The following is a 57671-nucleotide window of genomic DNA, read 5'->3' as shown; positions in this document are numbered from 1 at the left end:
GAGCGAGGGCTTCCGATCATATATCTGGCCAATACCAACGGATACGGCGGACATATATTCGTGCTGGACGGAATAGATGCGGAAGGGCGTATCCATATCAACTGGGGATGGAAAGGCTATGCCGATGGCTACTATTCGCTCGGCTTCTTCAATCCGCAAAGCCAAAAGCGTGGCTACAACGACAATGCCATTATGATCACAAACATCCGTCCGGCAATAGAGGAGATAGACGAGAATATCCTTTCGTGGAGTACCAAGCCTTTTCTCTACATGGGCGAGAATAAAAAGATGGAATATGCCGTAGCCCATCTTTATACGGCTACAGATCTGCTTCCTCATGGGGGAAAAAGCATCGAAAGCATCGAAATTTTCCCCGGCGAGGAGCAGTGCTCGTATCGCCTCTGCATATGGGGCGATGCGTCTCGGCAGGAGCTGCTGTTCGAGCAGGAGGTGACGGGATTCAAGGCCGGGGATCCTTTCCGCGTACAACTCTCTACGCCTTTTGTCATCCCATCGGGCAAAGATCTGTACATAGGCTACACGGCCGATGCCTCAAAAGGCTATCCCATGGGTATCGATGCCGGTCCGGCCATGCTTGGCAAGGGCGATTTGTACGTCATGAATCCATCGGAAGGTGCTCCTTTCGCCTCCATCAACAGAAGGGATACGAAGTTGGATCTCAATTTCTACCTGCGCGCCTATCTGAAAGGGTCTAATGCCATCGGACCGATCGGCTCAGGGTATAGGGTTTATCCCAATCCTGCATCGGATCATATTACCGTAGAATATCCGCAGAGTCTGCCGGAGGGGCGGACGATATACCTGTTCGACAATGAAGGCCGAGTAGTGGCCAAAGCCCGGACATCCGCTACGACTGTGCGCATGGACCTGCATCACCTTCCGGCAGGGGTCTACTTCCTTCACGACGGCACCATGGCCGAAAAGATAGTCAAACGTTAGTACCACACATCCTCCAGGCATCAGAACAAAGATGAAAAGAAGGCTTCTATCGCTGCTACTACTGTACATACTCTCTTCCATCGGACTTTCCGCTCAGCGGTTTCCTATGGCACAAGGGCTTGAATTGCGTACCGACTCGCTTTCGACACTGTCCAAACGTCCTTGGCGCGCCATCGGCAAAACGATAGGTGTGAATCTGGCTGTATGGGGCTTCGATCACTACATCATGAACGAAGACTTTGCAGACATCAGCTGGCAGACGATCAAGAACAACTTCCAGACAGGCTTCGGCTGGGACAATGACAAGTTCGTCACCAACCTCTTCGCACATCCTTATCACGGATCCCTCTACTTCAATGCAGCGAGGTCGAACGGTCTGAGCTTCAGGCACTCTGCTCCCTTTGCCTTCTTCGGCAGTCTGATGTGGGAGCTGCTCATGGAGACCGAACCGCCCAGCATCAACGACCTCTTTGCCACGACCATAGGCGGTGTAGCCTTGGGAGAGATGGGGCATAGACTGTCCGATCTGCTCATAGACAATCGAACCACAGGATGGGAACGTACGGGGCGTGAGGTAGCTGCAGCACTGATCAATCCGATGCGCTTTCTCAACCGCTTGACAGCCGGAGAGGTCACTTCCGTGGGAAGTAGGAGTGGCCGCGTGTTCCAATCTGTCCCTATAAATATCATCGTCGATGCAGGCTTTCGGTTTTTGGCGGACAAGCGGCATGCCCGAACCGGTGCCACGGCTCTGACCCTGAATCTGAGATTCGACTACGGCGATCCATTCCGAAGCGAAACTTTCTCTCCATACGATTTCTTCCAATTCAAAGCCGGATTGAGCTTCTCCGAATCGCAACCTCTGCTGAGCCAGATCAATCTGATCGGGATCCTGAGCGGACTCCAGCTGCTCGCACGCGAACGAACGGTTTTGGTGGGAGGTCTCTTTCAGCACTTCGACTACTACAATTCGGAAAAACGCATAAGCAAGAATTCGGAAGAGATACTCGTCACCCCTTACCGTATCTCGCAAGTGGCGGCTTTGGGTGGCGGCCTTATCTTCCGGCATCGTGGGAGACTGAGGCATAGGCCTCTGCATCTGTATGCCGAAACCTACCTGAATGCCGTACCGATGGGTGCCAGTCTCTCGGATCACTACAACGTGGACAATCGGGACTATAACCTCGGCACCGGATTCAGCGGCAAGGCATTTCTGGGAGCTACATACAACGATCTCTGGAGTTTGCTCATCGGTTTAGAGACCTACCACCTATATACATGGATCGGACACGAAGAACCTGAACAGGGAAAGAGCGACGTCAGCTCTTTTCTGGTGCAGGGCGACGAAAGCAAAGCGTGCCTGCTGGTGACGAGTTCGGAGTTTGCATTCCATCCGGGGCCTTGGCATGTAGCCATCGTGGGGCGTCGATTCATCCGCAAAACAGCCTACAAATTCTACCCAAACGTGTCATTCGATACCGGCGACATACAGCTGCGTGTCGGATTTCATTTCTAATCCCCAATCTTTAATAATGAATCCCTTCTTACAACCCTTCGATACGCCTTTCGGCAGTTACCCCTTCGACAAAATTTCGATAGCGGACTTCAAGGAAGCATTCGCGTATGCCTTAGCAGAAAAACGGGCAGAAGCAGATGCCATCATCAACAGTACCGAACCGCCGACTTTCGCCAATACGATCTTAGCACTGGAGCTGTGTGGCGAAAAGCTGGAGCTTGTCTGTGGAGCTTTCTTCAATCTCCTGCATGCCGACAGCAACGACGAACTGATGAATCTCTCCCAAGAGATAATGCCCGAACTGACCCGTCTCAGTACGGATATAGCCCTGAGCGAACCCTTGTTCGGGCGCATCCGGACTGTATGGGAGAGCGATGAGAAAGAAAAGCTATCGGAGGAAGAAAAACGCCTTCTGTACAATTGCTATCGGGGCTTTGTCGATAGTGGAGCACTCCTTCCTACTGAGAAAAAAGACCGGCTGCGTACCCTGTCCGAAGAGATGAGTATGGCGTCCTTGACCTTCGGACAGAATGTGCTCAAGGACGAGAAACGCTACAAACTCCACCTCAGCGATCCGGCAGCTGTGGCGGGGATGCCCGAGACGGCTCTTGCACTCGCTTCGGAGAAAGCCCGGCGAGAGGGCTATACGTACGGTTGGCTTTTCGACCTTTCTGCTCCGAGCTATTTTGCTTTTATGAAGCACTGTCCCGATGGGAACCTGCGCCGGCAGATGTATGAAGCGAAAATGTGTGTGGGCTTCGTAGACAATGAGTATAACAATGAGGCTCTGGTCCGTAGAATGGTGAACGGCCGTCTCGAAGAGGCCCGGCTCTTGGGCTACGACACCTTTGCCCACTTTGCCCTTCATGACAGAATGGCCAAGAACCCCAAAGCAGTCCAAGAGCTGCTGGACAAACTACTGGATGCGTACAAACCCAAAGCGACAGAAGAGTTGGAGATGATCCGCCAATGGGCTGCCAACAAGACATCCGAGGCCGATAACTTCACGATACAACCATGGGATTGGGCATACTTCTCAGAACAGTACAAACAGGCCCACTACGATCTGGACGATGAGATGATGCGCCCATACTTCGAATTAGGGCGCGTCACACGTGGTATCTTCGGCTTGGCCAACCGACTGTACGGGCTTCATTTCTCCGAACGGACGGATGTGCCGGTCTATCATCCGGATGTAAAGGTGTACGAAGTGTCGGATGAGGACGGCTCTTATATCGGTCTGCTCTACACGGATTTCTTCCCACGCGAAGGCAAGCAAAACGGAGCATGGATGAACAACCTCCGAGATCAGTCCGAGCATCAGCATCCGCACATTATCATCGTGATGAACTTCACCCCTCCTTCGGCGGACAAGCCTTCGCTCCTGACGGCAGGTGAGGTGGAGACTTTCCTGCACGAGTTCGGTCATGCCCTGCATGGCATGCTGTCCAAATGCCGCTTCAGCTCCTTGTCCGGCACCTCAGTAGCCCGTGACTTCGTGGAGCTTCCCAGCCAAATAATGGAAAACTGGCTGACGGAGAAGGAGTTCCTCGACACCTTTGCCCGCCATTATATAACGGATGAACCTATGCCTCGGGAATTGGTGGAGAAACTCCTCTCGGCACGGAATTACCTCGCAGCAAGCGGCGCATGCCGTCAGCTCAGCTTCGGCTATCTCGACATGGCATGGCACGGATTATCTGCTCCGGTGGATGACAAATTGGACATCAAGGCTTTTGAAGAGGCCGCTTGGTCGAAAGCTCTTATCCTGCCCCCTTCACCCCCGAATGCCGTGATGAGCACGGCCTTCGGTCATATATTCTCGGGAGGCTATGCAGCCGGATACTATGGTTACAAATGGGCGGAAGTGCTGGATGCCGATGCTTTCGCAGCTTTCAAGGAAGTGGGCATTTTCGATCGCGAGGTAGCCGGTCGTTTCCGTCGTGAGATATTGGAGAGAGGCGATACGGCTGATGCCATGGAACTGTATGTAGCTTTCCGCGGACATGAGCCGGACATTGCTCCCTTGCTGAAGCGTACCGGCTTGGCTTAGCTCCCATTCACACAGTCTCAGTACCACGCAAAACGTAAGCCCGAAAGCGACGTATCACTTTCGGGCTTACTGTCTTTGTCCTGTTTTGGGTACCTGCTTCTAAGATAGCAGGGGATATGATTTACTGGCGAATGCCGAGCTTCTTGGCGATGGCTGCAGGGATAGCCTTCTTGTGCACGATGATATTCATCGTCTTACCGGCTACGAAGTTGTAAGAAGCATACCAGATGCCCTTGTACTTACCGGTTTCGCCCCATGAGTTCTTCACCATGAAGAACTTACGTCCGTTCTGGTTCTTGGCGATACCATAGATAACCATACCGTGGTCATCGGTGAGGGTGTACTCATCGTAACCTTTCTGACGGAACTCCTGTGTGGGGTTGATTTCGGGACAATCGGCACTATTAACCGTGCGAACGATCTCTGCCTGCTTTTCGGCACGGCTCAATCCTACCCAACGATCCTGATCCGATCCTTTGGCTTCGATGCCTTCCACGTCGGCCAATACGCCGATACCATCACGCGTAAAGCCCACTTCGCTTACGTCCGAACCCCATGCGATGGAATAGCCGTTGTTGATGGCATACTCCATCGTCTCCATCAGCTCGTTGATGGGCATGTTATAGGAGAGAGAGCCGCGCCAGTTGTCTTCGATTTCGAGAGCAAACTGTGTGTAGAAAGGATGATGTGTGTAAGAAGTCAGCGATACATAGTCGTCGGCATTAAGGCCGAGATACTGAGCAAAGCTCTTCGGCGTGTAGGTCTTACCTTCATAAGTGAAAGTTTCAGGACATGTGCCGAGGTAGCTGTCGATGATCCCGTCATAGGCTTTTTTCCATGCAGGAGTGAGCTTGCCGTTAGGGTTCGTCACGATAGCTTTGAGGTAAGCCAGAGCACCGTCGGCCAATTCGCTGTGTGCATTCTTCTTCGTACCATAGTTCAGGCCTTCCATGACTGACTGCGGAACGACGCCGTAGTGCTTCACCACATAAAGAACATCGTAGAAAGAGCCGCCCTGTCCGAAGTTCAGCTTACCGTGCAGACGCACATACTTCTCACCCTTGTCCTTGTAGGACTGAGCTACGGAGTGCATTTCGGCCAAGTCCACTGCAGGTTTTCCCATACGGAGGATTTCGCTTTCGAGGAATCCTAATGCAGAGTATGACCAGCATGTACCTGAATTGGCCTGATCTTTCACCGGCGTAATGGGCACTTCTTTAATAGTAGTGAACCGATTCTCTACAACGTCAGCACTCTTCTGTTGAGCTTGTACGACGAAACCGCTGCAAACAACTGCCGCAGCGAGCAAAAGCGTTTTCTTCATTCTATGTTTTTGATTTTTAATGGTGAGTGATTTTCTCATATAGTCGCAAATATAAGAATATCTACCCATTCGATTCCTAAATACCGACCGTCCGAACAAGAGGGAATATCCCATACAGCGGCTTAGGTATAAAGAAAGAGGCTGTGGCGAAGGAAAAAATTCCTTTCGCCACAGCCTCTCGTCATGAGGTGGAAGGAGATCTAAGATCAGTCTTTGATCGCTATGATCTCTATTTCCACCAATCCGTTCTTCGGCAGCGTCTTAACGGCAACAGCAGAACGAGCAGGGAAGTCGCCGGTAAATTGCTTCTCGTAAACGGCATTCATCGCTGCAAAATCACTCATATCGGCCAAAAAACAAGTGGTCTTTACCACATTGGCAATTGTGAGTCCCGCTTCTTCGAGGATAGCTCGAATGTTCTTGAATACTTGTTCGGTCTGCTCTGTTACTCCGCCGGGAACAAAATTCCCCGTGGCGGGATCGAGACCTAATTGTCCGGAAGCATAGAGCATATTACCTACTAGAATAGCCTGACTGTATGGCCCGATTGCGGCCGGTGCATTCTTTGTGTTGATTACCTTTTTCATTGCGTACTGTTTTTTATTTGGATTATGAATTTGATGATTGCAGTCTTTGCTGTCGCACTACCTCGTAAATAACGATACCGGCCGCAACGGAGACGTTCAACGAGCCTATGGCCCCCATCTGCGGAATAGCCACTATGGCGTCAGCCATCCTAAGCGTATCGGGCGATGGCCCGACATCCTCCGCACCCATGACTATACCCAAAGGCAGCTGCATGGGCACATCGGTATATAGATCTGCTGCCTTTTCCGAAGCAGCGACTATGCGTATACCGTATTCTTGCAGGCTACGGATGGCTCCCGGAATAGAAGTCACGCGACAAACCGGAATACGATGCAAGGCTCCGGCAGAAGTCTTGATGGCATCTCCACCCACCGAAACGCTACCTCTTTCGGGAATAATGATGGCATCCACCCCTGCACACTCTGCTGTACGAGCAATAGCCCCGAAGTTTCGCACATCGGTGATACCATCGAGTAGCAAGAGGAAGGGTGTCTTACCCTCTTCATAGAGCATCGGTATGAGTTGATCCAAACGAGTATATTCGATGGCAGAAAGAATGGCTACTACCCCTTGGTGATTCTTGGAGGTAAGCCTGTCCAACTTCTCTGTCGGCACATGCATCACCGGCACGAACCGCTCTGCGGCCTCTCGAATGATTGCATCGATCTGCTCTGTCTTGAGCCCCCGACGAATAAAGATCTTGTCGATCTCTTTGCCTGCTTCGAAGGCCTCCGATATGGAGTGCAGGCCGAATATCATTTTGTCATTCTTCATCTTGCTAAAAGCTCTTTGGCTGCGGCCAGGGCCACATCCGTCAGGTTGTTTCCGCTCTGCATGCGGGCTATCTCTCGTATCCGTTCCTCGGAGGTCAATTCCCGAATGAAAGTGCGCGCCCGTTCGCCTGTTTCATCTTTATAGACAAAGTAGTGCCGCTCCCCACGAGCTGCTATTTGGGGCAGATGCGTGATGGCGAGCACTTGCATACCTCGCCCCATGTGAGCCATAATCTCTCCCATGAGGTCAGCCACTTCACCCGATACGCCGGTATCTATCTCATCGAAAACGATGGCCGGCAAAGAACGTTTGTCCGCAATGAGAGCTTTCAGGCATAGCATCAGGCGAGCGATCTCTCCTCCTGAAGCAATCTCCGATACCGGCTCCGGCTCCATCTGCTTATTCGCCGAAAACAAAAAAACGACCTTGTCTGCTCCGTGAGGGCCATATTCTGTCGAGCGAATATCAACGACAAAACGAACATGAGGCATATTGAGTTTGCGCAAGGATTCGCACAAAGAGGTTTCCAAAGCAGAAGCCGCCCGAATACGTTCTTCGGTCAACATCGATGCCTTGGCCTCAATCTCCTTATAAAGGATTAGGACTTCTTGCTCAAGTCGGCTTATCTCTTCTTCATCGGTGCTGATCCTTGAGAGGCGTTCGGTCAGATCGTCTCGTATGGCAATAAGAGCATCGCTGCTATCGGCATTGTAACGATGCAGGAGCGAGTGAATTTCATCCAGCCTACCCGTCACAGCATTCAATCTTTCCGGTTCGTAGGAGACATCGTCCGAACGCCGCCCCAAATCCGATGCAATATCGGCCAACTCTATTCGAACATCGCGTACTCGCTGTCGGTAAGAAACCGAGTCGGGATAATAGCTCTCTATGGAGACCAAAGCATCCTCCACTTTGTTCAGCCCCGACAGTAGTCCTCCCTCATCGTCGGAGAGAAGGCTATAGGAACGCCCCAGCTCTCTTTTAATGTCCAAGGCATGCGTCAGCATGGACTGCTCTTCTTGCAAACGAGTTTCTTCTCCCGATTCGAGACCGGCCTTATCCAATTGCTCGAAACGAAACTGCCAATAGTCATACTCCGATGCTGTCGCGGTGGCTGCCTTACGAAGGTCTTCCAGCTTTTGTTTTTTTTCGGCATACACCCGATAGGCCTTCCTGTAGCCGGTATATAAATCGGGTTTTCCGCTATAAGCATCCAGTACGTTGAGCTGGAATAAGCTGTCACCGAGCAGGAGGTTTTTGTGCTGAGAATGGATGTCGATCAGGAAGTCAGCCAACTCACGAAGAGCCGTCAATGGAGCAGGCGTATCATTTACGAAAGCGCGACTTTTGCCTTTGGAGGATATTTCGCGGCGGATAGTGCATTCGTCCGGATCGAAGTCCAAGTCGTAGCGATCCAATACGGTTTTCATCTCCGGAACGAATCCAGTAAAACGCCCTTCTACTATGCAGCGATCTGTACCGGGTGCAATAGCCGAAGTATCGGCACGCCCCCCGACAAGCAGCCCCAAAGCACCTAAGAGAATACTTTTTCCTGCACCGGTTTCTCCTGTGATCACAGAAAAATGAGGGGCAAAATCAATATCAAGCCGGTCGATCAGAACGTAGTTGGCAATATGCAAAGAGGCTAACATCCCGAAAAAGAGGATTATTTTTTGAGCGGATTCAGCTTGTTTCCCTCAGTCGGGAATACCTTGTTCAGTATTTTATATGCATCCTGCTTTTCCGAAGCATTGGCTTTCGACAATATATTCACGATCTCATCCAGCTTCACAGCCGCAAAGATGGAAAGCAGTGGCGACATGGGACGTACCTTGTAAACAGCTTCCAGCTGAGGCAACAGCTCTAATACCGTAGTGCGTCCGCGATTGGGATTGCCGACCATTTCGTCCAATGCCCGTCGGTGATAATCATACCAAAACTTGCGCAAAGTCTCCAATTCGGCATCATTCATAGCCTCGGCAAGGGCATAGCGATTCTTGGTACTCTCGAAAGCTTTCCAGCCGCTCCAGTCTTGTTTGGCCTGTGCTCTGGCTACGATCTGACGCATCATAGAACGGGCCGAATTGCCTCCCAAAGGACTGAAGCTGTCAAAATCCATCGCCAATATGAAGTAGGCATAGAATACGACGGAGGCTACCAGATTACTTTGCAGATCCGTCTCATTATATTCGATGGGATCGAACTGGTTGTATTCGAAGTTCAGTTCCTGATCCCGCCAGATAAGCTGAGGAGAAAAATAGGAGGAGTTGTAAACAGGGCGACGAGAAGTAACGAAGAGTTCGGCCTTGTATTGACTTTCGTCTTTCACCTGGGTAAGGTTGATGGAAAAGGTGCAGTCGATACGCTCAGCAAAACTGAATGTGGCCGTTGTCCATCGGGTCAGGTTGAGGAGATCTGTGAGCTGACGCTCCAGCGTCTTGAACGCCTCCGCATTGGCATTACTGCCAAGACGTTCGCTATTGATGGTTACCTTGGCATTCAGCTCCTGACTTACAGCAGAGGCCGTACAGAAAAACAGGCAGATCCACAGCCCCCACCACAATCTCATTCTCATCCCAATCCGATTATATAGTCCACAATATCTTCGGCCACCTCGGCCTTGCTCTTGAGCGGATATTCCGATGGTCGGCCGTCACTGCCGAATACGGTGATCTTATTCGTACCCACTCCAAATCCGGCTCCCTCATCGGAAAGCGAATTCAGTACTATTGCATCCAAGTTCTTGGCTTTCATCTTGCGCATAGCCTCTTGCTCCCCACTGTCCGTCTCCAGAGCAAAACCCACCAACCGCTGTCCTGCACGTTTGAGTGCTCCGAGCGTAGCCGCTATATCCGGATTTGCGGTTAGGCGGAGGTCGAAGTCGCCCTTGGTCTCTCGTTTCATCTTTTTCTCTGCCTGCTCTGCCGGACGATAGTCAGCTACAGCTGCGGACAAGACGGTTATGTCGGCCTTTTCAAAAGGTTTCCGACAGGCTTCGAGCATCTCCACGGCACTCTCCACATCGATACGGTTTATCCCTTCCATGGCTGTCTGCATCGCAGTAGGGCCGGCGACAAGCGTAACCGAAGCCCCCAATTCGGCCAAACGTTCGGCTATGCAGAAGCCCATCTTTCCGGAAGAGTAGTTGCCGATAAAACGTACGGGATCGAGTTTCTCGTATGTAGGGCCGGCTGTAACCAATGCGTTCTTTCCAAGGAGCGGTTTGCGATCGCTCCCATCGAAGAAAGCCTCCAGTATCTCCACAATGCGCTCCGGCTCTTCCATCCGCCCCTTTCCTACAAGATGGCTGGCCAATTCGCCCTCGCCCGGCTCGATGATATGATTGCCATAAGAGCGCAGTATCTCGATATTGCGTTGCGTACTCGGATGTCGGAACATATCCAAATCCATAGCCGGAGCCACGAACACGGGAGCCTTGGCGGAAAGGTAAGTGGTTACCAACATATTGTCGGCGATCCCATGTGCCATCTTGCCTATCGTAGAGGCTGTGGCCGGAGCGATGAGCATAGCATCCGCCCAGAGACCGAGATCCACATGGCTGTTCCATGTGCCATCCCGTCCGGAGAAAAATTCGCTGATGACAGGCTTGGATGTCAGAGCCGAGAGAGTGATGGGAGTAATGAACTCCTTGCCGGCAGGAGTAATGACTATTTGCACTTCAGCCCCCTTCTTGATGAGCAGGCGGGTCAGAACGGCAGCCTTATAGGCTGCGATACTCCCCGTGATACCGAGGACGATGTGCTTGCCGGCCAAAGATGATTTCATCTGTACGAGGTTCTCTTATGCTTGTTTATTTGGTCCCGGGATTGTTCAGAGACATACGCAAGCGGGTAAATTCCTGCTTCGTATTCAGTGTAAAGTCCGCGTCCATGATCCAGCCGTAGTAGCCAGAATCCGTACGCAATACATCCAGAGCTTTACGGCCACGATACTTACCGAAATTAATGATGACGTTGTCATTATCGTCATAAACCAATCGGCCAGCAAAGTCTACGTTGCGAGACTGGCGAGAGAAGTCGGCCAAGAAAGCCATATCGTTCTCCAATGTTCCCTCGTAACGATCCAACTGAGCCTTGAATACATCGTAGGTAGCGCGTGTATCGGCTTCGGCCGAATGTGCATTTTCCAAAGTCCTGTTGCAATAGAAACGAGTGGCCGCCTCCAATGTGCGAGGTTCCATCTTATGAAAAATCGTCTGAACGTCTATGAGCTTTCTCCGGCGAAGGTCAATGTCCACTCCGGCACGGAGAAACTCCTCCACCAGTATCGGCACATCGAATCGCGTCGAATTGAAGCCGGCCAAGTCACAGCCTTCTATCCATTGCGCCAGACTTTTGGCCACCGAACGGAATGGAGGGCAGTCCTTCACATCCTCATCCGTGATGCCGTGAATAGCTGTCGATTCGGGAGGGATAGGACGTTCGGGATTGATACGCCTTGTTTTGCTCTCTTCACTCTCATCAGGCATAACTTTCAGAATAGAAATTTCGACGATTCTGTCACGTACCAAGTCCACGCCCGTTGTTTCGAGGTCGAAGAAGACCAGTGGATTTTTCAGATTCAATTTCATTCGATTGTGTTGTTATTCGCCGATCAACTTCATCGGCAAAAGCAAATTGCAGAGGCTGATACCCGGTGCATTCTCTGCCGGTAGGATGAGACCGGCACGGGTCTGATCTGCCAGAGTCATGATCACCTCTTCCGATGACATTCCTTGCAGAATGGTCTGAAAGACATCCGACTTGAATCCGATACGCATATTGATATCGGCCGGACATTCTGCCGGCACATGTTCTTCGGCTGCCACAGAGAAGTCTATATCATTGGCCGACAAGCGGATGCCGGCAGGTGTAAACTCCATCCGCAGCATACTCGTAGCCGGATTGGAGAAGATGGATACACGCTTGGCTCCCGATAGCAGCTGGAGACGATCCACTTTCACGGAGAAAGGATTGCTCGTGGGTATTACACTATTATAATTCGGATAACGACCTTCCAGCAGGCGTGCCCTGAGCGTATAATTGCCAAGCTCTATATGGAGATAGTTGCTATCGTAAGTGAGCGTCACATCGCCCTCCAGTCGGGGCAGGACATTGCGCAGCAGAAGACAGGCCTTCCTCGGCAGACAGAAAGCACTGCGCTGACGGCTTTGTACATTGGCATCCTCCTGCTTCACCAAGATCTGTCCATCCGAGCCTACGAAAACCAATTTGTCTTCGAAGAAATCCAGATAGACTCCTGTCATGATCGGCCGGCGTTCGTCCTGACTGGTAGCAAAAAGGGTCGCCGAAAGGCCGCTGAGCAAGGCTTCGGCCTTCACGATAGAAACGATGGCTTCAGGAGACAAAGAAGCTGCCACCGGATAGGTCGAAGCATCCTGTACCACAAAACTGTAATGCCCGTTGCTGTATGCGATCTCAGCCGCTTTGCTTTCCATATTTATCTCAAAAGAGATAGGCTGATCGGGCAGTTCTTTCAACGGTTCAAGTAAGATTCGTTCGGGAACGGCGAAAGAACCGTTTTCGCCCCCTACGTTGTTCACGGTAAGTTCCGTACTCATCCGATTAGCCATATCGGCCGCGGTAAGACGTAATTGATCCCCCTCCAGCTCGAAAAGGACAGACTCCAAAATTGGAAGTGTACTGCGTGAAGCTATGACGCGGGCAATCAATTGCAAGTGTTGCAACAACACGTTGCTGGCTACTTCAAACTTCATTGTGTATATATTTATTGGTTTCTTACAAAAGTAGGGCTTTTCGTATAACCGACAAGCTACCCTCGGAAGGCTGTCAGGGCAATCGCATTTGAACTGTTAACGCACTTATAAACCTAACGATTGCTAAAACAAGTACGCATTAATGTACTAAAGTCCCAAATTATAGAAGAAAGAGGCCAAGGATACAGTATAAACCTTCAAATGCGATAGCCCTGGAAGGCTGTAGCAAGACAGACCAAAACAGGATATGATTCCATCCGAGCGTCCGGCCTAAGAATCCCCTGAGAGGGCTGTTTTCCCGAAGACATTCACCCTTTAGGGGCAGATACAAAGGTGAAGGGAAGGAAGAAACGGTTAGAGAAGGAGTGTTTCGCTGTCGGTGATCACACCCTCCATCGGACGATCCCATGGATCGGTAGGCAAGTCAGCCAATAGACGATACGAGAAAGTGACACCGATAAGCCGAGCTTGTGTAGCGGGCAGGAAGCGGTCGTAATAGCCTTTACCTCGCCCCATGCGACTGCCTTTGCGATCGAAAGCGACACCGGGCACCAGCAGCAGATCCAACGAAGAGGGAGGAACGGCTGTAGCAGCATCGGCCGTAGGCTCGGCGATACCATAAGCCCCCGCAGCATCAAGATCAGCCTCGCCGGTATAGGCATAGAAAGCGATGTCGTCCCCCTCCACTCTGGGGATAAAAAGCTGTTTGGTATGGGCGTACTCCTGTAGCAAGCCGGCCAAATCCGGCTCGTCCGGCAAAGCATGATAGAGCCCTATACGTTTGGCATCGGCAAAAACGTCGAGTCGGCAGATCCGCTCCACGATTGCCTGTGACCAAGCCTCACGGTTTTCCGCCGTGAGCAACTCTCGATTACGTAGCCGGATCTGCGCTCTTAATACCTTTTTAGTCATGCTTCAACGGAAAGGTTTTGCCCTCTTTGATGAGGGAAACTGCTTGGTATATAAACGGATCGTCACGCAGTATCAGTTGATAATATCCCTGTAGATCGAAGAAGTTCATCGCGATGTAAGCATTGATGTGCCGTTTCATGCGATTGCGGGCTTCGTTGATCAAAGATGTACGCATCGGGACACCGTATCGCTGGGCGAAAGAAGCAAAGTCGAAGATCAGATAAGTACGATCCAAATAAGCTCCCAACTCCTCGATAGTCTTAAAACGACTTAGAAAAGCCCTGTTGGCATCGCTGTACAGGAACGCATAGCGAGGGATCAAATCCGAATCCTCCACCTTCATCATATAGGAGTTAAGTCCTGCCGTATCGAGCGGAATGAAAATATCCGGTATGATACCGCCACCGCCATAGACCTCACGGCCTCCGGCAGTCTTGAATTTCTTGCCTCCCAGCAAGGGTATGCTATCAGCCGAGTAAAGCTCCCCGTGATTGAAACGATTCCTCAGATCCTGATAGTAGTTTTCATCTACGCCTGAAGAATAAGGCTTCTGGATAGAACGTCCCGATGGCGTATAATAACGAGCTACGGTCAGGCGGATGGCAGAGCCATCGGCCAAATCGAACGGAAGCTGTACCAACCCTTTGCCAAAGGTCCGGCGGCCGATGATTTGAGCACGGTCATGATCCTGCATGGCTCCGGTAAACACTTCGCTGCTACTGGCCGAGAACTCATCCACCAGCACCACCAGCGGGATCTGTTGTAAGATACCCTTGCCATCGGATGCGATCTCTTCACGCGGATAAGCTTTGCCCTCGATCTGAAGGATAGGAAGATTCTTGCCCAAAAACTCATTGGCCATTGCAATAGCCGGCTCCAACAGGCCGCCCCTGTTTTCCCGCAGGTCGATGATGAGGCTCGCTGCCCCTTTCTTGCGCAGACGGCCAAAGGCTTCTATAAACTCCGCATGCGTGGTACCCGTCCACGAATCGATCCGCACATAGGCGATCGAAGACTCTATCAGATAATAGGCATTGAGTGAAGGTAGAGGCACATCATCACGCACCACCCGGTGCACGGATTCTTTCCCATTTCGACGCACCAGAATATTTAGCACCGAACCCTTTTCCCCTCGCAGTACTGCTTCGACATTGTTCATATCGACGCCCTTACCATAGAGCTTTTGCGATCCGGACTGAAGCAAACGGTCGCCGGCTCGGATGCCTGCACGATCGGACGGACCTCCCGGTACGACCTGTGTAACCACGATGGTATCCAGCAGTGTATTGAAGGAAATACCGATACCGCAGAATCCGCCACTGAGTGTGGCTGCTTCTTCGGCATTGTCCGTTTTCGTAAGGAATACGGAGTGGGGATCGAGCTGCTCCAGGAGATAAGGAATCATATTGCGCTGCAGCTTCTGCACATCTACCGAATCGACATAGTGCTTGTCGATCAGATTCAGCACCTCATTCAAATCTCGCGGGTTCTTGTGTGTGAAATAGAAATGAGCAGCAAGAGCTCCTACGGCACTGAAGATGGCAGCGACAAGAATATGAGAGAATGCGCCGCCAAGACCGGATGAATTTTTCATAATAAACCTATTCCTGAATATCGGAAATGTCTATAAAGTCGACGACAATGCCGGCTCGCTCCAGCAAGCGACAGCCGTCCTCCAGACGATATTTCTCGGAATAAACCACCCGTTTTATTTTGCTCTGGATGATGAGCTTGGCACACTCGATACAGGGAGCTGCTGTGATATAGATAGTGGCACCGGAGCTGTTGTTCGTGCTGCCGGCCACTTTGGTGATAGCATTGGCTTCGGCATGCAGTACATAGGGCTTGGTCACGTTGTTCTCGTCTTCGCAGATATTCTCGAATCCGGCCGGTGTACCATTGTACCCATCCGATATGATCATCTGCTCTTTGACGATAAGAGCTCCTACTTTGCGCCGTTCGCAGTAGGAATTTTCCGCCCAAATGCGCGCCATGCGCAGGTAGCGTTTGTCCAATTCCAACTGCTTATCCTTGACTTCATTTGTCGTCATCGCCATTGTCTATCTATCGAGAAAACGGATTGGCTTAATAACCGACAGCAAAAGTAAGGCAAATAGTTGAAAGTCAGTGCTGTTTCCTAAGAGTTCGATTTGCGACGACAATAGCGTTCGCACTGCCTGCAAATATCGTATCCGAGCATAGCCCCGATGATGAAATCTTCCTCCGGAGTCAGGCTGTTCAGAGAGCGTCCGCTCACGAAAAGCCGGATGGCTTCCATACATTCCTTGCAGCCGAAAAAGAGGTTGGTACGCTCCGTATTCGGAGTAGGCTGAGCGAAATAGGGGATCCGCCGGCTTCGCAGCCGTTCTTCCGCATAGGGGATATCGTCGTTAGCCAGTGTAGCGAGTACCATGCTTCGCACACCTTTTTCAAACTCGTATATATGATGCATGAATACGCGCAGATCGCTACTAAGTGTTTGCGTGTCCATCGTTGGGAGCTGAATAAATAACGGGAGATTACAGGGGAGGAGAGAGGAGAAGAGAGTATGGAAAGAGAGCCGAAGGCCGGGAAGAGGAGTGAGCGTTGAAGACAAATACGCTTTTATTTCGAGCTAAGCTGCTTCCCTCCGATCCGATCTCCGGCTCTTAGAACATTAATTACAATCCCATAGCAGCGATCCAACGCTCCATACGAGCTTCGGTCTGGTCGGGCTCGTTAGCGTCGTCTACGCACAAACCGATGAGCTGGCCGTTTTCTTCGGCAGTCGTCTCGTCGTAGCTATAGCCTTCAGCTGGATAAGCACCGATGAAAGTACAGCCCGTATTAGCCAGTTCGGCCTTGATCGTGCCGAGAGCTGCACAGAAAGTATCGCTATAAGAAGAAGCATCGCCACAGCCGAAGAGACCTACCTTCTTGCCGCTCAGGTTTTCGCCTTTCAGCTTCGGCAGGAATGATTCCCAGTCGTCCTGCAGGTCGCCCAAACCCCATGTGGAGCAACCGAGGAGGAGTACATCGTATTTCGCTGCTGCGGCTGCATCGGCATTTGCCACGTCCATTACATTAGCGGAGTCAACGCCTAATGCAGAAGCAATTTTTTGAGCCAGATCGCTCGTCGTTCCGGTAGAAGAACCGTAGAAGATTCCGATTGATTTCATGTTTTTGAATAGTTTATATTGGTTTGACCTACGCAAAAGTAGAGGAGATCAACGACTTGTAATATCACCACAAATAGCTAAAAAGAATAGGCCCATACCTATATATAGGGGGATTCCGGTCGAAAAAAAGCAGCCCGACTAAGGCCGTGCGGAGGCGAAAGCATAGAGACGGCATACCTGCTCGGCCGTGCGCCGGAGGTTGTCCCGGGCACAAGCCGGATTCATCGCCTCCCTAAGGCTGACAGGAGAAGGAGTAATGGAAAAAAGACCGAGGAAACCGGCGCGATTAAGAGCCACAGCATCCTCGATACTGCCGGCCAGCAATACCACGGGGATCTCCTGCTTCATGGCTTCGGCCAGCACACCGGCCGGCACTTTGCCCATCAGGGTCTGCCGGTCGGCTTTGCCCTCACCGGTCAGGATCAAATCGGCATGCCGTATCTTTTCGGAGAAATGCAGGGCATCCAATAGCAGCTCGATGCCCGGCTTCAGTACCGCTCCGAGGAAAGCCAACAGCCCACCTCCCATACCGCCTGCGGCTCCTGCTCCCGGGACATGGACTATATCCTGCCCCGTATGCCGGTGTATAACGGCAGCCAAATGCTGCATCGAGGCATCCAATCGGGCTACCATCTCCTCATCCGCCCCCTTCTGAGGCGCAAAGGCAAAGGCAGCACCGTCGGAGCCGCAGAATGGATTGCGCACATCGCAAGCCACCGTAAAATGCGAATCGGCCAAAGCCGGATGTGCCGAAGAGCCATCGACGCGATAGACCTCCGACAGCAAACTGCCGCATAGGGCCGCGTCCTCCCCTATATCTCTCCCATCTCGATCGTAGAAGCGAAAGCCCAATGCCTGTAGCATCCCCAGCCCGGCATCGTTGGTGGCACTACCGCCGATCCCGACGATAAACATACGGCAACCTCGATCCAAAGCATCTTTGATTAACTCTCCTGTGCCGAACGTGGTAGTCTGCATCGGATTACGTCGGCCTTCCGGCACGAGAGGCAGTCCGCTGATGCTCGCCATTTCGATGAAAGCCGTCTGCCCGTCAGCCGATATGCCATAAGACGTCTCACGCATTTCCATTAGCGGGGAATGGGCACGGAGGACGATGCGCCGCCCGTCCGTGGCAGCTATCAGCACATCCTGCATCCCCTCTCCCCCATCGGCCACGGGCAGTACCACCACTTCTGCAGTGGGACAAGCTGCTCGTACACCTGCGGCAGCAGCTTCTCCTGCCTCGGCAGAGGAGAGGCAACCCTTGAAGGAGTCTATGGCTATCACGATCTTCTTCATTCAGTATTTAGGTTACAAAAATTCCGGTATCCGGTGGAGCTTGCTATCGGAAAAGGCTCTTTGTTGAGTCAATTTTATCATTGTTTTGTTCGCAAAAAAGAGCCACACTCAGAATAACTTCCGTATATCCATCGAAAGGAAGTCTTCGGCTCTGACACCTCCATCTCCTACAATAAAAGCCGATTGGGGCTTGAAGGATTGGGAAAATTTGTCCAACCCATCTGTCCTTTTCTCTGCATTGCTTTTCACCTCAATGGCAACGACAGAACCTTTCTTGCGCAGGACGAAATCGACTTCATCGTCTCGTTCGCGCCAATAAAACACCTCGAAACGATGAACAAAAGCCTGACTGACGAGGTAGGCTCCAATGCCTGATTCGAAGATTCGCCCCCAGGACTTGCGATCGAGTATGGCCTGCTCGAAGGTAAAAGGGCTATACACCATCTTCAAAGCATTGTTATAGACCTGTAGTTTGGGAATACTCGCCTTCCTCCTTGCCATATCATTACCAAACTTCTGAAGTCCACAGAGCAATCCACTTTCGTCCAACAGATTGATATATCCGGCCAATGTCACCGTATTACCGGCATCTTGGAGTGAGCCTAACATCTTGTTCAAAGAAAGTAATTCTCCCGAATAGGCAGCCCCCAATTCGAAAGTCTGGCGAAGCAAAGCCGGTTTAGCGATCGGTGTACCCATCAGAATGTCCTTATTGATAGTCGCTTCGATGATGGCAGCTTGGATATATTGGCTGAAACGGTCGTCATCATCGGTCAGAGAAGCGGCACCGGGATACCCCCCATAAAACAGATATTGATCGAGCGAGAAACCGAAGCAGTCTTTCATCTCCTGATAGCTCCAATGGCTCATGCGTATTTCTTCGAATCGACCGGCCAGCGACTCTGACAGCCCCTTTTCCAACAACACACGACTACTGCCCAAAAGTAACACCTTGATATTACGGTCATGGAATGTATCATCGTCCCACTCTTTTTTCACGACTTCACTCCAATTAGCAATCTTTTGTATCTCGTCGATCACAAGAATAATACTCTCCCACTCCTTGGCCTCCTTCAGGCTACGGACAGCAGCCCAACAATCGGAAATCCAACTACCGTTCACAGTTGGGACGTTATCGGCTGAGAAGAACTGATAGGGTGCATCCAAGTCCTTCAGTACCTGCTTGACAACCGTCGATTTTCCGATTTGACGAGCCCCCATTACGACTTGAATGAATCTCCTCCGATCTTTAAGACGATCTGTAATCACACGATACTCTGCTCTTTTATACATACCTGTACGTTTTACTCAGTGGAGTGAGTATTTTTACTCAGTGCAAATATAATAAAGACATTCGATTCATAATCAATCTCTTATAGGTCAATAAAGGCGATGTGATTATCCCGTAAAGGATGAGATTATCATGTATTTTCCAATAGTAAATGCAAGCAAGAGAGGAAAAGCCAAATCAACAGAAGAGCCAGTATGATCCCATAAGGCATCCAAAGACTCTTGGAAAAGAGGCAACGCCAATAGTTCATCTTGATCTTACGAACATCCATATCGTAGATTTCCTTATACGGACGGTCTTCCTCCATTTTTGCTACGCTTCGTTTGTATAGCTCGCAATACTTTTTTTCCTGCCGGAGGTAGTAAGCATCCACCAAGGCACATGCCACGCTTATCAGTGCCAATACAATCATCAACTCACAGCGGAAGTTCGCCGCATACAAGGCTCCGAGAATGGCGGCCATAGCCATACAAAAACCTTTGGTCTGAAACGAATTAGCCCCCATACGGGTAATGACGCCCTGCACATGATCCAAGTGCTGACGCTTGCATTCTTCCTTATTCATCTGTATTTACCTCCTGTTTTGTTATTCCTAATATCTTCTCTTTGAACTCTCTGACTACATCACACCAATTTTGCTCTCGAAGAGCTGACGCAGTGACACCATCCGGCACAGTAAAAATACGGCTGTCAAGATTGACGACTTTGGCCTTCAATGCAAAATAATGCTTGGACAAGGTTTCTACTTCATAGAAAGTACAGGGTTTGATCTGTATGGGGATAAGTGTCTTTTCATAATCCTCGATGACCGGCAACTCATGGTCGAGGATGTAGTCTGTACCCAAATAATTTTGACTGACCAATGCAATAATACAATCGGCACCGGTGATCCTTCTTCTGATTTCGCTATGGATAGGTGTTTCAAATTTGGTCAGTTCGTCATAGTATAGTTCGATATGCCCACTCTTCACCAAGGGTTTGAAGAATAAAAGACATTGCTCAAGCTCCTCACGGTCATGCTTGGAATACGATATGAAGACGCGCTTTACTCCTGATAATTTTTTATTGACAGAAAGATGTTTGTAGGGACGGGTCGATACTTCTCGCACCCGCTCTTTATCGATAGCACCATCCTTCAATGGATAGGCTGCAATCCTCGCCGTAGTCTTGCTCTCATCGTCCAGCGTGCCCAAATGGATATAGTGAGGCACTGACAAGTCTTTATCCGCTTCGGCATAGGAGAGGTAGAGATCTTGGATGGGTTTGTCCTTTCTGTTTGTTTCACGAATGGAGCTTCTCGTTTGCTCCGCACCCTTATCTCCTATTTGCTCCCTCGGAGGGATATTGTTCCAATACATATCCAATATATCACTGAGGATAGCAGCCTCTTTTCGTTGGATTTCTTTAGCGAACCTCTTTCTCTGCTCTTTGATGAATACGGATATGGCCAAGTCGGTAAAGTCGAGCTTGATCCAGATCAGATAATCCTCTGCATTCGCCTTGGGCAAACTCATTGACTCAGGTTCCAACTGTTGCATATCCATCTCACGGCCTGCTGTGAAGATGACCTGATCCCGCCAATACCGCTTTAGAGCACCTTCCTCCCGTCCATAGTAGGCTATAATCTGGTTGATCAGGCCAAAGGGAATAAAGCGTTCGAATTTGAGGACAAAATTTGGCTCCTTAAATCCCCAAGTAAACCATTTATAGGTTTCGTCTTCAGAATGCAAAGGGAGATAGCCGGGTATCACATAGCAGTCCTTATCTTCATATACGATCAGCTCTTCCAATAATAGCTGCAAGATCATATTGTTCTCTCCAACGCCCGTTTGACCGTCAGAGCAAAGCTTGTCCAGTTTTTTTCTGAAAGTGTCTTTTCGAATCTTTCCTTTCTCGACGCTCTTCTTCTTAAGGATTTCTCCATGAATCATCTGAACAAAAGCTGTCGGATCTAACCAAACATAACTATTAAGCTTCTCATTCTCACGATAGTAAAGCACCTCCCCTCGCAGACTAAGCTGGTTCAATTCGGTTTGTAGATACTCTATGGTGTAAAGATCATTTTCATCTCTTCCCATATTCAATTTAGTCGCAAGAGCTTCGAGAGAGATAGGGATGTGTTTATTATCAGCCGCAATTGAGGAAAGAGCTTCGTACAATCCCTTATCTTTTTCCGCAATCTTGATTGATTTACTCCTACTTGCGATAACTTCTCGAACCCTCTCTTTCAGATAGTTGAGCGCATGTTTAGCACTTTCCTCCTTGGGTTCTAAGGATACATAGACTTCCTCCAATACTCCATTCTCGGCTGCACAACCTAAGGTTTGCTGCTTAGCTCCCGTTTCATCGGCATGGGTTTGTATGATAATTGTATCGTCTATAGCCTGTGGTTTGTCCTCGTTGTCTTGTTCTCCTCCGACGGACATACAACGATTGCAGGCATAGGCTATCTGGCCTAACCAATAGGGGCGATTGAAGTTAAGAGTCTGATATCCCTTATCATCTACGCTTACAAAGTTTCGATCCTTCTTAACATCCCAAAAGAGAAGGTATAACGATTGGGTGGTGAAAAAAGCTTGGTAAATCCCATGATAATAGTCCTGCCCCCCAAAGTCGTAAAAGATCGCATTAGGGTTATTGCTTCGATGCACCGACAATACATGTGTACTACCCCCATATTGATAGCCGATGTCGTAATTTGTAAGGAATGTACTCTTCCCGGAGCGATGATTCCCCAAAAGCATTACCTTGCAAAAAGAATCATACAATACTTTGCTCCGTTCTTCTTTTTCAAGAAGAGCTTTAATCTCAGGCAAATGATTGCCAAAAGGAGAGAGTTTCAAGCGCGATACTTCAACAAATGGATTATTATGAATTTTCAGACTTTTCAATCTTTGTCCCAGAATCAGAGCCAAAGGCTCAATATCATCAACTGATTGAATCTTATTATCCGAAACACCAAGTTTATGCAATTTCGTCAGGTTTTCTAATCCCTTAAGATTACTGAGTTGGTTACCCGATAAATCAAGCCTTGTTAAGGACGTGAGAGAAGCAAGACCTTCAAGATTACTGAGTTGGTTACCCGATAGATAAAGCCTTCTTAAGGACGTGAAACTAGCCAGGCCATCAAGATTACTGAGTTGGTTTCCCGATAAATAAAGCCATCTTAAGGACGTGAGACTAGCCAGGCCATCAAGATTACTGAGTTGGTTTCCCGATAGATCGAGCTCTGTTAGAGCAGGGAAATCAACAAGCCAGGCCATGCTGTCTATCTGACATTTTCGTAGGCAAAGTTCAATGACTGCACCGGAGGAATCTTGTTTGAAATATCTATCTACTTCCCAATATCCTATCCTTTTGGGGGAGGAGAGATCAGGAATTTCAATGTTATAGGTCTTCTCTAAGTCCAAAATGGCCTGGGGTTTCTTCGCTTTCATATCGTCATATGTGTATAAAAAAGTAACTCCCTCAAAGGTATAATAATCCGAACAGAAAGGAAAAAGGGTCAATAGCGGTATTTGGCTCTTTTATACTTGCCCATACATTTTACTCAGCCGAGTGAGTATTTTTACTCAGTGGAATCAGTGGAAATACAATAAAGACATTGGCTTTCTATCGAGCATTTACAAATCAAGCTCTTGCAAGCAAACAGAAGCAATGTGATTATCCCGTAAAGGGTGAGATTGTTCAAAAATTTCGATTCATCGGATGTAGGCTTTTTTGCTACATTTGCAAGCCGAAGAAAGTTCACGAAAAATATAAATGGCTATATATCAGAGCTATTACACCGATAGAATAGCATAATAAAACGACTCAATGATCAGCAACATCTACTCCGACTTCGCCCACACGACCAAGGCACCCGGGCAGATCGCTCCGGTGCATTCATCTATATGCTATCCACTTATCCGAAGGAAGAGACACAGAGCGTATGAAGCATAGGCCATAGAACTTTTCACAAGACCTGCAAACAGATAAGGCACGCACTCGATTCGTGGTGGAATCGGGAGCGTGCCTCTTTTATACAAGCTCGTGAATCGGCCTTTTGAGCCGTCCGAACTATATATAAATCAGATACGATTTATATACAAATGGAAAACGATTTGTATATAAAACGAAAACGATCTGTATATAAATCGTTTTTGATCTATATACAGATCGCTTTGCAAAGAGGTTCAAAGCATGTTTCGAACTGAAAAAGTTCGTTTTTCCTACTTTTTCACTTCAGGATCTCTTTCCTTTCAGGGGCTTATTTGGAATGATTCCAAACTCGTCTTCGTTGTTGAAAACTTTTTCGGCCTGTATTTTTGGACCTTTTGGGCTGAAATCATTTTCTCATTGTACCGTCGCCCATAGGTGCTTCATGGCGCGCTCTTCCTGACGGATACGAACGAAGAGGATAGCGAGATAGACGGGCATTCCGACACAGAAGGTAATCCAAGCATTGCAAAGGAGGGTGATACCGATAAGCTCCGGAATGACGTTGAGGAAATAGTTGGGATGGCGTACCGTCTTGAACAGGAAGCTCGTTTCGATACGATGATTGGGTACGATATAGAGCTTCAGCGTCCACACATCCCTCAGCTTATAGATGACGAAGAAGAGCATGGCATAGGCAAAAACCAAGATCGCTACGCCCCAGCCGGATAGCGTATTGAACTCGACTCCCGTGGCATAAGCTTCGTACAGGGAAGTGAAGTAGTAGGCTATGTGAGCCAGGGTGAGGAAAAGCGAATTGAGCTTGCCATACTGTACTGCGCCCTTGCGTAGCAGTCGCTTCTCGTTGAAGATGGAATAAGAGAGGGAGAGCAGTCGCAAGCAAAAGAAAAGGATGAATGTGGTGATGATGGTTTGCATACTTTTTTTAAGGGTTGGTTTTATTGTCCGATCTCGTTCATATTGAACCCGGCTCATCGGCTTCCGTATCGCCAATCGCGTTGGGATGGTTTCGGTCCCATCTGTGGCTTTTGTCTGCCATCCACGATTCCTGACACAGCAGGATGCCGTTTACGCCTTGTACGATAGTAACCCTTTCGTCATCGATAATGTTCGTTACACTCATAATTATATGTTTTTGGTTATTGATTCCGGTGTGATCCGATTGCGGTTATCGGGGTTTGGTACATTTGAATACCAACAGGGAGCGAGCATTCCGAATCTCCACATTGTCACCATATAAGGAACGGAGCTTTTCGATGGCCTCCTCCCTCGTATAATGGGGCGGACGGAACAAGCCTTTTTTGTTCAAAAACTTGCGGACAAACCAGTCGGCAGGCTTGCGCTCCCCCTTGACATAGAAGCATCCGCAGAAGAGACCGCCGCCTCTTAGCACGCGGAAGGTCTCCGCAAAGGCACGCTCCTTGTCGGGGAAGGCGTGAAAGCCATTCATCGAGAGCACGAGGTCGAAAGCTGCATCGGGGAAAGGCAGGCTGCCGACATCGCCTTGCCGGAGCGATACGTTGGTTATTTGCTCTGCATCGAAGCGCATCGCTGCTATGTCGAGCATTTCCTGCGAATAGTCCAGCCCGACAATTTCGGCTTGGGGCATCCGCCTGTATTTGTCATAGGTGAAAATGGCTGTTCCTACGGGGACGTCGAGTATGCTGCCCTCGAAGCCATCGGGAATCATGTCCACCACCGAGCCTGCGATGATATTGTCGTCCGTTTTCCAGAGACAGTGCATATAGAGCCACGACCACCATTTCCGTCCGGTGAGGACATCATCGTAATGGTTTGTGAGTCGGTTATAGGCGTTTTTCTGCTTCATATCCATTCTTGAATTTGTTCGACTTTCTTTCCCATGCGCCATCACTTGGGCATAGCGAAAGCCGGTATCCATACATCGAGCCGATTAAGCCAAAGGATTGGATGGAAAGAAAAATCCATCCTGAGATTTTGATTGTTAAAAACTGCTCTATGCCTGATACACAAAGGTATAGGGTTTGTCCACAGCATACAATCGCTAAAAATGGTGATTTTCGCAGCCCACTTTCGTCCATTTTCTTCCCGTTTCTCCCGATCGATACCGACTCCTTGTAAAAACGACGGCAAACGACCTAATCCTGATGTGTCCTAAAAAAATTGACAACTAAGAGCCCAAAAAGACAGCAGGGGAAGGACGTCGAGTGCGTTCCTACCCCTGCTGTAGTTTTTATGGTTCGTAACCTGTCGGTCAGAGAATCGAATCGAGGAGACCTTCGTCTACCAGATACGGAATTGTGATATGGTATCCATCCGCATGAGTCGTATTGAATTCTTCGCTTACTGTCATGGCATTAGGATTGCGCGCCCATGAGCGTCGAGCCACTCCTCCCATTACATCCCACAGCATGGCCGAACGCAGGATCGCATCCACACGTTCCGAACCATCGAGCACCATGCCAAATCCGCCGTTGATGGACTTCCCGATACCTACACCGCCACCGTTGTGCAGAGCCACAAGGCTCATTCCGCGAGCAGCGTTGCCGGCAAAGCACTGCACGGCCATATCAGCCATCACATTGCTACCGTCCTTGATATTGGAGGTCTCACGGAAAGGACTGTCCGTACCGCTCACATCGTGGTGGTCACGTCCGAGCATGATAGGGCCGACCTCGCCACGGCGTACCATTTCATTGAAGCGCAGTGCTATGTTCATTCGTCCGAGTGCATCCTGATAGAGGATACGTGCCTGTGTACCTACGACGAGCTGATTCTTCTCAGCATCGCGTATCCAGATCCAGTTGTCACGGTCTTGTTCGCGTCTGTCCGGATCGATACATTCCATGGCTGCATGGTCGGTCTTGACGAGATCCTCATGCTTACCGCTAAGGCATACCCAGCGGAAGGGGCCATAGCCGTAGTCGAACAGCTCGGGCCCCATGATGTCTTCCACATAGCTCGGCCAGATAAATCCGTCCTTATCGTCGATGCCGTTCTTGCTGATCTCGATGATACCGCTATCGTATATGCTCTTCATGAAAGCATTGCCGTAGTCGAAGAAGTAAGAGCCGCGTGCGACCAGAGCTTTCACCACTTCGAAGTGACGTTTCAGTCCGAGATCGACCTGACGGCAGAATTCGTCACGATCCTCTTTGAGTAGGCGTGTACGCTCCTCGAAAGAGAGTGTCACCGGGCAGTAGCCGCCTTCATATACGGCATGGCAACTGGTCTGATCGGAAAGGAGATCGATGTGAATACCTTCGCTCAGAGCATATTCGAGCAGGTCTACTACATTGCCGTGATAGGCGATAGAGCAAGGCTCTCCCTTCTTCTGTGCTTCGGCAGCCATACGGAAAGCCTCTTCTTTCGACTCGGTACGGAACTTGACCCATCCCTGTCCGTGACGGGTATCGATGCGGCTACTGTCCACTTCGGCCGTAATGCTTACTGCTCCAGCAATATCGGCAGCCTTGGGTTGTGCACCACTCATACCGCCGAGACCGCTGGTGACGAACAGTTTGCCGGCCAAATTGCCTCCGGTAGGAATATTCAGTCTTTGACGACCGGCATTGAGCAGGGTATTGAACGTACCGTGTACGATGCCTTGCGGCCCGATGTACATCCAGCCACCGGCAGTCATCTGTCCATAATTGGCCACACCCATCTGGGCAGCGATCTCCCAGTCCTTGATGTTGTCGTACAAGCCGACCATCATGGAGTTGGTGATGATCACGCGCGGAGCATCGGGTTTGGACTTGAAGAGTCCCAAGGGATGACCGCTTTCGATCACGAGCGTCTGCTCGTTGGTCATCTCTCGGAGGTACTTCATGATAAGACGGTACTGCATCCAGTTCTGGCACACCTGCCCGGTCTCTCCGTAAGTAACGAGTTCATAGGGATAGAGGGCGATGTCGAAACAGAGATTATTGTCGATCATCACCTGAAAGGCTTTCCCTTCTATACACCGGCCTTCGTACTCGTCGATGCTTTTGGCTTTGAGATCCCCTTCGGGACGGAAGCGATAGCCATAGATCTTTCCACGGGTTTTCAGCTCTTCGAGGAATTCGGGAGCAAGTTCCTTATGCAATTCCACAGGGATATAACGCAAAGCATTCTTCAGAGCCGTGCGTGTCTGTGAAGGGGTAAGACGGAAGCCGCGGTCAGGGGCGCGGCGAATACCTGCTACAAACTTGGGATAAGCAGGCAGCGTATTGTCCAGAGTGAACTTCATTATTTGATATTTTGTGATTTGTAGTCAGTATCATGCCTTAGTGAAAGGGCTCATCGCTAAGGCGGTGCCAAATTACCATTTTTCGAACACCGAGCCAAAAAAGTCTTTAATACGGTGCCAATCACAACTTTGTATATGGATAGCAGGCTCGGCAAACAAGCTATCCGACCTGTCCGAAAACGGCACATGACAGCGTGGGAGGATGAATGTGCTCTCAAACGGTCTGCAAGAGGAGGCTGTCAAACGATTTGGGTATCAATCGCAGGGCCTTCGAAAGCTTCATTTCAAACCAATAAAAAGAAGACAGCCACCCTGTCTGCAAAGCGAACAAGGAGGCTGTCCTACTATGTATGCAGGGGTATAGCCCCCCTTATCTTCAGAGAACGAGAATCGACGAAGCCGGTCGGGGCTATAATCTGCGTCTTCGAGGTGTACTCCTCTGTGATCGTTTCAGCAGAAGAGGGAAGGCGTTTTCTCTATGCTCGATGCGTTTACAGGAGCCATCTGCATTCAATACAACGGATATAATATCGAAGCGTACGGGCAGATCGATGGCGTACATGCGTACATAGTGATGTGCCGACTCGGAAATCAGTCGCCTTTTGCGCATATCTACAGCCTCTTCGGGGGCCAGTAGAAAGCCTTCGGTACGGGTCTTTACTTCCACTACAACCAATTCTCTGGAAGTGGATGCCACTATATCCAGCTCTCGCCTGCCGGATTGCCAGTTGAGAGCCTCTATCCGATAACCTTGCTGCCTGAGATGCTTCAGGGCTATCTCTTCGCCGTGATGTCCGCGATCATTGTGGTCAGCCATTGGTATTGTCGTGGCCTTCCTTTTCGTTCCGGCTGAGGATAAAGCTTTCTATATGCCTTTGTTTTTTCTCTTCGAGTATCTTGCCCACAGCAATGAATATGCCGGTTTCCTCCACGTCGCCGAAAGCCTCGTTTACTGCAGTGCCGAAAACGCGCATTTCCGGAGACAAAGCTATATATGCACTCACGAGCGGAGGGATATTGATTCCCAGTTTGCGCACTTCTATATTGAGTGTCTTGTAATTGGCACTAAAGTCGGAGGAAGAGAACAAGGCTTCGTCCTTTGGGTTGATCTCTATCGGTAGGGGATGAATGGGCTTGACCAAGCCTTCCGGATCGGAGAAGTGCTTGTGAAGGAAATACAGGATCAGATTGCGAGCTCGCCGATCATAGTCTTTGTACATGGTCACTTTGCCATAAAAATAGAGTGCCTCAGGATTGACTACGGTGAGTGCTCCGATACCGTCCCATAGATTGTCCAGCACAAAAATGGCCTTTGTACCCATCCGTGTCGATTGGTACTGGAGCGACACGAACGAACGTCCCAATTCGACTGTGTAGGGGAGATAATCGCGCAAAAAGGCATCACTGAAGCGAAACATCTCTGCCGTTGCCAGCAAAGGCTTGCCATCGGTATCGAAAGCAACGTCCCGCCCATAGATAAAGCGGTAGCCTCCGAGTATGGCCTTGTTTTGCGGGTCCCATACGATCAGCTGTTTGTAGCCCCCGGGCATGGTGTCGAACTCGTCTATATCGATTGCCTTGCCCGTTCCTCCACCATAATGCCGAAAGGCTTCTTCACGCAGTCGGCCTACTTCTTTCATACAGTGCGGAGCTTCTTCGGCCGTGAAAACATAGATTTCATTGCCGGCTTTGTTCGTCGTCCGCAGAAAACGATCGGCAGTCAGCTCCTGCTCGAGCAATTCGGGTGAGATCGGAGCAATAATGGGTTCGAGGCACATGGGTTTAATGGTTATTTCTTTGAGGCCGACGGGCTGAGGTCATACGCCAGTGAACGGATATGAAGTGCCTGCTCAGCGGTATCTCGGGGGTCAGACGCAAGAGATTGCCATTGAATAGGCCGGCCTGCGAATACACGAAAACGACGTCCTTTGCTCCGAAACATTTCGTCCGGCAGCAAAGCCATCCCGATATTGAATTTAAGGCCAAGGAGCTGACGGAAACGCTCTATCCGGTAGAAACGCTTCGAATTAAGTCCTTCGAAAAAGAGTGGGACTATATCCCGTTTGTAGGCGTAGGCCTGACGGACAAAGCTCTTCTTCCACGGGGTATCCTGAACTTTACCATCGATCAGACGGGAACAAAAGCCTGCCGGAAAAGTTATTACGGGCAGATCGCTCTCGAAAGCTTCCTGGAGCCGATCTATACTCTCTCGCTTCTGTCTGCCACGGGTATTGACGGGGACGAAAATCTGGCGGAGTGGTCGAAGATGAAAGAGAATATCATTGACGATATAACGTACATCCGAACAGTAGTGACTACCGATCAGATGACTGAGACAGATACCGTCCAGCCCTCCCAAGGGATGATTGGAAACAAAAAGACACCGTTTGTCGGCCGGCAGTCTGTCTGCTCCATTCCAACCTATATCGACGTGAAAATACCCGACCAAAGCAGTCATAAAGTCCACACCCTCAAGGTGTCCGTACCGGTCGAGTATATCGTTGATCTCGTCCTGATGTATCAGGCACTCGAGCAAACGGATAAGTGGCTGCGGGAGTTTCCTGCCACTCAGCCGTCGGACAATCTCTCCGATATGAATATGCTGCTTCTCTTGCATGGGAGGAGGCGATCCTTTCAAATACCTCTCAGCTCTTTTGCGCCTTGGCATTTTCCAGATTCAGCTCATATCGCAAGGTAAAGATACCGACCACAGCAGCGAGAATCGAAGCGGCGAAAATGCCGAGCTTAGCTTCATTGAGGAAGTGCATATGCTCAGGCGTTGTGTAAGAAAGAGTAGCGATAAAGAGCGAAACGGTGAAGCCGATGCCCCCGAACAAGGAGACGGCCATCAGGTTGATACGGCTCATTCCTTCGGGCCAAGGGCAGAACTTCATCTTGACAAAGCCATAGGAGAAAAAGTAGATACCCAGAGGTTTCCCGACAAACAATCCCAAGAATACAGCCATCGGCACACCCCACAAGGCATCGGCAGTGACTCCTCCAAGTGTGATGCCGGCATTGGCAAAGGCGAAGAGTGGCAGCACGAAGTAGCCTACTATCGGGCTGAGAAGTTCCTCCATGAGTTGCAGCGGACTGATGGCACTGCGTGCAGCCTTACGCATGGAGTTGATCACGTTGATTTGGTTATGGCTCAATATCATAGAAGTGCCCGACTGTCGGATCTTATCATTGGGCATTGCCTCGAACAGGGAACGCATCTCGGCACGAAGGTTTTTGGCATGCAAACCGGGACGAGCCGGAATCATGAAAGCTGCCAACACACCGGCTATAGTGGTATGGATCCCACTCTGGAGGAAAAAGAGCCAAACGAAGAATGTACAGACGAAGTACAGCCCTAACCGGCTCACGTGCATACGCCCCATCAGGTACATGAGGAAGAGGATACCGAAGGCAATGGCCAACATCCCTAAGTTAATATGAGAACTGTAGAAGACGGCGATAATGATGATACCGCCTATGTCATCCGCGACGGCCAAAGCCGTCAGGAATACCTTCAGACTTGGTGGCACCCGACTTCCCAAAGCAGCCAAGGCCGCCAAAGCAAAGGCTATATCTGTAGCCATGGGAATAGCAGCTCCTCGTGCTCCGGGGCCTTCGTGAACGACCAGCAGGAAGAAGAGGATGGGGACGATCATCCCTCCTACGGCACCCACGATAGGAAGCATGGCTTTCTTGAAAGAGGACAATTCGCCTACCAAAACCTCCTGCTTGATCTCCAAACCGACAGCAAGGAAGAAAATGACCATCAGCACATCGTTCACAAACTGGAGCAAAGTCATGGTCTCTCCATGATGAGAAAAGATCTCACGACCTCCGATCGTAAGATTGATAGGGTACTCCAAAATTTCATGATAGATAGAACTCAACGAACTATTGGCCATGATGACAGCCAACACCGAAGCCAAGAAGAGCATCATCGTAGCATTCGGCTTCAGGTGAGTAATTCGTTCAATCGGTTTGATAAAGCGAAAAGTCTGTTTCATATCTTTTTTTCGATCTAAAAGAAAGACTCAAATAACATCTTTAGCTAATCTGTTTTACAGACGCTATTACGCAAAGTTAATTAAAAACTGTGCTACCTTTGTAATATATGCATGCTTAACCCACAATTATAATGGAACATCCTTTGGAAATTTATAATACGCTCCATCGCAAGAAAGAGCGATTCGAGCCTATCCATGAACCTCATGTCGGACTCTATGTGTGTGGCCCTACGGTCTACGGAGATGCCCACTTGGGACATGCCCGTCCGGCCATCACATTCGATCTCCTATACCGCTATCTCCGGCATTTGGGCTATCAAGTGCGCTACGTACGCAACATTACCGATGTAGGCCATCTGGAACACGATGCAGACGAAGGAGAAGACAAAATCGCCAAGAAGGCACGCCTCGAACAGCTTGAACCGATGGAAGTAGTGCAGTACTACCTCACGCGTTATCGCCATGCCATGGAAGCTCTCAATGTGTTGCCTCCGAGTATAGAACCGATGGCTTCGGGTCATATCATCGAGCAGATCGAACTGGTCAAGCAAATACTGAAAGCGGGCTATGCCTATGAAAGTTGCGGATCGGTCTATTTCGATGTGGAAAAATACAATCAAGACCATCGCTACGGAGTACTGAGCGGTCGGAACATAGAAGAGATGATCAATAATACTCGCAGGCTCGATGGGCAGGACGAAAAGCGAAACGGCGTGGACTTTGCTCTCTGGAAGGCTGCTCAGCCCGAGCATATCATGCGTTGGCCGAGTCCTTGGGGTATGGGATTCCCGGGCTGGCACTGCGAATGTACGGCCATGGGGCGCAAATATCTCGGTGAAGAGTTCGATATACATGGTGGAGGAATGGACCTCGTATTTCCCCATCACGAATGCGAGATAGCACAGGCAGTTGCCTCACAGGGGCACCCTATCGTACGCTATTGGATGCACAACAACATGATTACCATCAACGGGCAGAAAATGGGTAAAAGCCTGGGCAACTTCATCACACTCGAAGAGTTTTTCTCCGGATCGCATCCGAGTCTTCACAAGGCTTATTCACCCATGACCATACGCTTCTTTATTCTCGGTGCCCACTATCGAGGCACCGTAGACTTCAGCAACGAAGCTTTGGAGGCAGCAGAGAAGGGTTTGGAACGATTGCTGGATGCAGCAGCCTTGCTCGATGGATTGAAGACTGCCGACACGACCTCCGTGGAGGTGAGCGACCTGCGTAAGCGTTGCTACGATGCCATGAACGATGATCTGAACAGTCCGATGGTAATAGCAGCCCTCTTCGATGCTGCGCGTGCAATCAATGCTGTGCACAATGGACAAGGCACCATTACTTCTTCCGACTTGGAGGAACTACGTACAACATTCCGTCTCTTCCTCTTCGACCTGCTCGGTATGCGCGATGAAAGGGTGTCTTCTGCCGGCGGTAGCGAAGCTTTCGGCAAAGCGATGGATTTGCTCCTAAGTATCCGAGCCGAAGCCAAAGCTCGTAAGGATTGGGCGACAAGCGATAAGATCCGCGACGAACTCACGGCTCTTGGATTTACGATAAAAGATACGAAAGACGGTGCAGAGTGGAAATTGAATTGACCTGCTATCGATAACCCGGTCTAACCCGTTCTTTCCGTAACCTAATTATTATCCTATGGCTTATTTTTTTAAGAATTTGGTATTCGAAGGGGGCGGCGTGAAAGGCATCGCCTATATCGGTGCACTCGAAGTGCTGCAGGAAGAAAAGATTTTCCCCAAGATCAAACGAGTAGCCGGCACATCGGCCGGTGCCATCATGGCTGTACTCATCGGACTGGGTTATACACCGGGTGAGGTGAAAGAGATAATGTGGTGTCTCAATTTCAAGAACTTCATGGACGATTCATGGGGTATCATTCAGGATACGAAACGGTTGATAGAGAAGTTCGGTTGGTACAAAGGTGATTTCTTCCGCAATTGGATTGGCGATCTGATCAAGGCCAAAACGGGCAATAGCGAATCCACTTTTGCTGATCTGGCTGCGATGAAAGGAGAAAAGAAATTTCTCGACATTTCTCTCATCGGCACCAATCTTTCTACAGGCTTCTCAGAGATCTTTTCGGCAGAACATACTCCTCGCATCTGTATAGCCGATGCGGCACGTATTTCCATGTCCATTCCACTGTTTTTCGCTGCTAAGCGCAACTTCCGAAACGATGTATATGTGGATGGGGGTATGCTGAACAACTATCCCGTCAAGGTGTTCGATCGTACCAAGTATGTAACCAAGAACTTTACTCGAACGGACTACTATGAACCTATCAATAGGAAGCTGGAGGAACGCCCCAGGAAGATTGCCGATTACGTATACAACAAGGAGACATTGGGCTTCCGACTCGACAGCAAAGAGAAGATAGCCTTCTTCAGGGACAATGCTGAACCTCCTCATCGAGACATCGACAGCTTCTTCGACTATACCGTGTCGCTATTCGGCACCCTGCTCTCTGCTCAGGACGATGTACACCTGCACAGTGACGACTGGCAACGCACTATTTACATCGATACGCTGGGAGTAAAGACTACGGATTTTGCCATCAGCGATGCTCAGAAGAAAGCTTTGCTGGAATCCGGCCGCTCTTATACTCAATCATATCTGGAGTGGTACAATAACAGCGAAGAAAAAGCCAACAAATAAATCGGCAGGAATGGATACGACCCCTACAGCCTTCTCTATTATTATCCCCGTTTATAATCGTCCCGACGAAGTACGGGAGCTACTGGAGAGCCTGCTTATACAGACGAATAGCGACTTCGAAGTGATCATCGTCGAAGACGGTTCGTCAGTGTGCTGTGACAAAGAAGTGGATCGTTTCAGAGATCTTCTCCGAATACAGTATGTAAGAGTGCCTAATGGAGGGCCGGCTTCTGCACGCAACATTGGTGCACGAATGGCGGTGGGGGAATATCTGCTGATATTGGATTCCGATTTAGTATTGCCGAGCGGCTATATAGCCGCAGTAAAAAAAGGAATCGAGCAGACACAAGCAGATGCTTTCGGTGGCCCTGATGCAGCTGCAGAAGGATTCTCACCCGTACAGAAAGCCATTAACTATGCGATGACCTCTTTCTTCACCACCGGAGGTATTCGTGGAGGAAGTGGAGTACGACTGGACAAATTCTATCCTCGCAGCTTCAATTTGGGCTGCAAACGCTCGGTCTATCAGCAACTCGGTGGTTTTTCGGAAGAGATGCGCTTCGGTGAGGACATCGATTTCAGTCTGCGTCTTTTCAAGGCCGGATACAAGGTATGCCTGTTTCCGGAAGCCTTTGTATTCCACAAACGGAGGATCGACTTCAAGAAGTTCTTCCGTCAGGTGTACAACTCCGGTATTGCGCGTATCCATTTGCAGAGACGCCATCCCGGGAGTATGAAACCCGTGCACATGCTGCCGGCCCTCTTTACGCTGGGCTGTGCAATACTGGTGATCGGCCTGTTCTTTTGTCCATGGTCATTGCTTCCTTTGTTGCTTTTGGCACTGCTGTTCTTGCTGGATGCCTGGCATACCAATCGCTCCCTACGCATAGCCATTCTTGCCGTACCGGCCTCTTTCGTGCAGCTATGGGGATATGGTAGCGGATTTCTGATTGCTTGCTGGAGATGCTATGTATTGGGACACCGAGAGTTCAGAGCCTTCGACAAAACCTTTTACGACTAATCCTCTCTTTTAATATCAATTTTAACACCAATGCTTACGAAATTAAAATCACTACTACTTGGCTGCTCATTCGCATGTGTCGGATTCTCATGCTCCTACCACCCCATGCTGACGAACGGTGACGATATGGAACAACTGCCGGATTCGGGTTATATCTCATTGGATTTGCGATCCAATCTGCATCTCTCCCGAGAGGGCGGTACACATGATCCGCTTCGGTCTATTCGTCGCATTACCTTCTTGTTCTTTCATGAGACTGATTCAAAACTATTGCTAAGTCGAACCGTTGAGCCGACAAGTGACCTCTCTTTCGATCTCAAAATTCCCAAACAGAACTATCGTCTGGCAGTCTTGGTCAATAGTGGTACTTCCTATGCAGCTATTATTCCGGAAATACTATCAGCTACAACAGCCATTCAAGCTACGAATCAGACGCTTTTGGAGTCGTTCGCCGCTTATGAGAGCGGTAGCGTTACATCCGGGGCAGAACATTCCGTTACCATGGCCAACGATCAGGGGTTAATCAAATTGCTGTCTACTCAGATTGTGGACAAAAAGAGCCAACTTTCGGAGGTATCGCGATTGTCCGTAAAAGTGGAACCGTGTCTGGCACGTGTATTGGTAGTAGGAAAACCGACAATATCGGGCGGAGAGTACACCGGCGATTTGTCCCGCTATGTCATCGATGTAGTACCACAAAGGATATATCCCTTGCGCCATTTGGCCAAACTTTCGACCGGTGCCGATGAAGAGTATGGAGATAATTCGCCTCTTGCTGACCGTTATGCCTCAAGCTGGGCAGAGGAATCGATAGCCGCCGGTATAGCATACAACAACATCTATGGGTATGCCAAGGCAGAAATGTTTGACAATCCTGTGGCAGCAGCTAAGATGCAGGAGAAAAAGGCGGACTTCAATCTGAATCAAGCAGCGATCTACACAAAAGAATCGACCGTAGGCCCTAAAAACTACTTTACAGCTTACGTGCCGAGAGTAGTCTTGCGTGCAAAGTACGTTCCTAATGGTATCCCAGGCGTGAAGCCGGATGAAGGCTGGATCGAGTTTCAAGGTAGAAAGATGAGCTTGGAACAGTTCAAAAAATATGTGGACAATCCGACTTCTGCCGGTACGGCTCTGGCTGACAGCATCAAGAAGGCGAAAGCTGACGATTCACTGGTATATACGGGTGGGTTCGTCAGTCATGGAATACAGTTCTATTACAAATCGCAGAACTATTATGTCATCCCCATTCGCCATTTCGATGACGAGAAAGCTCCTAACAAAGATTCCTACGGGCGTTTCGGCCTCGTACGAAACAATGAGTATGTCCTCTCTGTAAAGTCCATTACAGGAGCCGGTTCGCCGATTGTACCGCCTGTTTCGACTACCGAAGCTGTCGAAAAGGATGGTTATCTACCTACATCCATCACCGTCAATCAGACAACCGGGCACGAACAGGATGTAGATCTGTAAGGAGGATCCGAGAAAACGAGCAACTCTCCTTACCTCCTTTCTGAGCCGATAGCCTTCAGCGAGCGGGTCTGTCTTATCACACGGCATGGATTGCCATAGGCCAGCATACCTGCCGGAATATCGTGCGTGACCACACTTCCCGCTCCTATGACGGCTCTGTCTCCTATGCTTACACCCGGCAGGATGCAGGCATGGGCACCTATCCATACATCATTACCGATCTCTATGGGAAAGGCTGACTCCAAGCCTTCGCGACGAGAGTCTATATCCATCGGATGTGTGGCCGTATAGATACCCACATTAGGGCCTATCAGCACATGGTTACCGATCGTTACACGGGTGCAGTCGAGAATGACGAGATTCATATTGGCAAAACAGTCGTCGCCTATACTGATATTATAGCCGTAGTCGCAGAAAAAAGGACTAAGGATAAGGGTCCGCTGCCCGAGATGGGCGAAGAGATCGCTCAAGATAGCCTTTCGCTCCGATAAATTCGAAGGAGACATTCCGTTGAAGAGGAATAGCTGCTCTTTGCAGTGCAGCAATTCGGCTTTCATCTCAGGATCAGAACCGGGATTATAGAGTAGGCCAAGGGCTGCTTTTTCTTTTTCTGTCATGGTTGGGGATGCGACGGGGCAGTCAAGCCCGGATTAGCAGTAGATCAGCGTAAGCATACTATCAGGATCCAGCACTTCGGCCGCAATCTCACGGAGCCGATCAGAGGTAATGGCATCGATACGATGGAAGATAACCGAAAGGGGATCGTATTTGCCATAGAGAAGCATACTCTTGCCCAGTGAAAGGAATGTGGACTCCTTATTGTCAGCGGACACGATGAGCTGCCCTTTGAACTGTCGCTTGGCGGATTCAAGCTCTATCGGAGAAAGAGGGTGTTCGATTAAATAGCACAATTCTTTTCTGACAAGCTCCATGGCTGCTTCCGCATGCCGGGGAGCACAGCCGAGGTAGATATTGAAGATTCCCGTATCGGAATAGGGAGTGTAATTGCTCTCTACGTTATAGACATAGCCATGCTCTTCACGCAGTGAGAGATTGAGTCGGGAGTTCATACCCGGCCCTCCGAGGATATTATTAAGCAGACTTAGCGGAATGCGTCTGTCGTCGTGGAGCGAATAGGCCGGACCGCCCATGAGGATGTGATGCTGGTAGGTATCCTTGTGCCGTCTGATGGTACGCGGCAGAAAACCGTCCCTGAGGGTATGGAGAGGAGTGCCATCGGTATTATGGATGGAGACTTTCTCTGCCGGACTAAGAGGCAAATCGGACAAGTCTGCTTCTCCGGCCAGGAAGAAGATCATATTGTCCGGCCGGTAGTAGCGATGGAGGAAGTTACGACCTATTTGTCCTGTGATGCGTGATACAGAAGCCTCTGTGCCGAGAATGTTATGTCCGAGAGGATGATGGCGGAAAAGGATATTCTCGAATTCGTCGAATATGAGTTCAGAGGGATTGTCTCGATAAGAATTGATTTCGTCGATAATAACGGTTTTCTCTTTGGTCAATTCTTCTTCCGGGAATCGGCTATGCCGTACAATATCGAAAAGGAGATTGGTGGCACGGTTGAAGTGCGCTTTCGGAAAGATGCAGTACACATAGGTGGATTCTTTCTCGGTGAAAGCATTAAGCTCGGCACCGACCTCTTCCATGCGACGAATGATCTGAAGGCTATTGCGCAGGCTGGTGCCTTTGAAAAGCATGTGTTCTGTCAGATGCGCCAATCCATGGTGCCGCGAACTTTCGTGGCGTGTGCCGACGGCTATGGCAAAGCCGGCATAAGTAACTTCGCCGGCATGCGGTTTATGTACCACATGCAAACCGCTCGGCAGCGTGTATAGTTGATAATCCATTTATAAATTCGGAATATCTGTTACATAGTGCCCTTCCGGCTATCATGCTTTCTGGGCTTTTCTCAATGTTTTAGCTTAATTGCATTTTGCTTAGCCACCCTTCCATTTCCAAATCGAATAAGATTTAGGGCAAAGAAAGTGCCGTAAAAGCATAATATGCAAAATTAAATAAATACTTTTGCAGCGCAATTTATTGAGCATGAAGGCAGAAATACACAATCGAACCATCTCCGAAATACTGGCACATGAAGCCGAAGCCATCCGTGCCATCCCTGCAGACAACGACTATAAGGCGGCTATCGACCTCATTGTTCGGCAGGTGCATGGCTCTAACGGTCGGCTGATTACTTCGGGTATGGGCAAGGCCGGACAGATTGCTGCCAACATAGCCACGACTTTCAGTTCCACCGGTACCCCCGCATACTTCCTTCATCCGAGCGAAGCCCAGCATGGCGATTTGGGTTTGGTGCGCAGCGGTGATATTATGCTTCTGATCAGCAATTCGGGGCGAACGCGCGAAGTACTGGAGTTGGTAGAACTGACCAAACGCTTGGTTCCCGATACGAAATTCATCCTCATTACAGGTAACCCCGAGAGCCGGCTTGCGGCAGAGGTGGATGTATGCCTGGCCACCGGTAATCCGGCCGAAGTATGTCCTTTGGGAATGACTCCGACTACCAGTACGACGGTGATGACGGTGATCGGCGATGTCCTGGTCGTAGGTACGATGCAGGAGATCGGTTTCGGTTTCGAGGATTACGCACGTCGCCATCATGGCGGTTATCTTGGCGACAGAAGTCGCGAAATATGTGGGCGATAGACTATCGGCCACACATTATTCAATCCATTTCTTTCCTTTTTCGGAATTATTAGGACGGAAAGGTCCCTCGGAAGGTTATGCACAGAAAGAGAGTTGTTGGTGTGCAATGCCGGCCGTCGGCCATACTAACATCTCACTCAAAACAGAATGAAAACATTTGAAGAATTAGGCATTGCCAAACCGTTTTTGAAGGCAATTGCCGAATTGGGCTTCGAACAGCCCATGCCTGTGCAGGAAGAAGTAATACCTTATCTCCTTGGAGAGGACATCGACCTGATCGCTTTGGCACAGACCGGCACAGGCAAGACTGCCGCTTTCGGCCTTCCTCTGCTCCAGAAGATAGATTTGTCGGGAGGACGACCGCAGGCTTTGGTACTCTGCCCGACTCGCGAACTGTGCCTCCAGATCGCTGACGACTTGAACAGCTATTCCAAGTATTTGTCCGATGTGCATATCCTGCCCGTTTACGGAGGTACGCCTATCGATGCTCAGGTCAGAGCCTTGCGCCGTGGTGTGCAAATCGTCGTGGCAACGCCCGGCCGTCTCCTCGACCTGATGCGCCGCGAGGCCGTCAGTCTGTCGGAAATTCATACACTGGTCTTGGATGAAGCGGATGAAATGCTCAATATGGGCTTTGCAGAAGATCTGGAGCAAATCCTCGCAGATATTCCATCCGAACGCCATCTGTTGCTATTTTCGGCTACGATGCCCAAAGAGATCTCCAAGATCGCAGCTTCGTACATGAAGAATCCGAAGGAAATCGTCATTGGCAATAAGAATGAGGGCAATGCCAATATCAAGCATCTATATTATATGGTATCGGCACGTCACAAATATCTCGCACTAAAGCGAATTGCCGACTACTATCCCAATATCTATGGCATTGTATTCTGCCGCACTCGCAAGGAAACGCAGGAGATCGCCGATCAACTGATTCAGGACGGCTATAATGCAGATTCTCTTCATGGCGATCTCAGTCAGGCTCAGCGCGACTACGTGATGCAGAAATTTCGCGTCCGCAATCTCCAACTGCTCGTTGCCACCGATGTGGCTGCCCGCGGATTGGATGTGAACGACCTGACCCATGTGATTCACTTTGGCCTTCCCGATGATGTAGAGAGCTACACCCATCGTAGCGGTCGTACGGCCCGTGCAGGAAAAACAGGTCTTTCGATCGCCATCTGCCACGTCAAGGAGAAAGGCAAAATCAAGAATATAGAGCGCACGATGCAGAAGCAGATCGAACGTGCACGCATCCCTTCCGGAGCGGAGATATGCGAAAAGCAGCTGTTCAATCTGGCTGACCGTATAGAACGTGTGGATATAGAGAACACGGCGGCTATCGACTCTGTCCTGAACGAAGTGAACAAGAAGCTCGAATGGATCGAGAAAGACGAATTGATTCGTCGGGTAATGGCGTTGGAGTTCAATCGTATGCTCGACTATTACCGACGTGCCGAAGATGTGGAAGAGGTGACCGAGAGGAAAAAAGACGGGGCTTCGGCAGATCGCAAAAACCGAAAACGAGGTGCCGGCGAAGCAGAAGAAGGTATGACTCGTCTGTTCATCAACTTTGGAAAGATGGATCAAATGTTTCCCAACCGACTGATCGAGCTGATCAACCGTTGTATCCCGGGGCGTGTCAATATCGGACGGATCGACCTGATGCCCCGATTCGCTTTCTTCGATGTAGACGAGTTCGAAGCCAAGAATGTAGTAGAAACCCTCAATCGGTACGAAGTGGATGGTCGCCGCATCCATGTAGAGTATGCGGATGCCAAGAAAGACTATGCCGGAGGGAAAAAAGGCGGAGATAAGAACTTTTCCGCTCGTCGCAAAGATTTGGACGGGCGACGTAGCGAAAATCCCACTTCACGCAAAAACAAAGGACGCAAAGAGAAACTGACGGAAGGACGTTTCTACGACAAATTCGACACCAAGCAGCGCAAGCGTCGGAAGTAAAAAACGGCGCAGAGCTGCTATTCGAAAATAAACAGTCGGGCTGCGTGCGACGGCAGAACGATTCGTTCCAAGTCGCTCGGCGATACATAAGCAGCTTGCGATACGTCCCACGCAGATGATGAGTCAGGGCGCGGAGCGATGCTCGTTGTCGTTGGGCTTTCTCCTGCATTCACAACCAAGACAGCCGTTCCTTTCGTCAGCTGACGCGTCCACAGGTGTGTAGCGTCAGCACGGCGTTCCTCCTCGATATTACGAAAAGAAGCATCCTGATCGATAGCAATCAGATCGGGGTGCGTCAGCAGTGCTACCGCCTCTGCCGATAGGGAACGCGGATCGGCTGCAAAGACCAGCGGAGCACGCATCATCGCCCACATTTGCATTTGCGCATGGTACTCTTCCGCCGTACAGCCGTTGGAGGGGCTTCCTATCAATAGCAGATCCGGATCGGAGATCGCGCGGCCACGATTGGCATGCTGGGCGTAGCGCAAATTGATCATAGCTGCATCCCAAATACCATTGTCCCGCTTAGAATATCGACCGGCTTTCCACTTGTCTTGAATATCGAAAGAGGTACGCCAGCTACCGGCTCGCACCGTTATACCCCATGACCAAGGCATCAGCTCTCCCCACTCGCATACGGAGAAGAAAGGAGGGCGTTCCGTTGCTGCAAGTGCACGCCCCATGGCACCATAGCGTTGCTGTGCAACGATGGATATAGGAGGTGAGCAGCAGTAGTCGTACTTGATAAAATCCACACCCCACTCGGAGAATGTGGCGGCATCTATCACCTCTTTCTCAAAGCTGCCGCTCAAGCCATGCACATTAAACGGAGATGCATTGGAGGAAAGGCCGAGCCGCATACCCCGAAGATGCAGTTCATCGGCCAAATGCTTCATTCCTTGGGGAAAACGTGAAGGATCCGCCTTTATTCTCCCCTCGCTGTCGCGCACGGACGTCTGCCAATGGCTTTCTATGATGATATGGTTATATCCGGCGGCAACCAGTCCTTTGCTTTGCATAGCATCGGCCACCTCCAGAATGGTCTGTTCATTTATTTCTTTCTCTTTCAGCAAACGTGTACTCCAGCCCATAACCGGAGCCAATCCATTATACCGGCTTACTTCCACCTGCCAAATGCAACTGTCGGCTCCCGATTCGTTGGCTGCCGATATTTCAAATTCGAATACGACACGAGAAGAAGCCTTGCCGCGGATAATTCCTTCGTGGGAATCGAATGTAAATCCTTCGGGCAAACGCTTGATAGCCCAATGCGTGGGGCGCGATCCCAGATAGGGTATCTTGAAAGTCCATTCCCGATCCATAGGCCAGATAGATCGTGCGGGCAAGAGAATACGCGGACTGCCCTCTGTCGGACTCAGCGCATAGAGGGAGGGAAATACGAGGAAGAGAACCAGAAGAAAGCCGGTCAGTTTTCCGAACAGAAAGAAATCGCACCTTTTCATCAGCAGTGTACTATGGCCAATCCGCCCTGAGAGGTTTCCTTATACAGACTCGGCAAATCCTTGCCCGTCTGACGCATCACTTCCACGACCTGATCGAATGAAATACGGTGTCTGCCGTCGCTGAAGTTGGCATAGGTATTGGCATCCAAAGCTCGTGCTGCCGCAAAGGCGTTTCGCTCGATACAAGGCACCTGCACCAATCCGCACACAGGGTCGCAGGTCAGTCCGAGGTGATGCTCCAAAGCCATCTCTGCAGCATATTCGATTTGGGACAGAGTACCCCCGAATAGCTGGCTGCTGGCTGCCGCTCCCATGGCACAGGCTACGCCCACTTCACCCTGACAGCCGACTTCGGCTCCCGAAATAGAAGCATTGGTGCGTACCACATTGGCAAAAAGGCCGGCCGTAGCCAGTGCACGCAATATACGTTTGTCGCTGAACTCACGAGTCTGTTGGAGGTGGTGGAGTACCGCCGGCACAACGCCGCACGACCCGCATGTAGGAGCCGTCACGATCTTTCCCCCCGATGCATTCTGTTCGCTCACGGCCAAAGCATAGGCATATACATTGCCTCGGCTTCGTACACCCGGCGAATACCCTTGCGCACGAATCAGATAGCTGGCGGCCTTCCGGCGAACGCCCAGTCCGCCCGGCAGCACCCCCTCGGCATCAAGCCCCTCCTGGATGGCGTTTCGCATTACCGACCAGACCTCAGCCAAATAGTCCCATATATCGGGGTCTTCGTTTTCTTCCACATACTCCCAAAAGCTTAGGCCGCGTCTGTTCAGTTCGTCGAGAATATCTGTCATCTTGCTGAGCGGATACACCTCGCGGCCTCGCTGTTCGTTGAAGTGTTCGTTGGCCAAGACTCCGCCGCCGATACTATAGATGAGCCAGTCGTCGAGCTGCTTACCCTCTTTGTCGAAGCTCTCGAAGAGCATGCCGTTGGGGTGAAAACTTTGGAAGATCTCCGGTTTCCAAACGATCTCGGTCGGAGCCTGCGCTTCCAAGACGGCAAGGATAGCTGCATCCGTGAGGTGTCCTTTGCCTGTGGCAGCAAGGCTGCCGTATAGCGTAACGCGGAAAGAGGTCGCCTCGGGGTTCCGATAGAGAAACATCTCGGCAGCCCGACGCGGGCCGATCGTGTGGCTACTGCTCGGGCCGTAGCCGATGCGATATATTTGGGTTATCGATTCCATTGTATTTGTATTGTACTATGCTTCGAGGTGATGAAGAGTGATAATTTTTGAAAGAGCCAACGAAGGCCCGTCAGACGGATCCGTGTGTGTGGGTACTCAGTAATTGAGTCTGTAGGAGAATCCGATACGTGCGAAGACGTTATACATCCGGTAAGGAATAGCCTTGAAGTGTGTACCCGTCAGTGGAATCAGGCCGAATGTGACATCAGCAAACGCACCGATCTGTCGGGCGAAATAATAGTCGGCTCCTATTATGAAACCGAAATCCGCTCCCTTTATCTTGTCCGAGAAGTTCAGTTCGCGCAGATCCATCTGTGCCGTTCCCAGCTTGGGATCGTCATAGACCATCGTACCGTCGATGATCACACGGAAGAAACTCTCCAGCACCAGGGATGTATAGAGACCTCCGCGCAGCTTGAGTCTATCCTTGAGCATATTGTATTCCGCCTGTACGGGTATCGTCAGATAGCCCAGCCGTATCTCCGTATTGTTGTCACCGGTGAATAGTCCCGGATATTCTTCATCAGGATTGCCGGCATAAGGCGAGTCCGACACGATAGCTACTTTCATATATTTCACTCGTGTGGTAGCTTCCATGCCTTTTTTCTCTACGGCTATACCCACGTTCACAGCCCACGGACTGCCGGCACGCAGACGACGCGAAGCACCCAGTTGCACCATCGGATTCAGCCGCGGGTACCATGCGTAGACGTGCTCCATGGCTTTGGGTACGGGTACCGGTGTGGATGCTCCCACATGCATACCCACCCTGCCGGAAAACTCCCAGAGCGACGGCCGGGCAGAAGCGTTCGACTCCTGAGCCGACAGGATGAAAGAGAGGCTCCAAAAGCAAGCAATCAAAAGAAAATATCGTCGGATCATAACGTTTTATTCGGGTAAAGTAGTCAGCGTAAGGATTATTTCATCGACAAGCAGTTCGCTGTCCACGGAGCCGATATACTCGTCTCCACGCGATGAAGACGAAAAGACCAGAGCCAAGCGATACTGCTTGTTGGCCAAGTCCACGACTTTATTGCCAACGGATCGGAATGTGAGATCGAACGGCTGCCATCCATCCGTATCATCCGCTATCACTTTGGCAATGGATACGATAGACGGTGCCGCATAGAGGTTCTTGCCATTCAGGTAGGGCGTATCTTCAGTTACTTCATAGAATACGCCGGCGATCGTGCATTGGTCTTTGCCTTCCAGCACGGCATCCGGCCCTATGCTGCCATCGATGTATTTGCTTCCGGCCTTGTATCGATAGTAACCTCGCAACCGAATCGGACGCTGGCGGACTCTGTGCCCGAAGTAAGTGGCTTCCAGTGGGGCAGAGATCAGTTTCGACACATCGACCTTACCGGAGAAAAGCGATGCAGCCACCAGATAGCTACCCATGCCATATACCTTGATCCCGGGTCGGGTAAGCATCCGCACGCAACGACCCTGATAACCTTCGTCAGCGAGTGTGACGGGGTACGGCAGTGTGGGATTGGGCATAGCCTTGAATCCCTCATTGCTGGCAGAAGCCCAAAAAGAGGAGGAAAATCCCCCTTCTCCCAACGGCAGGGCAGGAGTTGTGTCCGACCACTTCTCGAAGGAAAAACGGACATCGAATACCGACTGTCCCTCCGGAGGAGTGGGCGAAGCCTCGTTGCCTCCGTTATTGAGTTCTTCTTTCAGCTTGTTTTGTTTATTCTTGATCGGATCGAATCCGTAACACCCCGACAGCAATGCTCCCAAAACGAATATGAGCGGTATGCCGATAGTCGAAAATCTTCGTTTCATTATGTGGTGATTCTTCTCCTCTACATCGGACGATGATTGCGCAGAGGAGGATATGATGCTTTGTTACTTCTTATTCTTTTTCTTCGATCTGCGAGCCATTCGCTCCTCGTATTCCCTGTTGAGGTCGCGCTTTTGCTTCTCCGCGGGCTTTACCTTTCGGATAGCTTCCGGTTTCTGATCGGCATACTGCTCACGGGTGACTACCCAGTCTTCGACCTGCTGCCAGTTCTTCCTGAGGGTAAACGATTGGCGGTAGTAGAACACCCATTCGGGCTGCTTTGTTGGGTAGTTGCCGGCATCCCAGCGACCGTTGCCATTCTCATCGAGAAACAGGCGCGCATAGTAGACATCGGGCTTGAGGTGCGGGAAGAGGACTTCTCCCCGTTCCGCTTTCTTTGTTGCCACGGGCTCTCCCCCCTTATTCAGCAGTTCCACTACGGCAGTACTGTCAGCCTCTCCCGACAGCTTCAGTAGCAGGCTGCTGAGGTCCTCCTCCGGAAGGAACGAAAACATCTGCTCCACAGGGGCGTTCCAGCGGTCGTACACGCTTCGCCAGACGGCCGAGTCGATCCGTATGCGGTAGCTTTGCCCCATCTGCCAGCCGGCATCGATGAAGAACTTCAGTGGATTGAGCGAATCGGGACGGAGCTTGAACGGGACATCGCGCCACAAGCTATCCGCTTGACGTGCTACGGAAACGCCTGCCGTATCCACGAGAGCCAACGGTTGGGACGCTATGATACTGATGGTATCGCCCGGAGTACCCGATGCTATGCTGCTACTATTCTTGATGGATATATTCATAAGAGGAGCAGAAGAGGCTGCTGCTTCGTCTTTCGGACGGCGTTGTACGGAGGGTTTCGGCTTGGCCATCCGCAGGGTGTCCGTCTGTGGTCGTGGAATGTTGAGCGAGTCGCTTTTGGGGTAAGTGACCGAAAAGGCCAAAGTGTCGCGGCTGTAGATTTCTTTATCCGTCAGCCAGTAGACGATCTCCGTCTCGCCTTTTCTGATAGCCGAATACCAGCTCTTTCCCTTTTGCTCTCCCAGCAGGTGCAGTGCCGGGATGGTGTCAGGTCTTGTATTGAACAGCAGGGATACTTGTACGGAATCGGGACGAGTTTTCTTCGATAGATATTCCCGACGGAAGTCGGACGTATAGAATCGGAGCAGAACGTTGTCGGGGCGGTATCGAACAGGCTGCTGCCGAAGCGATGTATCCGCAGTTGCCGATTCGGCACTCGTCTCGTTCGGAGAGGGCACTTTTTCTTTTTCCACCATTGCCGAATCCGCCGGTAGTCGTTTATCGGTATCGGTCGAGAGCGTATCGGAAGGGAAAGTCCCATCTATCACTTCGGTACGGTACCAATCCGGAGAGAAGGCGATGCCCTCGGACAGCTGGCTGTAGGCATAGTCGTGATCGGCATCCTGAAGCGCGAAGACTTTGTAGCGGCCGTCGCGAAGATTTTTCAGCGTAAAGGAACCGTCCTCTCCCGTCAGCGTGGTACGCAGAAAGGGAGTCTTCGTGAAAGCCGTATCCGCTTCCGATTCATGAATGCCGACCAAGATGCCTGCCACCGGCTCCAGCGTCAGAGCATCGATCACCCGACCGCCGATCTGCATCGAATCGAGCACATCGCCGGTGGAAAAAGCATAGCAGAAGTTTTCCAGGATATTTCCTTCGTTGTTGTCGGCCAAACCGTTTGTAAAGTCGATCGTATAGGTGGTGCTATCGCGAAGATTGTCGCGCAGCTCGATGGTCAGCATGCGGCCATAGACGGATATTTTCGGCTGTTTGATCTGTGGTGGCGAGACGATCACCGTCTCATTTTGTTTCAATATCTGGATAGCTTCATCGAATAGGAGGGAGATCTTATTGCCTGTTTGCTTCGTGCTACCCATCGCCGGCGTAGCCCTGAGCAAACGCGGGGGTGTCACATCATAAGGGCCACCCTCCGGCGTACCCATATTGGCACATGCCGAGAGCATCCACAAGCCTATAGCGACAGCTGCCACGACGGCAAGCTGCAATCGGCCGAAACGGTTCTTTCTCATAACCCCAAGAAATATAGGTGCTTTGGCCACAAAAATACTGTTTTTCGACCGATACTTCTCCCTCAGCCCAAAGCCGCCCTTGCGGCCTCCTCCGCTCCGACACGCCACAGGAAGAAGGAACAAAACCTCTTGCGCGGTTTTACTCCTTGACGAACAATACAAAAGCATTGCAGCCATCTCTCCTCGCTCTGCATTCTCGTCCGTGAAAACTATTGTTTGCCATTCCTAAAAACGTGGCGCGAGAAAAATTCCGCTCTCGCGCGAGATTTTTTCAAAACCCGAACCAAAACGAAAAAATTTTGGCGCGACTTTTTCAAGATTGCGGCGCGACTTTCCGGCGATTTCCGGCTCGAGATTTGTTATTCTTCTTTTGTCTACAATCTTTCTTATGGTGTATCTTTTGCTCCCTGCAAAGAACGCAAGACTGCTGTTTGTGAGATTTTTTCTCGTTTTTCTTGCTTTTCCGGGCTTGTTAGATAACTTTGCCCTCAAATAATTATTGTGTGAGTTATGTTGGTCAACTTCACTTTTAAGAATTTCCGCTCATTCAGAGATGAAAAAACTTTGAGCATGGAAGCTTCTGCCATCAAAGAACTTTCCAAATCTGTCATTAGGAAAGGAGCTTACAAACTCCTTCCGGCAGCCGTTTTATACGGAGCCAATTCAAGTGGAAAAAGCAATGCTCTTTTTGCTTTGGCCAAAATGCGTAGCATCGTATTGGATTCGGTAAAATTGAACCCTCAGGATACGCTTCGTTTCGACCCGTTTATGTTGGATAGGGAATCTGCCCAAAAACCAACTTCTTTTGAAATACAATTTTTGAAAGACGGTGTAAAATACAGATATGGTTTCGAGTATGATAAAACCCGTATCATTAGTGAGTGGCTATATGAAAAGCAAGAAAAGGAGAGGGAGTTCAATTTGTTTCTTCGTGCCGGAAGCGAGTTCGAAATATCCAAGAAACGATTTCCGGAAGGTGATGGCAAAGCAGATGCTACGCTCGGGAATAGACTTTTTGTGTCCTTGTGTGCGCAGCTAAATGGAAAGAAATCATCTTCTATTTTGGACTGGTTTCAGCACTGCAATCTTATTTCGGGTGTAGAAAAACAGGGTTATGAAGGCTTTACCCTGAAAATGCTCAAAGAAAATCCGGAAGGATGTAATGAAGCCAAAGACTTCTTCCGTCGCACGCAGTTAGGATTCAAAGACTTGATCGTCACAGAGCAACCTCTTTCGAACGATGTACTCAAGGAAGTACCGGATGAACTGAAAGAATTCATATTGAAAGAATTCGATGGCCGAAGCGTATTAGAAATCAAAACTTCTCATTGGGTGTATGACCAAGACGGTAATCAGGTCGAGGAAAAAATTTTCGCCAAGGATGAAATGGAATCGGAAGGGACCAAGAAAGTCATAGAGCTTTCAGGCCCTTTATTCGACACATTGAAAGAAGGTTCTGTTTTGCTGGTAGACGAATTAGATGCCAAACTCCACCCCCTTTTGACCAGAAGTATTCTGAAGTTGTTTATGTCTCCGGAGACAAATCCCAACGGGGCACAGTTGATCTTTAATACTCACGACACAAATCTGCTGAAGGGCGATTATTTACGCCGTGATCAAATCTGGTTCACGGAAAAAGACAGGACAGAATCCTCCGATCTTTATTCATTGATAGAGTTTCGAGATACAGAAGGAATAAAAGTTCGTAAAGATCGGAGTTTTCAAAACGACTATATTAACGGACGTTATGGAGCTATCCCGTTCATTTTTTCAAGTGTAGAGCCATGGGACAACCGCCAAAAAGAGAAATAGAACGACTAAAACGTGAAAAGCGAGAAGCAAAAGCCGCAAAAAAACGCAAAAAGAATACTCGGGACATAATAGTCCGATTCTTGATTGTTTGTGAAGGACAAAAGACGGAACCCAACTATTTTAAGGCTTTGATTGGCAACCACTATTCGGAAGTTCGCGACGCAGAGGCAGAGGCAGAGATTAGGGGACAAGGTTGTTCTACTTGTGCATTAGTCGAACGAGCCAAAGAGATTCGGGATGATCTTGAAAAAGAACGTGAATTAGGCTTTGATCGGATTTGGGTTGTCTTTGATAAAGACGATTTTGATGATTTTAATCGAGCTATCGACCTTGCAAAAAGCTATGGTTTCGGATGCGCTTGGACAAACGAAGCTTTTGAATTGTGGTTCCTTCTCCATTTCCAATATCTGGATGTACCTATCAGCCGTGATGCTTACATTTCCAAACTTGAAAAGTTGATACAAAAGCGACTTAATGATAATTCTTTCCGATACAATAAGAATGATCCTTCCTTTTACAACATATTGAAAGACCATGGAGATGGAATTTTAGCAAAGGAATGTGCAAAAAGACTTCGTTCGAATCACAAGGATAAAGATTATGCCAATCACAACCCTTGCACAAGGGTCGATCTATTGGTTGAGGAATTGGAAAATCCTCTATCCGTATTAAAGAACAAATAAAGAGGGTGTAGATAACCAATCAAACGAATAGAAATGAAAAGGATTTTTACTGTAGCCCTTGTGCTACTTGCTTCGGTCACTATGGCCATCGGGCAAAGCCGCCCGGCACTTCGCGTAGATGCCAACTTCGTAGGCAGCAATCAGAGCATGAAAAGAGACGGGTATGTGTGGGATACCAAAATGAATGTCGGCTTGAGGGTCGGAGTAGCTGCCGAATTCAAGATTGGATCAGGTGGATTCTATTTGGCTCCCGGGCTGAACTATACGATGAAGGGCTCCAAAACCGAATGGGATATACCCGAAATGGAGCCTCAAATCAACTATATTACGAAGGTTTCCACTCGCTTGCACTATCTGCAACTGCCGATCAATGCCGGCATACGGTTCGACCTGATGAATGACATGGCTGTTTCGATCGAAGCGGGTCCTTTCCTCGCATACGGTATATATGGTACATATCGGCAGAAGTTTGAAGGTTGGAAGCCGAACAACTACAGCACAGATTTTTTTGGTCCTGCGATTGGTGGCCCAACGAATACCCGCTGGGACATCGGGGCAAACATCATAGCCGCATTCCACTATAAGCGTTATTATGTACAGATAGGTTATGAACATGGATTTGCGGATATTGTATCGGGTGGAGCTTCTGATATTCCCGGGTTGAAAGACAAGAGACAATCCTCTTCGACGACTGCACTGAGAGAAAAGGGGAATAACGAATACGCTTATAATCGTGACTTCTTCGTGGGTATTGGCTACCGCTTTTAGTCATTGCCGGTATCCGGTTTGGTGCCTCATGGGATCGTACTGCCTATCCCATGAGGCTCTTTCTTTTTTAGTACTGACTTGGATTGAGTGCATTATTCCCACTGCTTTCCCGGTCGTGCGCGTATAAAAAGGAGCAATCCGGCTCCCCTCGACAAACGAAATCGACCGAGAAGAAGGCCGAAGACGGCCATAGGATACCACAGGAAGCCGCAGGATGCAGTTCGATTCCCGGGTACAAACGGGCCGTTCTACCTTTGCATCGTCAGCAAAAAGGAACGAAAGCATGGATGGCCATCCGATAGCAACAAACCGAAGTGCCGACAGTATTATTTCATCAATCTATTAAACAACAAAAATTATTATGGCAGTTTCATTCAAAGTAAAAGAACGTAAAGTGATGATCAACGGACAGCTGGCGAAGATTCGATACGCCCAAACGCTGAAAACGGGAGATATGGATTTGTCCGAGATCTGCGATCTGACAAGCAAAATCTCCGCGGTGAGTGAGGGTGATGTCCGCTCTATCATCAATACGGTAACGGGTCTTGTCATCACCGGGCTCAAGCAAGGACGGGCTATCTCGTTGGGAGAATTGGGTCGCTTCCGGATCAGTCTCAGCTCCAAAGCCGCCAAAGAAGGAGAGGAGTTTACCGTGGAAAACATCCGCCGAGCGCGGGTGCTCTTCCTGCCCGGTGGCGATATTCGCCGCGCCTGTCGGCAGATTCGACTGAAAGGGATCAACCTGGTTCGTCCCGGAGAACAGCAAGGAGGTACTCCCACTGTTCCTGATTCTCCCGAGGGTGGCGGTGAGCAAGGCAGCGGAGGCGGCGGTCTCTAATCCTGATCCGTATTCCTCCTGTGTTCAAGCAGGGACGCGAATCTAATTGGAAGGCCGGAGACAGGGAAGTTGCTTTTGTCTCCGGCCTTTATCTTTCTATAATGAGTCTAATTTTTTCATCTATCAACATCCAAAACAATGAATACCATCAAATATATAGTCATCCACTGTTCGGCCACGAGATCCAATATGGCCTACACATCGCTTCAGCTCGATCGCGACCATCGGACACGAGGGTTTCGCTCGGCCGGTTATCACTTCTACATCCGTCGCAACGGGGATACGGAAGCATTACGACCGACGACAGAGCCGGGAGCACATGCCAAAGGGTACAACCTCTGCAGTATAGGTGTCTGCTATGAGGGAGGTCTCAATTCGGCGGCCAAGCCGGCCGATACGCGAACTCCGCAGCAGAAGGCTGCCCTGAGGCGTTTGCTGATGCAGCTGAGAAACCTGTACCCACAGGCAAGAATAGTCGGCCATCGCGACTTGAGCTACGATCGCAATCACGACGGGAGCATTACTCCCGACGAATGGATGAAGGCGTGCCCTTGTTTCGATGTACACGCAGAATACAGTCGGCTATGAAACGAAGGATAAGGATGCACCTCGCCTTGGCCGTTCTCTTGTGTTTGGTCGGGTTGTTACTGCTGTTCATCGGCTTCTTTGTCCCTCCTGTGGGGGAAATCGATTCGAGCGTGCTGATTGCTTACGGAGAAGTGAGCACCTTTGCAGGCAGTCTGCTCGGTATCGATTACCGTTACAGATATAAGTATAGCGGGTACGGGAAGAAGTCGGATCTGTAAGCTAGTCGGCTGACTGCTAGACTTTGACTTGTAGATGGTGAGAAGAGAGGGGGAGATCGGAGGGGGCGTCTATTCGTTGCTGCCGGTATCCCCTTCCGGTTTATAGGTGTTGGGGACTACTGTATGACCATGTGTAAAAAGGGAGTAGCCGCACTGGTCGCAGTAGCGAGCCTTGCGCCTGCGGATGCGTTTGTTGCAGCGCGGACAGCGGATGGGTGTGTCGAATGCGACCATGGAGTCGGCGCGATTGGATTTGGTCATCTCGGCCGAAATGATTCCCGTCGGTACGGCAATAATGGAATAACCCAGCAGCATCACTATCGTAGATACCAACTGACCGACGGCCGTGACGGGGGTAATATCGCCATAGCCTACGGTGGTCAGCGTGACGATAGCCCAGTAGATGGACTTGGGGATGCTGGAAAAATTGGGATTGACCCTCCCTTCGATCAGGTACATGACCGAGCCGAGAATGGTGACGAGCAGGAGAAGAAAAAGCATGAAGACCATAATCTTGGCCATACTGGCACGTATGGATCGCACGAGCATATCACCTGCGGAGACAAGGTTGTTCAGGCTCAGGATACGGAAGATCCTCAGCAGTCGAAGGATACGGAAGACCATCAATACCTGTGCTCCGCTATAGATAAGGCCTATATAGGAGGGAAGGATGGAGATGAGGTCTATGATGCCGTAAAAGGAAAGGATGTAACGCCACGGCTTATGAAGGCAGTAGATGCGCAGGATGTATTCGATGGTGAATACAATGGTGATAACCCACTCGCACCAAAGCAGAAAATCCCTCGTGCTATGGGACAGGCCTACGGTACTCTCGGCAGAAACGACAATGACGCTCAGAAGGATGAGGCATAGCAGGAGAATATCGAAGAGGCGTCCCGTGGGGGTATTCATGCCGAATATGATGGAGCGAACATGTGCCCGATCGGGCAGTTTGCTTGTGAGCCATTCTATCATCTTCATAAGCGTATCGCAGAATCAGGGGTGAGCGGGATCAGTCTTTTATCAAATCGGGGCGCAACCGCTTAGTCCGCTCCACAGCCTGTTCGAGACGCCATTTGGCGATATTGGCTTCATGTCCGCTGAGCAGAATGTCCGGCACTCGCCAACCTCTGTACTCGGCCGGGCGGGTATAGACCGGAGGAGCCAGCAGATTGTCCTGAAAGGTGTCGGACAGTGCGCTGCCGGCATCGTTCAGGACTCCGGGGATGAGCCGAGCGATGGCATCGGTCATCACGGCGGCGGCCAACTCTCCGCCGGTGAGCACGTAGTCGCCGATCGAAATCTCACGGGTGATCAAGTGTTCCCTGATACGATAGTCTATCCCCTTATAATGCCCGCAGAGGATAATCAAATTGGACAGGAGACTCAGCTCATTGGCTATCGGTTGGTCGAAACGCTCACCATCGGGAGAGGTAAATATCACCTCATCGTATTCTCTCTGGCTTTTCAGTTCGGTGATAATCCGGTCGATCGGTTCTATTTGCATCACCATGCCGGGCTCTCCACCGAATGGGTAGTCGTCCACACGTTTCCATTTATCAGTGGAATAGTCGCGAAGCTGGTGCAGCTTCAGTTCCAGCAGTCCTCTTTCCTGTGCCCTTCTGATGATCGAGCAGTTGAGCGTATTCTCGATCATTTCGGGCAGCACGGTGATTATATCAATGCGCATTATGGTGTTTATTCGTACTTATTTATAGACAAAACTACCATATTTATCCGTTTCCCCCGAAGGTATTCCCGTGTGACTGTCGCCTTCCCTCAGCTCTCCAAACGGAGGTATCCTTTTCTTTGTCCTATCTGCTCCCCCGGATTATTCTTACCTTTGCGGCCGAACGCTTCGGTTAGCAGCGGGCAAATGTGACTGTTACTATGAATAAAATCGTATCCAAAGAATACTTCTCGGCTAATGTGGTCAAGCTGGAAGTAGAGGCTCCTCGTATAGCCAAATCGCGAAGAGCAGGACATTTCGTAATCATCCGCGTTGGTGAGAAAGGCGAACGCATCCCCCTGACTATTGCACAGGCTGACGTAAAGCGCGGTACCATTACCTTAGTGGTTCAGGCCGTGGGAAAATCTTCCAAGAAATTGGCCGAGCTCGAAGTCGGCGACTATATCACGGATGTAGTAGGTCCGCTGGGACAGAGTACGCATATCGAAAAGGTCGGCACTGTGGTTTGCGCCGGTGGCGGTGTGGGCGTGGCTCCTTTGCTCCCGATCGTGGAGGCTTTCCACAAAGCAGGCAACCGCGTAATTGTCGTGTTGGCTGCCAGAACTAAAGATCTGGTTATCCTTGAAGAACAGATGCGAGCCAATAGCGATGAAGTGATCATCATGACCGACGATGGGTCTTACGGAACGAAAGGCCTCGTAACGGATGGAGTGGAAAGCGTTATCAAACGGGAAAAGGTAGACCTATGCGTTACGATCGGGCCCGCCGTGATGATGAAGTTCGTTTCTCTCCTGACCAAACGATACGAGATACCGACCATAGCTTCGCTCAATACGATTATGGTGGATGGTACCGGTATGTGTGGGGCGTGCCGCATAAGCGTGGGAGGACAGACGAAATTCGTCTGTGTCGATGGCCCTGAATTCGATGCACACCAAGTGGATTTCGATGAGATGATCATGCGTTTGGGCGCATACCGAGAGATGGAATAACCTTATTTTCTGCCTTATTGACATGACTACAGAAGAACTTATTCGACTGCGCCGCTCCGAGCCATGGAGAGAGGAGCTGCGCAACACGCTCAAAAATAAAGAACGCATGTCGCGTCCACGAGCTGAAATGCCCGAACTCGACCCTCTCTATCGTAGCTCCAAGATCAATGAAGAGGTCAATCGCGGTCTGTCTCGCGAAGCCGCTATGGCTGAAGCCTCTCGCTGTCTCGATTGTCCGCAACCGAGCTGCATGGAGGGTTGTCCCGTGAGTATCAATATCCCGACCTTTATCAAGCAGATAGAAGTAGGCGATATACTGGCTGCGGCATCTACTTTGCGAGAGACAAGCTCTTTGCCCGCGGTGTGCGGACGTGTTTGTCCGCAGGAGAAGCAGTGCGAAAGCCGCTGCATCTATACGAAGATGAACAAACCGGCTGTTGCCATCGGTTTCTTGGAACGCTTTGCCGCAGACTACGAACGCGAACAGGGCGCACTCAAAGTCCCCGAAATGGCTCCTCGCAACGGTATCAAAGTGGCTGTGATCGGAAGCGGTCCGGCCGGACTTTCTTTCTCCGGAGACATGGCCAAGTTGGGCTATGACGTGACCGTATTCGAAGCTCTGCACGAAATCGGAGGAGTGCTCAAGTACGGAATTCCCGAATTTCGTCTCCCGAATAGCATAGTCGATTCGGAGATCAATCTCCTCGAAGAGATGGGCGTACGTTTTGAAACGAATACGATTGTCGGCCGAACGATCGCGTACGATGACCTGCATGAAGCAGGATTTCGCGGTGTATTCGTAGGAAGTGGTGCCGGTCTGCCCAATTTCATGAATATCCCGGGCGAAAACCTTGTAGGTGTCATGTCCTCGAATGAATATCTGACGCGCGTCAATCTGATGCATGCGAGCCAAACCGATAGCGACACACCCGTTTTCAAGGGCAAGAATGTAGCTGTCATCGGGGGCGGCAATACGGCCATGGACTCCGTCCGTACGGCCAAACGCCTCGGAGCCGAGCGTGCCATGATCGTCTATCGACGCAGCGAAGAGGAAATGCCGGCAAGACTGGAAGAGGTGAAGCACGCCAAAGAGGAAGGAATAGAGTTCCTGACGCTGCACAATCCTATCGAATATATTGGTAATGAACGGGGTCGAGTAACTGCGATGCGCCTGCAAAAGATGGAGCTTGGCGAGCCGGATGCAGGTGGTCGTCGTCGTCCTGTTGCGATCACGGGGGCTATCGAGGAGATCCCCGTGGACGAGGTGATCGTAAGTATCGGAGTATCGCCCAATCCACTCGTTCCCCGAACTATTTCCGGTCTTGAAGTGACAAGCAAAGGAACCATCGTCGTCAATGAGAGCAATCAGACTGCTCTCCCCGATGTTTTTGCCGGTGGTGACATCGTTCGTGGCGGAGCCACTGTGATATTGGCGATGGGCGATGGACGGAAAGCAGCAGCAGCCATGCACGAATATCTGAAAGCGGAATCATAGCCATGACTCCGAGATGAAAGGGAGAAGATAGCTATGCGCTATGCCGAAGTCCTCATTCCCTTGGCTCTTGAGGGTAGTTTTCACTACCGATTGTCCGAGGAGTTGGCCGAGAAAGCCGTCGTGGGGATGCGTTGCGTAGTACCTTTCGGAGCCAAGCGATACTATACGGGGATTATCATCGGACTGTCCGACAAGCGTCCCAACCTGCAAATTTCATTCAAGGAGGTTCTCCTCCTGCCTGACGATAAGCCGTCAGTCACTGCCTCACAGCTGAGTCTGTGGCAGTGGCTGTCGGCTTATTACATATGTACGCAGGGAGAAGTACTCCGTGCTGCTCTGCCTGCGGCATTACTTCCTGAGAGTCGTACCGTCATCCATTATAATACGGACTTCGAAGCCGACAGCCGGCTTAGTCGCGATGAAGAGGAGCTGCTCGATATTTTGGAGTCGGCAAAAGAGCGAACCTACACGCTTGATGCCCTGCAAAAGGC

53 protein-coding genes and 1 pseudogene (2 of these 54 cut by a window edge) are annotated in these 57671 nt (G+C 50.1%); 19 read left to right on the top strand and 35 right to left on the bottom strand.

The window, feature by feature from the left end; translation table 11 throughout:
- The 3 genes in view from F452_RS11095 to F452_RS0101710 are tightly spaced (at most 31 nt apart) and all read left to right on the top strand, a layout consistent with a single transcriptional unit that may run on beyond the window.
- Positions 1-960: the 3' portion of a C10 family peptidase gene (locus tag F452_RS11095; protein ID WP_018964541.1), read on the top strand. Its footprint begins 876 nt before the window's first position; 960 of the gene's 1836 nt are visible here — the last part of the coding sequence; its start codon lies beyond the left edge, outside the window; the stop codon is at positions 958-960.
- A 31-nt stretch (positions 961-991) separates the two neighbouring features.
- The gene (locus F452_RS0101715) at positions 992-2476 is read left to right on the top strand and encodes a DUF3943 domain-containing protein (RefSeq protein WP_026292099.1); all 1485 of its coding nucleotides are present in this window, start codon (positions 992-994) and stop codon (positions 2474-2476) included.
- Positions 2477-2492: 16 nt separating this feature from the next.
- On the top strand, positions 2493-4529 hold the full coding sequence (locus tag F452_RS0101710) for a M3 family metallopeptidase (protein WP_018964539.1): 2037 nt from the start codon (positions 2493-2495) through the stop codon (positions 4527-4529).
- 121 nt (positions 4530-4650) lie between these two features.
- Here the strand turns inward: F452_RS0101710 and F452_RS0101705 are convergent, their stop codons facing one another.
- The 25 genes from F452_RS0101705 to nhaA form a co-directional block, all read right to left on the bottom strand.
- On the bottom strand, positions 4651-5853 hold the full coding sequence (locus F452_RS0101705; protein ID WP_018964538.1) for a C1 family peptidase: 1203 nt from the start codon (positions 5851-5853) through the stop codon (positions 4651-4653).
- Positions 5854-6059: 206 nt separating this feature from the next.
- Positions 6060-6440, bottom strand: coding sequence for a RidA family protein (locus F452_RS0101700; protein WP_018964537.1), 381 nt, complete (start codon positions 6438-6440; stop codon positions 6060-6062).
- Between the two features lie 22 nt (positions 6441-6462).
- On the bottom strand, positions 6463-7215 hold the full coding sequence (gene rlmB, locus F452_RS0101695; RefSeq protein ID WP_018964536.1) for a 23S rRNA (guanosine(2251)-2'-O)-methyltransferase RlmB: 753 nt from the start codon (positions 7213-7215) through the stop codon (positions 6463-6465).
- A complete protein-coding gene (recN, locus tag F452_RS0101690; RefSeq protein ID WP_018964535.1) occupies positions 7212-8867 on the bottom strand; it encodes a DNA repair protein RecN in 1656 nt (551 codons plus the stop codon). Before recN ends, rlmB begins: the two co-directional genes overlap by 4 nt.
- Before the next feature lie 14 nt (positions 8868-8881).
- A complete protein-coding gene (gene porD, locus F452_RS0101685; protein ID WP_018964534.1) occupies positions 8882-9790 on the bottom strand; it encodes a type IX secretion system protein PorD in 909 nt (302 codons plus the stop codon).
- Positions 9787-11001 carry a bifunctional phosphopantothenoylcysteine decarboxylase/phosphopantothenate--cysteine ligase CoaBC gene (coaBC, locus tag F452_RS0101680; protein ID WP_018964533.1) on the bottom strand — a complete coding sequence of 405 codons (1215 nt, stop codon included), beginning with the start codon at positions 10999-11001 and terminating at the stop codon, positions 9787-9789. The genes porD and coaBC overlap by 4 nt, the downstream gene beginning before the upstream one ends.
- A gap of 25 nt (positions 11002-11026) precedes the next feature.
- Positions 11027-11806 (bottom strand): 3'-5' exonuclease, encoded by a 780-nt coding sequence (locus tag F452_RS0101675; RefSeq protein ID WP_018964532.1) that lies wholly within the window; start codon positions 11804-11806, stop codon positions 11027-11029.
- Positions 11807-11818: 12 nt separating this feature from the next.
- Positions 11819-12952: a DNA polymerase III subunit beta gene (gene dnaN / locus F452_RS0101670; RefSeq protein ID WP_018964531.1), complete on the bottom strand. Its 1134-nt coding sequence runs from the start codon at positions 12950-12952 to the stop codon at positions 11819-11821.
- 354 nt (positions 12953-13306) lie between these two features.
- Positions 13307-13864 (bottom strand): 5-formyltetrahydrofolate cyclo-ligase, encoded by a 558-nt coding sequence (locus tag F452_RS0101665; RefSeq protein ID WP_018964530.1) that lies wholly within the window; start codon positions 13862-13864, stop codon positions 13307-13309.
- Complete coding sequence (locus F452_RS0101660; protein WP_018964529.1) at positions 13857-15458, bottom strand: S41 family peptidase; 1602 nt, start codon at positions 15456-15458, stop codon at positions 13857-13859. The genes F452_RS0101665 and F452_RS0101660 overlap by 8 nt, the downstream gene beginning before the upstream one ends.
- Positions 15459-15465: 7 nt before the next feature.
- Complete coding sequence (locus F452_RS0101655; protein ID WP_018964528.1) at positions 15466-15915, bottom strand: dCMP deaminase family protein; 450 nt, start codon at positions 15913-15915, stop codon at positions 15466-15468.
- Between the two features lie 86 nt (positions 15916-16001).
- Positions 16002-16355: a DUF2023 family protein gene (locus tag F452_RS0101650; protein ID WP_018964527.1), complete on the bottom strand. Its 354-nt coding sequence runs from the start codon at positions 16353-16355 to the stop codon at positions 16002-16004.
- 169 nt (positions 16356-16524) lie between these two features.
- On the bottom strand, positions 16525-17022 hold the full coding sequence (locus tag F452_RS0101645; RefSeq protein ID WP_018964526.1) for a flavodoxin: 498 nt from the start codon (positions 17020-17022) through the stop codon (positions 16525-16527).
- Positions 17023-17160: 138 nt separating this feature from the next.
- Positions 17161-18321: a glycerate kinase gene (locus F452_RS0101640; protein WP_018964525.1), complete on the bottom strand. Its 1161-nt coding sequence runs from the start codon at positions 18319-18321 to the stop codon at positions 17161-17163.
- A gap of 108 nt (positions 18322-18429) precedes the next feature.
- Positions 18430-19614: an ATP-binding protein gene (locus F452_RS0101635; RefSeq protein WP_026292097.1), complete on the bottom strand. Its 1185-nt coding sequence runs from the start codon at positions 19612-19614 to the stop codon at positions 18430-18432.
- 128 nt (positions 19615-19742) lie between these two features.
- A complete protein-coding gene (locus F452_RS0101630) occupies positions 19743-20177 on the bottom strand; it encodes a hypothetical protein (protein WP_018964523.1) in 435 nt (144 codons plus the stop codon).
- Complete coding sequence (locus tag F452_RS0101625) at positions 20170-23049, bottom strand: leucine-rich repeat domain-containing protein (protein WP_018964522.1); 2880 nt, start codon at positions 23047-23049, stop codon at positions 20170-20172. Before F452_RS0101625 ends, F452_RS0101630 begins: the two co-directional genes overlap by 8 nt.
- 898 nt (positions 23050-23947) lie before the next feature.
- Positions 23948-24469: an isoprenylcysteine carboxyl methyltransferase family protein gene (locus F452_RS0101620; protein WP_018964521.1), complete on the bottom strand. Its 522-nt coding sequence runs from the start codon at positions 24467-24469 to the stop codon at positions 23948-23950.
- A 37-nt stretch (positions 24470-24506) separates the two neighbouring features.
- Entirely contained in the window at positions 24507-24674 is a 168-nt protein-coding gene (locus F452_RS12275; protein ID WP_167319366.1) for a hypothetical protein, read from the bottom strand.
- 45 nt (positions 24675-24719) lie between these two features.
- Complete coding sequence (locus F452_RS0101615) at positions 24720-25385, bottom strand: class I SAM-dependent methyltransferase (RefSeq protein WP_026292096.1); 666 nt, start codon at positions 25383-25385, stop codon at positions 24720-24722.
- A gap of 399 nt (positions 25386-25784) precedes the next feature.
- Positions 25785-27764, bottom strand: coding sequence for a urocanate hydratase (locus tag F452_RS0101610; RefSeq protein ID WP_018964519.1), 1980 nt, complete (start codon positions 27762-27764; stop codon positions 25785-25787).
- 409 nt (positions 27765-28173) lie between these two features.
- On the bottom strand, positions 28174-28581 hold the full coding sequence (locus F452_RS0101605; protein WP_018964518.1) for a YraN family protein: 408 nt from the start codon (positions 28579-28581) through the stop codon (positions 28174-28176).
- Positions 28574-29542: a GNAT family N-acetyltransferase gene (locus F452_RS0101600; protein WP_018964517.1), complete on the bottom strand. Its 969-nt coding sequence runs from the start codon at positions 29540-29542 to the stop codon at positions 28574-28576. Before F452_RS0101600 ends, F452_RS0101605 begins: the two co-directional genes overlap by 8 nt.
- An 11-nt stretch (positions 29543-29553) precedes the next feature.
- Positions 29554-30381: a 1-acyl-sn-glycerol-3-phosphate acyltransferase gene (locus tag F452_RS0101595; protein WP_018964516.1), complete on the bottom strand. Its 828-nt coding sequence runs from the start codon at positions 30379-30381 to the stop codon at positions 29554-29556.
- Positions 30382-30409: 28 nt separating this feature from the next.
- A complete protein-coding gene (nhaA, locus tag F452_RS0101590; RefSeq protein WP_018964515.1) occupies positions 30410-31768 on the bottom strand; it encodes a Na+/H+ antiporter NhaA in 1359 nt (452 codons plus the stop codon).
- 131 nt (positions 31769-31899) lie between these two features.
- On the opposite strand from nhaA, the gene cysS reads away from it, so the two are divergent.
- The 4 genes from cysS to F452_RS0101570 are packed head-to-tail and all read left to right on the top strand — an operon-like array spanning position 31900 to position 36941.
- Positions 31900-33372, top strand: coding sequence for a cysteine--tRNA ligase (gene cysS, locus F452_RS0101585; RefSeq protein WP_018964514.1), 1473 nt, complete (start codon positions 31900-31902; stop codon positions 33370-33372).
- Positions 33373-33427: 55 nt separating this feature from the next.
- The gene (locus F452_RS0101580; RefSeq protein WP_018964513.1) at positions 33428-34447 is read left to right on the top strand and encodes a patatin-like phospholipase family protein; all 1020 of its coding nucleotides are present in this window, start codon (positions 33428-33430) and stop codon (positions 34445-34447) included.
- Positions 34448-34457: 10 nt separating this feature from the next.
- Positions 34458-35468: a glycosyltransferase gene (locus tag F452_RS0101575; protein ID WP_018964512.1), complete on the top strand. Its 1011-nt coding sequence runs from the start codon at positions 34458-34460 to the stop codon at positions 35466-35468.
- Positions 35469-35498: 30 nt separating this feature from the next.
- Positions 35499-36941 (top strand): PGN_1808 family fimbria major subunit, encoded by a 1443-nt coding sequence (locus tag F452_RS0101570; protein WP_026292095.1) that lies wholly within the window; start codon positions 35499-35501, stop codon positions 36939-36941.
- A 29-nt stretch (positions 36942-36970) separates the two neighbouring features.
- Here the strand turns inward: F452_RS0101570 and F452_RS0101565 are convergent, their stop codons facing one another.
- Positions 36971-37558, bottom strand: a complete 588-nt coding sequence (locus tag F452_RS0101565) for a sugar O-acetyltransferase (protein WP_018964510.1) — start codon at positions 37556-37558, stop codon at positions 36971-36973.
- A gap of 33 nt (positions 37559-37591) precedes the next feature.
- The gene (locus F452_RS0101560) at positions 37592-38809 is read right to left on the bottom strand and encodes a M16 family metallopeptidase (protein WP_018964509.1); all 1218 of its coding nucleotides are present in this window, start codon (positions 38807-38809) and stop codon (positions 37592-37594) included.
- A gap of 199 nt (positions 38810-39008) precedes the next feature.
- Here F452_RS0101560 and F452_RS0101555 point away from each other — a divergent pair, with 199 nt between their 5' ends.
- Positions 39009-39629: an SIS domain-containing protein gene (locus F452_RS0101555; protein WP_018964508.1), complete on the top strand. Its 621-nt coding sequence runs from the start codon at positions 39009-39011 to the stop codon at positions 39627-39629.
- Between the two features lie 147 nt (positions 39630-39776).
- Positions 39777-41591, top strand: a complete 1815-nt coding sequence (locus F452_RS0101550; protein WP_018964507.1) for a DEAD/DEAH box helicase — start codon at positions 39777-39779, stop codon at positions 41589-41591.
- Positions 41592-41608: 17 nt separating this feature from the next.
- On the opposite strand, the gene F452_RS0101545 is transcribed toward F452_RS0101550, so the two are convergent.
- The 6 genes from F452_RS0101545 to F452_RS13190 form a co-directional block, all read right to left on the bottom strand.
- Positions 41609-43054, bottom strand: a complete 1446-nt coding sequence (locus tag F452_RS0101545) for a glycoside hydrolase family 27 protein (protein ID WP_018964506.1) — start codon at positions 43052-43054, stop codon at positions 41609-41611.
- On the bottom strand, positions 43054-44253 hold the full coding sequence (locus F452_RS0101540) for an L-serine ammonia-lyase (RefSeq protein ID WP_018964505.1): 1200 nt from the start codon (positions 44251-44253) through the stop codon (positions 43054-43056). The genes F452_RS0101545 and F452_RS0101540 overlap by 1 nt, the downstream gene beginning before the upstream one ends.
- A 96-nt stretch (positions 44254-44349) precedes the next feature.
- A complete protein-coding gene (locus F452_RS0101535; protein WP_018964504.1) occupies positions 44350-45135 on the bottom strand; it encodes a porin family protein in 786 nt (261 codons plus the stop codon).
- A 6-nt stretch (positions 45136-45141) separates the two neighbouring features.
- Positions 45142-46044: a PCMD domain-containing protein gene (locus F452_RS0101530; RefSeq protein ID WP_018964503.1), complete on the bottom strand. Its 903-nt coding sequence runs from the start codon at positions 46042-46044 to the stop codon at positions 45142-45144.
- A gap of 63 nt (positions 46045-46107) precedes the next feature.
- Positions 46108-48096 carry an Ig-like domain-containing protein gene (locus F452_RS0101525; RefSeq protein WP_018964502.1) on the bottom strand — a complete coding sequence of 663 codons (1989 nt, stop codon included), beginning with the start codon at positions 48094-48096 and terminating at the stop codon, positions 46108-46110.
- A gap of 209 nt (positions 48097-48305) precedes the next feature.
- Positions 48306-48371 (bottom strand): DUF1661 domain-containing protein, encoded by a 66-nt coding sequence (locus F452_RS13190; RefSeq protein ID WP_230587194.1) that lies wholly within the window; start codon positions 48369-48371, stop codon positions 48306-48308.
- Positions 48372-48393: 22 nt separating this feature from the next.
- Here F452_RS13190 and F452_RS13185 point away from each other — a divergent pair.
- The 7 genes and pseudogenes from F452_RS13185 to F452_RS0101490 all read left to right on the top strand — a co-directional run.
- Positions 48394-48576, top strand: a pseudogene (locus tag F452_RS13185) (DUF1661 domain-containing protein); the annotation flags it as partial.
- 30 nt (positions 48577-48606) lie between these two features.
- Positions 48607-49908 carry an AAA family ATPase gene (locus tag F452_RS0101515; RefSeq protein WP_018964500.1) on the top strand — a complete coding sequence of 434 codons (1302 nt, stop codon included), beginning with the start codon at positions 48607-48609 and terminating at the stop codon, positions 49906-49908.
- Positions 49881-50591 carry an RloB family protein gene (locus F452_RS0101510; RefSeq protein ID WP_018964499.1) on the top strand — a complete coding sequence of 237 codons (711 nt, stop codon included), beginning with the start codon at positions 49881-49883 and terminating at the stop codon, positions 50589-50591. Before F452_RS0101515 ends, F452_RS0101510 begins: the two co-directional genes overlap by 28 nt.
- A gap of 33 nt (positions 50592-50624) precedes the next feature.
- Positions 50625-51359 (top strand): outer membrane beta-barrel protein, encoded by a 735-nt coding sequence (locus tag F452_RS0101505; RefSeq protein ID WP_026292093.1) that lies wholly within the window; start codon positions 50625-50627, stop codon positions 51357-51359.
- A gap of 361 nt (positions 51360-51720) precedes the next feature.
- Positions 51721-52197: an HU family DNA-binding protein gene (locus tag F452_RS0101500; RefSeq protein WP_018964497.1), complete on the top strand. Its 477-nt coding sequence runs from the start codon at positions 51721-51723 to the stop codon at positions 52195-52197.
- A gap of 138 nt (positions 52198-52335) precedes the next feature.
- Complete coding sequence (locus F452_RS0101495; RefSeq protein WP_018964496.1) at positions 52336-52785, top strand: N-acetylmuramoyl-L-alanine amidase; 450 nt, start codon at positions 52336-52338, stop codon at positions 52783-52785.
- On the top strand, positions 52782-53003 hold the full coding sequence (locus tag F452_RS0101490) for a hypothetical protein (RefSeq protein WP_018964495.1): 222 nt from the start codon (positions 52782-52784) through the stop codon (positions 53001-53003). The genes F452_RS0101495 and F452_RS0101490 overlap by 4 nt, the downstream gene beginning before the upstream one ends.
- 69 nt (positions 53004-53072) lie before the next feature.
- Here the strand turns inward: F452_RS0101490 and F452_RS0101485 are convergent, their stop codons facing one another.
- Together F452_RS0101485 and trmD are read right to left on the bottom strand one after the other, a co-directional pair.
- Positions 53073-53984 carry an ion transporter gene (locus tag F452_RS0101485; RefSeq protein WP_018964494.1) on the bottom strand — a complete coding sequence of 304 codons (912 nt, stop codon included), beginning with the start codon at positions 53982-53984 and terminating at the stop codon, positions 53073-53075.
- A 31-nt stretch (positions 53985-54015) separates the two neighbouring features.
- Positions 54016-54693 (bottom strand): tRNA (guanosine(37)-N1)-methyltransferase TrmD, encoded by a 678-nt coding sequence (gene trmD / locus F452_RS0101480; protein WP_018964493.1) that lies wholly within the window; start codon positions 54691-54693, stop codon positions 54016-54018.
- A 200-nt stretch (positions 54694-54893) separates the two neighbouring features.
- Between trmD and F452_RS0101475 the strand changes: the two genes are divergently transcribed.
- The 3 genes in view from F452_RS0101475 to priA are tightly spaced (at most 33 nt apart) and all read left to right on the top strand, a layout consistent with a single transcriptional unit that may run on beyond the window.
- Positions 54894-55685 carry a sulfide/dihydroorotate dehydrogenase-like FAD/NAD-binding protein gene (locus tag F452_RS0101475; protein ID WP_018964492.1) on the top strand — a complete coding sequence of 264 codons (792 nt, stop codon included), beginning with the start codon at positions 54894-54896 and terminating at the stop codon, positions 55683-55685.
- A 22-nt stretch (positions 55686-55707) separates the two neighbouring features.
- A complete protein-coding gene (gene gltA / locus F452_RS0101470) occupies positions 55708-57180 on the top strand; it encodes an NADPH-dependent glutamate synthase (RefSeq protein WP_018964491.1) in 1473 nt (490 codons plus the stop codon).
- Positions 57181-57213: 33 nt separating this feature from the next.
- Positions 57214-57671, top strand: partial view of a replication restart helicase PriA gene (priA, locus tag F452_RS0101465; protein ID WP_018964490.1) — the 5' portion only. The gene runs 2056 nt beyond the window's last position; only the first 458 of its 2514 coding nucleotides appear in the window; it begins with the start codon at positions 57214-57216; the stop codon falls past the right edge of the window.

Origin of the sequence: Porphyromonas gulae DSM 15663 (genome assembly GCF_000378065.1) — a bacterium.
Taxonomy (GTDB): Bacteria; Bacteroidota; Bacteroidia; order Bacteroidales; family Porphyromonadaceae; genus Porphyromonas; species Porphyromonas gulae.
The sequence above is the reverse complement of the archived record's forward strand: the minus strand, read 5'-3'. Positions and strand labels throughout refer to the sequence as shown.

Coding starts and splice junctions, on each gene's coding strand:
- F452_RS0101715 (WP_026292099.1), top strand. CDS start 992: ATGAAAAGAAGGCTTCTATCGCTGCTACTACTGTACATACTCTCTTCC.
- F452_RS0101710 (WP_018964539.1), top strand. CDS start 2,493: ATGAATCCCTTCTTACAACCCTTCGATACGCCTTTCGGCAGTTACCCC.
- F452_RS0101705 (WP_018964538.1), bottom strand. CDS start 5,853: ATGAAGAAAACGCTTTTGCTCGCTGCGGCAGTTGTTTGCAGCGGTTTC.
- F452_RS0101700 (WP_018964537.1), bottom strand. CDS start 6,440: ATGAAAAAGGTAATCAACACAAAGAATGCACCGGCCGCAATCGGGCCA.
- rlmB (WP_018964536.1), bottom strand. CDS start 7,215: ATGAAGAATGACAAAATGATATTCGGCCTGCACTCCATATCGGAGGCC.
- recN (WP_018964535.1), bottom strand. CDS start 8,867: ATGTTAGCCTCTTTGCATATTGCCAACTACGTTCTGATCGACCGGCTT.
- porD (WP_018964534.1), bottom strand. CDS start 9,790: ATGAGAATGAGATTGTGGTGGGGGCTGTGGATCTGCCTGTTTTTCTGT.
- coaBC (WP_018964533.1), bottom strand. CDS start 11,001: ATGAAATCATCTTTGGCCGGCAAGCACATCGTCCTCGGTATCACGGGG.
- F452_RS0101675 (WP_018964532.1), bottom strand. CDS start 11,806: ATGAAATTGAATCTGAAAAATCCACTGGTCTTCTTCGACCTCGAAACA.
- dnaN (WP_018964531.1), bottom strand. CDS start 12,952: ATGAAGTTTGAAGTAGCCAGCAACGTGTTGTTGCAACACTTGCAATTG.
- F452_RS0101665 (WP_018964530.1), bottom strand. CDS start 13,864: ATGACTAAAAAGGTATTAAGAGCGCAGATCCGGCTACGTAATCGAGAG.
- F452_RS0101660 (WP_018964529.1), bottom strand. CDS start 15,458: ATGAAAAATTCATCCGGTCTTGGCGGCGCATTCTCTCATATTCTTGTC.
- F452_RS0101655 (WP_018964528.1), bottom strand. CDS start 15,915: ATGACGACAAATGAAGTCAAGGATAAGCAGTTGGAATTGGACAAACGC.
- F452_RS0101650 (WP_018964527.1), bottom strand. CDS start 16,355: ATGGACACGCAAACACTTAGTAGCGATCTGCGCGTATTCATGCATCAT.
- F452_RS0101645 (WP_018964526.1), bottom strand. CDS start 17,022: ATGAAATCAATCGGAATCTTCTACGGTTCTTCTACCGGAACGACGAGC.
- F452_RS0101640 (WP_018964525.1), bottom strand. CDS start 18,321: ATGAAGAAGATCGTGATAGCCATAGACTCCTTCAAGGGTTGCCTCTCC.
- F452_RS0101635 (WP_026292097.1), bottom strand. CDS start 19,614: ATGTATAAAAGAGCAGAGTATCGTGTGATTACAGATCGTCTTAAAGAT.
- F452_RS0101630 (WP_018964523.1), bottom strand. CDS start 20,177: ATGAATAAGGAAGAATGCAAGCGTCAGCACTTGGATCATGTGCAGGGC.
- F452_RS0101625 (WP_018964522.1), bottom strand. CDS start 23,049: ATGAAAGCGAAGAAACCCCAGGCCATTTTGGACTTAGAGAAGACCTAT.
- F452_RS0101620 (WP_018964521.1), bottom strand. CDS start 24,469: ATGCAAACCATCATCACCACATTCATCCTTTTCTTTTGCTTGCGACTG.
- F452_RS12275 (WP_167319366.1), bottom strand. CDS start 24,674: ATGAGTGTAACGAACATTATCGATGACGAAAGGGTTACTATCGTACAA.
- F452_RS0101615 (WP_026292096.1), bottom strand. CDS start 25,385: ATGGATATGAAGCAGAAAAACGCCTATAACCGACTCACAAACCATTAC.
- F452_RS0101610 (WP_018964519.1), bottom strand. CDS start 27,764: ATGAAGTTCACTCTGGACAATACGCTGCCTGCTTATCCCAAGTTTGTA.
- F452_RS0101605 (WP_018964518.1), bottom strand. CDS start 28,581: ATGGCTGACCACAATGATCGCGGACATCACGGCGAAGAGATAGCCCTG.
- F452_RS0101600 (WP_018964517.1), bottom strand. CDS start 29,542: ATGTGCCTCGAACCCATTATTGCTCCGATCTCACCCGAATTGCTCGAG.
- F452_RS0101595 (WP_018964516.1), bottom strand. CDS start 30,381: ATGCAAGAGAAGCAGCATATTCATATCGGAGAGATTGTCCGACGGCTG.
- nhaA (WP_018964515.1), bottom strand. CDS start 31,768: ATGAAACAGACTTTTCGCTTTATCAAACCGATTGAACGAATTACTCAC.
- cysS (WP_018964514.1), top strand. CDS start 31,900: ATGGAACATCCTTTGGAAATTTATAATACGCTCCATCGCAAGAAAGAG.
- F452_RS0101580 (WP_018964513.1), top strand. CDS start 33,428: ATGGCTTATTTTTTTAAGAATTTGGTATTCGAAGGGGGCGGCGTGAAA.
- F452_RS0101575 (WP_018964512.1), top strand. CDS start 34,458: ATGGATACGACCCCTACAGCCTTCTCTATTATTATCCCCGTTTATAAT.
- F452_RS0101570 (WP_026292095.1), top strand. CDS start 35,499: ATGCTTACGAAATTAAAATCACTACTACTTGGCTGCTCATTCGCATGT.
- F452_RS0101565 (WP_018964510.1), bottom strand. CDS start 37,558: ATGACAGAAAAAGAAAAAGCAGCCCTTGGCCTACTCTATAATCCCGGT.
- F452_RS0101560 (WP_018964509.1), bottom strand. CDS start 38,809: ATGGATTATCAACTATACACGCTGCCGAGCGGTTTGCATGTGGTACAT.
- F452_RS0101555 (WP_018964508.1), top strand. CDS start 39,009: ATGAAGGCAGAAATACACAATCGAACCATCTCCGAAATACTGGCACAT.
- F452_RS0101550 (WP_018964507.1), top strand. CDS start 39,777: ATGAAAACATTTGAAGAATTAGGCATTGCCAAACCGTTTTTGAAGGCA.
- F452_RS0101545 (WP_018964506.1), bottom strand. CDS start 43,054: ATGAAAAGGTGCGATTTCTTTCTGTTCGGAAAACTGACCGGCTTTCTT.
- F452_RS0101540 (WP_018964505.1), bottom strand. CDS start 44,253: ATGGAATCGATAACCCAAATATATCGCATCGGCTACGGCCCGAGCAGT.
- F452_RS0101535 (WP_018964504.1), bottom strand. CDS start 45,135: ATGATCCGACGATATTTTCTTTTGATTGCTTGCTTTTGGAGCCTCTCT.
- F452_RS0101530 (WP_018964503.1), bottom strand. CDS start 46,044: ATGAAACGAAGATTTTCGACTATCGGCATACCGCTCATATTCGTTTTG.
- F452_RS0101525 (WP_018964502.1), bottom strand. CDS start 48,096: ATGAGAAAGAACCGTTTCGGCCGATTGCAGCTTGCCGTCGTGGCAGCT.
- F452_RS0101515 (WP_018964500.1), top strand. CDS start 48,607: ATGTTGGTCAACTTCACTTTTAAGAATTTCCGCTCATTCAGAGATGAA.
- F452_RS0101510 (WP_018964499.1), top strand. CDS start 49,881: ATGGGACAACCGCCAAAAAGAGAAATAGAACGACTAAAACGTGAAAAG.
- F452_RS0101505 (WP_026292093.1), top strand. CDS start 50,625: ATGAAAAGGATTTTTACTGTAGCCCTTGTGCTACTTGCTTCGGTCACT.
- F452_RS0101500 (WP_018964497.1), top strand. CDS start 51,721: ATGGCAGTTTCATTCAAAGTAAAAGAACGTAAAGTGATGATCAACGGA.
- F452_RS0101495 (WP_018964496.1), top strand. CDS start 52,336: ATGAATACCATCAAATATATAGTCATCCACTGTTCGGCCACGAGATCC.
- F452_RS0101490 (WP_018964495.1), top strand. CDS start 52,782: ATGAAACGAAGGATAAGGATGCACCTCGCCTTGGCCGTTCTCTTGTGT.
- F452_RS0101485 (WP_018964494.1), bottom strand. CDS start 53,984: ATGAAGATGATAGAATGGCTCACAAGCAAACTGCCCGATCGGGCACAT.
- trmD (WP_018964493.1), bottom strand. CDS start 54,693: ATGCGCATTGATATAATCACCGTGCTGCCCGAAATGATCGAGAATACG.
- F452_RS0101475 (WP_018964492.1), top strand. CDS start 54,894: ATGAATAAAATCGTATCCAAAGAATACTTCTCGGCTAATGTGGTCAAG.
- gltA (WP_018964491.1), top strand. CDS start 55,708: ATGACTACAGAAGAACTTATTCGACTGCGCCGCTCCGAGCCATGGAGA.